52 protein-coding genes, 1 tRNA gene and 2 pseudogenes (1 of these 55 only partly in view) are annotated in these 57,671 nt (G+C 38.1%); 20 read left to right on the plus strand and 35 right to left on the minus strand.

What is annotated here, in order from left to right; all coding sequences use genetic code 11:
• Positions 1-111, minus strand: partial view of an argininosuccinate lyase gene (gene argH / locus PVV68_RS00260; RefSeq protein WP_273719712.1) — the start only. Its footprint begins 1,290 nt before the window's first position; 111 of the gene's 1,401 nt are visible here — the first part of the coding sequence; it begins with the start codon at positions 109-111; its stop codon lies off the left edge, out of view.
• Between the two features lie 33 nt (positions 112-144).
• Between argH and PVV68_RS00265 the strand changes: the two genes are divergently transcribed.
• On the plus strand, positions 145-840 hold the full coding sequence (locus PVV68_RS00265; RefSeq protein ID WP_273719711.1) for a TlpA disulfide reductase family protein: 696 nt from the start codon (positions 145-147) through the stop codon (positions 838-840).
• Position 841: 1 nt separating this feature from the next.
• Here the strand turns inward: PVV68_RS00265 and PVV68_RS00270 are convergent, their stop codons facing one another.
• The 7 genes from PVV68_RS00270 to PVV68_RS00300 all read right to left on the minus strand — a co-directional run bounded on the left by PVV68_RS00270 (position 842) and on the right by PVV68_RS00300 (position 9,340).
• Positions 842-1,336, minus strand: coding sequence for a YaiI/YqxD family protein (locus PVV68_RS00270; protein ID WP_273719710.1), 495 nt, complete (start codon positions 1,334-1,336; stop codon positions 842-844).
• Positions 1,337-1,351: 15 nt separating this feature from the next.
• Entirely contained in the window at positions 1,352-2,206 is an 855-nt protein-coding gene (locus tag PVV68_RS00275; protein WP_273719709.1) for a YihY/virulence factor BrkB family protein, read from the minus strand.
• Between the two features lie 973 nt (positions 2,207-3,179).
• Positions 3,180-4,112: a prephenate/arogenate dehydrogenase family protein gene (locus PVV68_RS00280; RefSeq protein WP_273719708.1), complete on the minus strand. Its 933-nt coding sequence runs from the start codon at positions 4,110-4,112 to the stop codon at positions 3,180-3,182.
• A gap of 1,459 nt (positions 4,113-5,571) precedes the next feature.
• The gene (gene holA / locus PVV68_RS00285; protein WP_273719707.1) at positions 5,572-6,612 is read right to left on the minus strand and encodes a DNA polymerase III subunit delta; all 1,041 of its coding nucleotides are present in this window, start codon (positions 6,610-6,612) and stop codon (positions 5,572-5,574) included.
• Between the two features lie 4 nt (positions 6,613-6,616).
• Positions 6,617-7,411: an ABC transporter ATP-binding protein gene (locus PVV68_RS00290; RefSeq protein ID WP_273719706.1), complete on the minus strand. Its 795-nt coding sequence runs from the start codon at positions 7,409-7,411 to the stop codon at positions 6,617-6,619.
• The gene (locus tag PVV68_RS00295; RefSeq protein ID WP_273719705.1) at positions 7,404-8,300 is read right to left on the minus strand and encodes an ABC transporter permease; all 897 of its coding nucleotides are present in this window, start codon (positions 8,298-8,300) and stop codon (positions 7,404-7,406) included. The genes PVV68_RS00290 and PVV68_RS00295 overlap by 8 nt, the downstream gene beginning before the upstream one ends.
• A 62-nt stretch (positions 8,301-8,362) precedes the next feature.
• The gene (locus PVV68_RS00300; protein WP_273719704.1) at positions 8,363-9,340 is read right to left on the minus strand and encodes an ABC transporter substrate-binding protein; all 978 of its coding nucleotides are present in this window, start codon (positions 9,338-9,340) and stop codon (positions 8,363-8,365) included.
• A gap of 194 nt (positions 9,341-9,534) precedes the next feature.
• On the opposite strand from PVV68_RS00300, the gene PVV68_RS00305 reads away from it, so the two are divergent.
• Together PVV68_RS00305 and PVV68_RS00310 are read left to right on the plus strand one after the other, a co-directional pair.
• Positions 9,535-9,609 (plus strand) — tRNA-Gly (locus PVV68_RS00305).
• A gap of 131 nt (positions 9,610-9,740) precedes the next feature.
• Entirely contained in the window at positions 9,741-10,271 is a 531-nt protein-coding gene (locus tag PVV68_RS00310) for a helix-turn-helix domain-containing protein (protein WP_273719703.1), read from the plus strand.
• Positions 10,272-11,116: 845 nt separating this feature from the next.
• Here the strand turns inward: PVV68_RS00310 and thiD are convergent.
• On the minus strand, positions 11,117-11,980 hold the full coding sequence (gene thiD / locus PVV68_RS00315; protein ID WP_273756236.1) for a bifunctional hydroxymethylpyrimidine kinase/phosphomethylpyrimidine kinase: 864 nt from the start codon (positions 11,978-11,980) through the stop codon (positions 11,117-11,119).
• A gap of 142 nt (positions 11,981-12,122) precedes the next feature.
• On the opposite strand from thiD, the gene PVV68_RS00320 reads away from it, so the two are divergent.
• The 3 genes from PVV68_RS00320 to PVV68_RS00330 all read left to right on the plus strand — a co-directional run bounded on the left by PVV68_RS00320 (position 12,123) and on the right by PVV68_RS00330 (position 15,719).
• On the plus strand, positions 12,123-12,923 hold the full coding sequence (locus tag PVV68_RS00320) for a lysophospholipid acyltransferase family protein (RefSeq protein WP_273719701.1): 801 nt from the start codon (positions 12,123-12,125) through the stop codon (positions 12,921-12,923).
• A 622-nt stretch (positions 12,924-13,545) separates the two neighbouring features.
• Positions 13,546-14,652: a D-alanyl-D-alanine carboxypeptidase family protein gene (locus tag PVV68_RS00325; RefSeq protein ID WP_273719700.1), complete on the plus strand. Its 1,107-nt coding sequence runs from the start codon at positions 13,546-13,548 to the stop codon at positions 14,650-14,652.
• Positions 14,653-14,657: 5 nt separating this feature from the next.
• The gene (locus PVV68_RS00330) at positions 14,658-15,719 is read left to right on the plus strand and encodes a GTP-binding protein (protein ID WP_273719699.1); all 1,062 of its coding nucleotides are present in this window, start codon (positions 14,658-14,660) and stop codon (positions 15,717-15,719) included.
• Positions 15,720-16,617: 898 nt separating this feature from the next.
• Here PVV68_RS00330 and PVV68_RS00335 read toward each other — a convergent pair.
• The 5 genes from PVV68_RS00335 to PVV68_RS00355 form a co-directional block, all read right to left on the minus strand.
• Complete coding sequence (locus PVV68_RS00335) at positions 16,618-16,743, minus strand: hypothetical protein (protein ID WP_273782558.1); 126 nt, start codon at positions 16,741-16,743, stop codon at positions 16,618-16,620.
• Positions 16,744-17,263: 520 nt separating this feature from the next.
• Positions 17,264-18,013 (minus strand): murein L,D-transpeptidase family protein, encoded by a 750-nt coding sequence (locus tag PVV68_RS00340; protein WP_273719698.1) that lies wholly within the window; start codon positions 18,011-18,013, stop codon positions 17,264-17,266.
• Between the two features lie 38 nt (positions 18,014-18,051).
• The gene (locus tag PVV68_RS00345) at positions 18,052-19,008 is read right to left on the minus strand and encodes an acetyl-CoA carboxylase carboxyltransferase subunit alpha (protein WP_273719765.1); all 957 of its coding nucleotides are present in this window, start codon (positions 19,006-19,008) and stop codon (positions 18,052-18,054) included.
• 72 nt (positions 19,009-19,080) lie between these two features.
• Entirely contained in the window at positions 19,081-20,025 is a 945-nt protein-coding gene (locus PVV68_RS00350) for a site-specific tyrosine recombinase XerD (protein ID WP_273719697.1), read from the minus strand.
• Positions 20,015-20,224: a hypothetical protein gene (locus PVV68_RS00355; protein ID WP_273782573.1), complete on the minus strand. Its 210-nt coding sequence runs from the start codon at positions 20,222-20,224 to the stop codon at positions 20,015-20,017. The genes PVV68_RS00350 and PVV68_RS00355 overlap by 11 nt, the downstream gene beginning before the upstream one ends.
• A 64-nt stretch (positions 20,225-20,288) precedes the next feature.
• Here PVV68_RS00355 and PVV68_RS00360 point away from each other — a divergent pair.
• From PVV68_RS00360 to PVV68_RS00380, 5 genes and pseudogenes are all read left to right on the plus strand, one after another.
• Positions 20,289-20,922 (plus strand): annotated as a pseudogene (locus PVV68_RS00360) (shikimate kinase).
• Positions 20,897-22,030, plus strand: a complete 1,134-nt coding sequence (aroB, locus tag PVV68_RS00365) for a 3-dehydroquinate synthase (RefSeq protein ID WP_273782559.1) — start codon at positions 20,897-20,899, stop codon at positions 22,028-22,030. Before PVV68_RS00360 ends, aroB begins: the two are co-directional and overlap by 26 nt.
• 259 nt (positions 22,031-22,289) lie before the next feature.
• Positions 22,290-22,430, plus strand: a complete 141-nt coding sequence (locus PVV68_RS00370; protein WP_273719694.1) for a hypothetical protein — start codon at positions 22,290-22,292, stop codon at positions 22,428-22,430.
• A 9-nt stretch (positions 22,431-22,439) separates the two neighbouring features.
• Positions 22,440-22,835: an MliC family protein gene (locus PVV68_RS00375; RefSeq protein WP_273719693.1), complete on the plus strand. Its 396-nt coding sequence runs from the start codon at positions 22,440-22,442 to the stop codon at positions 22,833-22,835.
• Positions 22,836-22,852: 17 nt separating this feature from the next.
• Entirely contained in the window at positions 22,853-23,245 is a 393-nt protein-coding gene (locus tag PVV68_RS00380; RefSeq protein ID WP_273719692.1) for an MliC family protein, read from the plus strand.
• Between the two features lie 20 nt (positions 23,246-23,265).
• Here the strand turns inward: PVV68_RS00380 and mnhG are convergent, their stop codons facing one another.
• The 7 genes from mnhG to PVV68_RS00415 form a co-directional block, all read right to left on the minus strand.
• Complete coding sequence (mnhG, locus tag PVV68_RS00385) at positions 23,266-23,676, minus strand: monovalent cation/H(+) antiporter subunit G (RefSeq protein WP_273719691.1); 411 nt, start codon at positions 23,674-23,676, stop codon at positions 23,266-23,268.
• Positions 23,673-23,954: a K+/H+ antiporter subunit F gene (locus tag PVV68_RS00390; RefSeq protein WP_273719690.1), complete on the minus strand. Its 282-nt coding sequence runs from the start codon at positions 23,952-23,954 to the stop codon at positions 23,673-23,675. The genes mnhG and PVV68_RS00390 overlap by 4 nt, the downstream gene beginning before the upstream one ends.
• Positions 23,951-24,436: a Na+/H+ antiporter subunit E gene (locus PVV68_RS00395; RefSeq protein WP_273719689.1), complete on the minus strand. Its 486-nt coding sequence runs from the start codon at positions 24,434-24,436 to the stop codon at positions 23,951-23,953. The genes PVV68_RS00390 and PVV68_RS00395 overlap by 4 nt, the downstream gene beginning before the upstream one ends.
• Positions 24,433-26,055, minus strand: a complete 1,623-nt coding sequence (locus PVV68_RS00400) for a monovalent cation/H+ antiporter subunit D (protein ID WP_273719764.1) — start codon at positions 26,053-26,055, stop codon at positions 24,433-24,435. Before PVV68_RS00400 ends, PVV68_RS00395 begins: the two co-directional genes overlap by 4 nt.
• A complete protein-coding gene (locus PVV68_RS00405; protein WP_144751771.1) occupies positions 26,055-26,396 on the minus strand; it encodes a Na+/H+ antiporter subunit C in 342 nt (113 codons plus the stop codon). The genes PVV68_RS00400 and PVV68_RS00405 overlap by 1 nt, the downstream gene beginning before the upstream one ends.
• On the minus strand, positions 26,396-29,317 hold the full coding sequence (locus PVV68_RS00410) for a monovalent cation/H+ antiporter subunit A (RefSeq protein ID WP_273719688.1): 2,922 nt from the start codon (positions 29,315-29,317) through the stop codon (positions 26,396-26,398). Before PVV68_RS00410 ends, PVV68_RS00405 begins: the two co-directional genes overlap by 1 nt.
• A gap of 241 nt (positions 29,318-29,558) precedes the next feature.
• Complete coding sequence (locus tag PVV68_RS00415) at positions 29,559-30,044, minus strand: BA14K family protein (protein WP_273719687.1); 486 nt, start codon at positions 30,042-30,044, stop codon at positions 29,559-29,561.
• A gap of 169 nt (positions 30,045-30,213) precedes the next feature.
• Here PVV68_RS00415 and PVV68_RS00420 point away from each other — a divergent pair, with 169 nt between their 5' ends.
• The 3 genes and pseudogenes from PVV68_RS00420 to PVV68_RS00430 form a co-directional block, all read left to right on the plus strand.
• Complete coding sequence (locus tag PVV68_RS00420; protein WP_273719686.1) at positions 30,214-31,311, plus strand: carboxynorspermidine decarboxylase; 1,098 nt, start codon at positions 30,214-30,216, stop codon at positions 31,309-31,311.
• A gap of 58 nt (positions 31,312-31,369) precedes the next feature.
• Positions 31,370-32,608, plus strand: coding sequence for a saccharopine dehydrogenase family protein (locus PVV68_RS00425; protein ID WP_273719685.1), 1,239 nt, complete (start codon positions 31,370-31,372; stop codon positions 32,606-32,608).
• Positions 32,609-32,847: 239 nt separating this feature from the next.
• A pseudogene (locus PVV68_RS00430) lies at positions 32,848-33,009 on the plus strand (Arm DNA-binding domain-containing protein); the annotation flags it as partial.
• Positions 33,010-33,370: 361 nt separating this feature from the next.
• Here the strand turns inward: PVV68_RS00430 and lpdA are convergent.
• The 8 genes from lpdA to PVV68_RS00470 form a co-directional block, all read right to left on the minus strand.
• Positions 33,371-34,777: a dihydrolipoyl dehydrogenase gene (lpdA, locus tag PVV68_RS00435; RefSeq protein WP_273719684.1), complete on the minus strand. Its 1,407-nt coding sequence runs from the start codon at positions 34,775-34,777 to the stop codon at positions 33,371-33,373.
• 32 nt (positions 34,778-34,809) lie between these two features.
• Complete coding sequence (odhB, locus tag PVV68_RS00440) at positions 34,810-36,039, minus strand: 2-oxoglutarate dehydrogenase complex dihydrolipoyllysine-residue succinyltransferase (protein WP_273719683.1); 1,230 nt, start codon at positions 36,037-36,039, stop codon at positions 34,810-34,812.
• 33 nt (positions 36,040-36,072) lie between these two features.
• Positions 36,073-39,072 carry a 2-oxoglutarate dehydrogenase E1 component gene (locus PVV68_RS00445; RefSeq protein ID WP_273719682.1) on the minus strand — a complete coding sequence of 1,000 codons (3,000 nt, stop codon included), beginning with the start codon at positions 39,070-39,072 and terminating at the stop codon, positions 36,073-36,075.
• Positions 39,073-39,233: 161 nt separating this feature from the next.
• Positions 39,234-40,136: a succinate--CoA ligase subunit alpha gene (sucD, locus tag PVV68_RS00450; RefSeq protein WP_273719681.1), complete on the minus strand. Its 903-nt coding sequence runs from the start codon at positions 40,134-40,136 to the stop codon at positions 39,234-39,236.
• 3 nt (positions 40,137-40,139) lie between these two features.
• The gene (sucC, locus tag PVV68_RS00455; protein ID WP_273719680.1) at positions 40,140-41,336 is read right to left on the minus strand and encodes an ADP-forming succinate--CoA ligase subunit beta; all 1,197 of its coding nucleotides are present in this window, start codon (positions 41,334-41,336) and stop codon (positions 40,140-40,142) included.
• 93 nt (positions 41,337-41,429) lie between these two features.
• The gene (gene mdh, locus PVV68_RS00460; RefSeq protein ID WP_273719679.1) at positions 41,430-42,392 is read right to left on the minus strand and encodes a malate dehydrogenase; all 963 of its coding nucleotides are present in this window, start codon (positions 42,390-42,392) and stop codon (positions 41,430-41,432) included.
• Between the two features lie 304 nt (positions 42,393-42,696).
• On the minus strand, positions 42,697-43,866 hold the full coding sequence (zapE, locus tag PVV68_RS00465) for a cell division protein ZapE (RefSeq protein WP_273719678.1): 1,170 nt from the start codon (positions 43,864-43,866) through the stop codon (positions 42,697-42,699).
• Between the two features lie 97 nt (positions 43,867-43,963).
• Entirely contained in the window at positions 43,964-44,506 is a 543-nt protein-coding gene (locus PVV68_RS00470) for an AprI/Inh family metalloprotease inhibitor (RefSeq protein ID WP_273719677.1), read from the minus strand.
• Between the two features lie 234 nt (positions 44,507-44,740).
• On the opposite strand from PVV68_RS00470, the gene dapF reads away from it, so the two are divergent.
• The 6 genes from dapF to PVV68_RS00500 all read left to right on the plus strand — a co-directional run bounded on the left by dapF (position 44,741) and on the right by PVV68_RS00500 (position 50,113).
• Positions 44,741-45,592, plus strand: coding sequence for a diaminopimelate epimerase (gene dapF / locus PVV68_RS00475; protein WP_273719676.1), 852 nt, complete (start codon positions 44,741-44,743; stop codon positions 45,590-45,592).
• Complete coding sequence (gene mtaB / locus PVV68_RS00480) at positions 45,592-46,875, plus strand: tRNA (N(6)-L-threonylcarbamoyladenosine(37)-C(2))-methylthiotransferase MtaB (protein WP_273719675.1); 1,284 nt, start codon at positions 45,592-45,594, stop codon at positions 46,873-46,875. Before dapF ends, mtaB begins: the two co-directional genes overlap by 1 nt.
• Positions 46,876-46,888: 13 nt before the next feature.
• Positions 46,889-48,127, plus strand: coding sequence for a signal recognition particle-docking protein FtsY (gene ftsY, locus PVV68_RS00485; RefSeq protein ID WP_273719674.1), 1,239 nt, complete (start codon positions 46,889-46,891; stop codon positions 48,125-48,127).
• The gene (locus PVV68_RS00490; protein ID WP_273719673.1) at positions 48,124-48,813 is read left to right on the plus strand and encodes a septation protein A; all 690 of its coding nucleotides are present in this window, start codon (positions 48,124-48,126) and stop codon (positions 48,811-48,813) included. The genes ftsY and PVV68_RS00490 overlap by 4 nt, the downstream gene beginning before the upstream one ends.
• 68 nt (positions 48,814-48,881) lie before the next feature.
• Complete coding sequence (gloB, locus tag PVV68_RS00495; protein WP_273719672.1) at positions 48,882-49,643, plus strand: hydroxyacylglutathione hydrolase; 762 nt, start codon at positions 48,882-48,884, stop codon at positions 49,641-49,643.
• 2 nt (positions 49,644-49,645) lie between these two features.
• Entirely contained in the window at positions 49,646-50,113 is a 468-nt protein-coding gene (locus tag PVV68_RS00500; protein WP_273719671.1) for a hypothetical protein, read from the plus strand.
• Positions 50,114-50,141: 28 nt separating this feature from the next.
• On the opposite strand, the gene PVV68_RS00505 is transcribed toward PVV68_RS00500, so the two are convergent.
• The 6 genes from PVV68_RS00505 to rho all read right to left on the minus strand — a co-directional run bounded on the left by PVV68_RS00505 (position 50,142) and on the right by rho (position 57,130).
• On the minus strand, positions 50,142-51,047 hold the full coding sequence (locus PVV68_RS00505) for a ParB/RepB/Spo0J family partition protein (protein WP_273719670.1): 906 nt from the start codon (positions 51,045-51,047) through the stop codon (positions 50,142-50,144).
• A 47-nt stretch (positions 51,048-51,094) separates the two neighbouring features.
• Positions 51,095-51,892, minus strand: a complete 798-nt coding sequence (locus PVV68_RS00510; RefSeq protein ID WP_273719669.1) for a ParA family protein — start codon at positions 51,890-51,892, stop codon at positions 51,095-51,097.
• Positions 51,893-51,898: 6 nt separating this feature from the next.
• A complete protein-coding gene (gene rsmG, locus PVV68_RS00515; RefSeq protein ID WP_273719668.1) occupies positions 51,899-52,546 on the minus strand; it encodes a 16S rRNA (guanine(527)-N(7))-methyltransferase RsmG in 648 nt (215 codons plus the stop codon).
• The gene (gene mnmG / locus PVV68_RS00520; protein WP_273719667.1) at positions 52,546-54,414 is read right to left on the minus strand and encodes a tRNA uridine-5-carboxymethylaminomethyl(34) synthesis enzyme MnmG; all 1,869 of its coding nucleotides are present in this window, start codon (positions 54,412-54,414) and stop codon (positions 52,546-52,548) included. Before mnmG ends, rsmG begins: the two co-directional genes overlap by 1 nt.
• Before the next feature lie 112 nt (positions 54,415-54,526).
• Positions 54,527-55,834 (minus strand): tRNA uridine-5-carboxymethylaminomethyl(34) synthesis GTPase MnmE, encoded by a 1,308-nt coding sequence (mnmE, locus tag PVV68_RS00525; RefSeq protein WP_273782562.1) that lies wholly within the window; start codon positions 55,832-55,834, stop codon positions 54,527-54,529.
• Positions 55,835-55,864: 30 nt separating this feature from the next.
• Positions 55,865-57,130: a transcription termination factor Rho gene (gene rho / locus PVV68_RS00530; protein WP_273719665.1), complete on the minus strand. Its 1,266-nt coding sequence runs from the start codon at positions 57,128-57,130 to the stop codon at positions 55,865-55,867.
• Positions 57,131-57,671: the final 541 nt, after the last annotated feature.

Here is a 57,671-nt window from a genome sequence, read left to right on the forward strand (position 1 = left end):
ATAAAGTTTTTGATCAAAATCTATCGAGGCGTTAATTTCTTCCATAATGGCAGCAGGTCCTGCTATAAACCGGCCACCCCACATTTGGTTCTTTAGCTTTTCATCTGTCATACTCTAAAAACACCCCTAAAAAGGATAAAAATCATGATTCCTCAAACTGTTAGTAACCGAAAAAAGAACAATAAAAAGAGGCTCTTCATTGCATCCTTTTTTATTGCCATAATCTTAGCTGGTCTCAGTTTATACGTCACAAAAGGCTCTTATAACAAGAGAGCGTCTTTTGTTGCCAACTTTATTTCAGAAGAGGAGAGCAAAAAGGCACAAAAAGAAAAAATAATGGCGCTCCAAAAAACCGCAAAAGGTTTTTTTACGAATATGCGATTTGCTGCTACACCCTTAGATATGAAGGAACTCTCTTTCAAGGATCTTCAGGGAAAAGATCACACACTCGCAGAATTTACCGGAAAATCAATATTGCTTAATCTATGGGCTATTTGGTGCGCTCCTTGTCGCACAGAAATGCCTGAACTCGCAGCATTAAAACGTGAATTTGGTGGAGAAAATTTCGATGTAATCGCTATTAATACCGATAAAACAGCTTCTCCCCCAAAAATTCAACAATTTTTACAAAATGTGAATGCTGACAATTTAATCTATTATCGTGATGAAACAATGAATATTTTCAACAACCTGCGAAAACAAGGGCTTGCTCTAGGATTACCTATCACACTTCTGATTGATAAAAATGGTCATCTCATCGCCTCATATAATGGTGCTGCTCCATGGGCCAATGACGACGCCAAAGCGCTTATAAAAGCTGTCATAAGAGAAGCACAATAACCTAATGACCACGCCTTTTTAAACGTTGTATCGCTAAATCCAGTGCTGACAAAAAAGTAGAACGATCTTTGCGACCAAAAGGACGAGGACCACCTGTCATATTGCCCTGTCCGCGCAAATCTTCCATCAAATTGCGCATTGCCAAAGCTTGACCAATAGAATTGACATCAAAAATACGCCCCGTTGGCGAAAGACAAACACCCCCAGCTTTCACAACCCGTGCTGCTAAAGGGATATCACTGGTAATAACGATACTTGCCTCATGCACATGTTCAACAATCCAATCATCTGCGCCATTGAATTCACCAGGTACAATCACTCTTTCAACAAGCTCTTCATCTGGAAGAGCCAAAAAGCGATTTGCCACCACAAATGTTTTGAGCTGATAACGATTCATCACACGGTAAACTTCATCTTTTACAGGACAAGCATCCGCATCAATCAACAAAGTGATAGTAGGTTTGATTCGTTTATGGATCTCTTGACTTTCTTTCACACAAAAAAGGTTCTTTCATTCATTTGAAGGTTGTAAATGCTTGCGATAAAATATAATTGCTGCATTTATTTCACCTCCTAAAATAAAAATTGCACTTAATATATAAAGGAAAATGATAGCAACCATAATAGAGGCTAATCCTGCATAGATAGAAATGTAATCAAACATTGTTAAATACTGTGCAAAAGCAATAGAAGCCATAAACCACACCGACATTGTCACAACGATTCCTGGTAAAATATCTACAAACTTCCGCTGCTCTGCTGGAAGCCATTTATGAACAATCAAAAGACTTACAAATAAAACAACTGCCGCGATTATATAACGCCATACACGAATGATACCGATATGTTCGGTAATGAAAAAAGAATGATTTTGCATAACTTTGATCAGTAGAGGTGCCAAAATCAACAGGAAACTGATCACCACAAGACCCAAAGCTCCAAGGATGACAAAAAACAAACTTTGAAAGCGACAAAACAATAAACTGCGTCGATCGACAACCCGATAAGCTTTATTCAAAGCTGCACGCAATGCCTCTATTCCATTCGAAGCAAAATAAGCCGCCCCAATAACAGAAAGTGTTAACACATCCCCGCGCTGAATGGTTGAAACACTGATAATTTCTTGCGATAAAGGCTCTGCAATGACATCTGGCAACAATTGCACAAGCGCTTTAATTTTTTGCGGCGTATATGTAAAAGCGCCAAAAAAACTAGCAAGAGATGTTCCAAAAATAAAAAAAGGGAAAAATGCTAAAAGCCCTGACAGCGCGACATGACTAGCAAAAGCACTTCCATTATCACGCCAATAATGACTTACTGCATCAACAAGAATACGATAGCTATACCAAAAGATATTCCTTAACAAATCTCAATACTTTCTGGTAATACTCTTTCCTAGTCTTTACAAACTTCATAAAAATCATCAAAATCTAAAAATAAACACCCCTTAATATAAAGGGCAATAATTAATACGGTCAAGCCTAGCTTATATGACAAAAAGGAAAACAACAACTCAAAACATTTTACGCATCAAAAGCAAAAAATGCTGAAAATTAATAGAAATAACACATTGATATTACAAATCAAACATGTGATAGTGATATAAACCCACACCAAAAAAAACTATGATATCGCAAACTTAGATACACCACTCTCAATCATCTTTTTGCGATGTCACAACACACTCATAACAGCGACAAAACAACCTGCGCATAAAATATATCTCAAGAATATAATCTAGAAATAACCACAAAGCATTGCATTATATTAAGCTCTCCAAACACTTAAAAGAAGAACTTTAAATTCTATAATTACTTTGGGTATCTCTATGCTCTAGATAACCATCTTGCAACTATAAAATCTTTTGAGCCTCAGTCTCTATACCCAAACAATCGCTTATCTTTTCTCTAATCAATATACTAATTTATAAAAATAATGTATTGTTTCTCATGCTCAATGAACAAACCGAAAATTACAAGATTCTCTCATTTCAACCTTGTTCATAACAAATCAATTAACAACTCTTCCCTTACGCATCACAAAAAGGGCCAGCATATGGATAAAAAACTTTAAGTAAAGAAATACAAATACTTCTCATTACCCATTTTCATGCAAAAGCTATCTCCACATTGGGAGTTGGCAAATAAAATGACGATGCTAATTTATACCTTGCATATGTCAAGAGATTCATGCCAATAGACCTCATCTGATATCATTCATAAGCAGTGTCGTAAGATAAAACAAGCTGCCAAAAGAGACATTTCCGTATAACAATTTATCACTTAAAGGAATATAAATTCCTCGAAAAAATTAAGGAAAATTCAACAAAAACCTCTTTTTTATCCACCTTCTTTAGAAACACTGTGGCGCCCAAAATCGGGGGCATCAATTTCCTGCCCCGCATCAATAATACTACGACGCACAGCACGTGTGCGTGTAAAAAAGTTAAACAGTGTCTCACCATCTCCCAAACGAATTGCCTGTTCTAAAGAAGTAAGCCCTTCACTAAAACGACTCAACATTTCTAAAATAGCATCCTTATTATGCAAACAAATATCACGCCACATAACAGGATCAGAAGATGCCAAACGGGTAAAATCACGAAAACCTGAAGCAGAATAAGCAATCACTTCTGAATTGGTCACCTTTTCTAGATCACTTGCTGTTCCAACAGTATTATAAGCAATCAAATGTGGCAAATGCGAAACAATAGCCAACACAAGATCATGATGTTTAGGCTCCATTTTTTCGACACGCGCACCACAAGCTTCCCAAAACGCTGTCAACCGCGCTACAGCCGTAGCATCACTTTCAGCAAAAGGTGTTAAAATACACCAGCGATTCATAAACAAATCAGCAAAACCAGCATCTGGTCCTGAATATTCTGTTCCAGCAATCGGATGACCAGGAATAAAATGGACCGTTTTGGGCAATAAAGGTGCCATTTCTGCAATAACCAAAGCTTTTGTAGAGCCAACATCACTCACAATTGCCCCAGGTTTTAAATGATCACCAATAATTTTTGCCACCGCAGCACTTGCTCCAACAGGAACAGAAACAAGAACAAGGTCTGCACCTTCAACCGCTTCTGCATTATCGGTTGTATAAAAATCCCCAAGTTCCAATTCACGCGCTCTTTTTAATGTTTCTTGACGACGCGTTGCAATAGAAATCTGAGTAGCAAGCTTCTTCTGTTTAATCACCCTTGCTAAAGAAGAACCAATAAGACCAATACCAATGAGAGCTATTTTTTCAAACCGAATATGGAGCATCTTTCACCTTTAAAGACTCTGTGAAAACGGTCACAAAGCCACAATTTATCTGCCTGTTTGTTCAAGAGTTATCTACCAAATATTAAAAAACCACAATCCGACAAAAGAACAAATAATAAGATCACGCGATCTACCTGATAATCCCCTGCTCAATCAACTAACAATTTACTTTTTTATCTGGAAAATGCTCCCCAAAATAGTAAGAAAAAATGTAACATCAAGCTCTAAAATTTGTCACTTCTTACTGATAAACAGACACCATGACACAAATAGTTTCTTTTAAACTCTTGAGCAAAAATAACAACCTCTCTCCATAAAACAGCATCTTTTTATGACAAAGCGAATAGGAAACATCTTTCTACCTTTAAAGACTCTATGAAAACGGTCACAAAGCTACAATTTGTCCACAAATTTCCCAAAACTGCGAGTAGATATAACTTCTTCGCATAAAGCTCATGTTTCAGCCTACATCTGACCACAACAATCAATAAAATTTTTCAAATATTGAAAATTCTACTCAATAAATCATGTAAAAAATCACTATTTTAAGAGTATCTTTCTTCTCCTCATGCTATAAATCAAGCCAATATGGAGAAAAATTCACTCTATCAACAAAGAAAGTTTTGCAAAAAATAACATAACATTCTTATTACCAGACAAACGCATAAATAAAACCAACATTCACCTGTCAGCAAACCTACAAAAACTCCTTTTCCATAGATCTCTTGTTTTCATCAAAAGATTATATGAATAATAAACACAAATATTTGATTTATAATAATATTTTTCATCTTACAACCGCAATAAGCTCTCCTGAAGATGATAAGATTTTTTCACCTCAAACCTGTTACTTGATAATCATTAACTTATACATCAAAAGCAAAATGAGCATGTGAATAAAATCAAAAAAGGTATAACAACGCCTCTTATGAATGCTCTCAAGTGTCAAGAGCTATCGCAACATTGGAAGAGGACAAAGAATAAGGTGCTGTGGATTTGCATCTTCATAAGCGTAAAGATGGTGCTAGCTTTATACCATTCACAAACAGCGCTATGAAATGAACTTAGGAGTATTAAAAGAGGTTTCATAAAAACAACTGCTATGAATGTGCACCACAATGGCGTTTTGTTTTCCGGCGTTCTGTGCTTTGTAAAAAAACATGCCTCCATGAGAGTGTATGAGAAACAAAAGCCTGACGCAATATGTAAGCTCCATTATTAAAAAGACATGCCCGTAGATGCTTGAAAAAATCGCAAAGCTGAAAAAAAGAATGAGAGATAGGAAGAGGTTTTCAGCTTTACATTTTGATATTTTCCTTCAGTGCGACTGCCTTCCCGTTTTAAATATCCCTCTGACACATGCAAATCACATCAAATCTCCCTATGAAAGGCCCCTATCATTCAAAAACAAATAAACCTTATGAGAAAAAATTGTAATCTTTCATAACAACTGAGTATTTTAAGCAGCCATTTGGCGCCGTGCAACAATTGTAAGCCCTAGCAAAGCTTGACGAATGATAGCTTCACTCAAAAGTGGGTTTTTACGACTCTCTAAAACAGCAGTTTGAATTCTTTCCATAGCATAAGCAATATGTTCTAACTTCCAATATCTTAAAGCTTGCTCCACGATTTTTTTCCGCTGAAAAAAAATCGGAGGCCGAGCCTGAGCAACCACAACAGAAGGAGATTTTCTTTCCATCTCCACTTGATAACGCAACAGCTGTAATTGCTGAAAATGCCTTTGTGCTGTACTTAAAATAAAAAAAACTGTCCCATGTTGTGTTGCATGTTGGCTAAAATGCGCCTCAAAATTTCTGATATCCCCCAATAAAAGCGCATCAACCACTTCATCTAGAGAAACAGCACTCACATTACTTACAACAGCTTTCACATCCTCAAGCGTGATATATCTTTCTGAAGCATAAAGACACAGCTTTTCTAATTCACTCCGAGAAACAAGACGATCCCCTCCCAAACTTTCGTGTAACCATTTTCGCGCATCTAAAGAAAGGGATTTTTGAAAATAACCTAAAACCTCATCCATCAGAGCATCAAGAGAACGAGCATCATCGGCAAAACAAGGCAAAGCCATTGCTCTTGATGCCGTTTCAATAACATTGCGTAAGCCCGTTCCTTTTTTTAAATCCCCTGCTTCAATAAGAATAAAACTTTTTTCTGGTGGCTCTTCAATGAGAAGCTTCAAAGCTGTAAGAAAACCTTTTTGATTAGCACCATTAGAGATCCATATTAAACGGTCACCGCCAAACAGCGATAAAGTACGCGCTTCATTTCCCAAACGAGCAGGATCTTTATCAATCTCAGCAGCATCCAAACGAATCGTTGAAAATGGATCATCTATTGCAACCTGTGTAAGCTTGGCAAAACGCTTTGCAGATTCACAAACAAGCCCGCGATCTGGTCCATAAATGAGAACAATAGGAAAAGCACGTGAAATACGCGTTAGAAACTGACCAACTTCATGCGCTTTTTTCTGAGCCAAAATATCAATCCATTAACAGTGCATCATCATCAAGAGCTTCCCCACGTACTTTTTGAAACATGCCAATTAAATCATTCACATTCAAGCCCTTACGCTCTTCTTGACAAACATCCAAAATCACTTTTCCGCCATGCAGCATTAATGTACGATCTCCATGATCAAGAGCCTGACGCATAGAATGCGTCACCATAATAGTTGTTAATTTTTTCTCTTCAACGATTTTTTCGGTCAGTTGCATCACAAAATCAGCCATTCCAGGATCTAATGCTGAGGTATGTTCATCAAGCAATAAAACATCTGCATGAGCTAAAGTCGCCATCACAAGACAAACTGCTTGGCGTTGTCCTCCTGACAAACTATCCATAGGATTATGAATATATGCCTCAAGACCAATGCCTAATTGAGCAATTTCATTTCGAAAAAATTGCCGTTTTTCATGATTTAAGGCTGAGCGCAAACCACGGCGATTTCCTCGAAGAGCAGCAAGAGCCAAATTTTCTTCAATTGTTAAAGAACCACAGCTTCCCATTAATGAATCTTGAAAAACACAAGCGATCTTTCCAGCTCTCTCACTGACTGATTGCCTAGAAACATTTTGCCCATTGATAACCACTTTTCCTGTGGTGGGCAAAATTGCGCCAGCTAAAACACTAAGCAAAGTTGATTTACCAGCGCCATTTGACCCAATAACTGTAACAAAACTACCCTGATCAATCCTAAGATTAATATCAATTAAAGCCTGTTTTTCTAATGGGGTTTGCGGTTTAAAAGTAACACTGACGTGAGAAAACTCAATCATATTTACGTCTCCCCCAATAGCGTGGTATAATAAGGGCTGAAACAACGAGCAGCGCAGTAATTAACTGCAGATCCGTCGATGTATCAATACCAATGCCGTTTGCCTCAAAAGCAAATTGCACAGCCACACGATAAAGAACAGATCCAACAATACAACTGACAATGATCCAAAAAATATTGCGCGTACGAAAAAGGGTTTCCCCAATAATAACCGCCGCTAAACCAAAAACAATTGTACCAGCTCCACCAGTAATATCGGTAGCAATGGCAGTTTGAATATAAAGGGATCCGCCAAGCGCAACACAAGCATTGGAAAGCCCCATACCAAAATAAATCAATGCTGAGGTATGAACACCTTGCGCGGTAGCCATCCGTGGATTAGCTCCCATTGCACGCATAGCAAGACCTATTTCACTTTCCAAAAAGCGCCAGATTAAAAATGCCACCACCAGCAAGACAGTACCAACGAAAAGAGGCCGCACGAAAATATCAGACAGACCAAACAGATTATAAAAAGGTGTTAAAGCCGTATCAGAAAGCGCCAAATTAATATTAGAGCCTCCCATAATCCCCATAATACGAAGATTAACTGTATAGAGTGCTGACATTGTCAAAATAGAAGCCAAAAGGTTCAAAATGCCAAAACGCAAATTGAGCAAAGCTGTTAAAAAACCTGCCACCATACCCGCAAAAAAAGCGCATACCATAGCAACCCACGCATTGAAACCTAAAAGAATCAATACACCACAAACACACGATCCAAGAAGAAACGAACCATCAACCGTTAAATCCGGAAAATCCAAGACGCGAAAGGAAAGATAAACCCCTATAGCAACGAACGCATAAATAAGTCCTAATTCCACCGCGCCAGAAAACGCAAACATACTCATCCAAAGACTAACCCTATTAAATTAATGTACTTTTACCGCGTTAACATTACATCAATGCAAGATTATTGAATAACCTTTGTTGCACGTTCCATCACTGTTTGTGGAATAATAATACCAACCTTTTGTGCTGCTTTCATATCAATTCTAATATCATTATTAACTGCTTGCACGACATCAATATCGCCAGGCTTTTCCCCCTTTAGAATACGCACAACCAATTTTCCAGCTTCAACCCCTACATCATAGAAATTCACGCCCTGTGTCATAAAAGGACCACGTCCAATAGAATTAGCATCAACCGTAAATACAGGCATATTTGCTTCCTGTGTGACTTGTACTGCCCCTTCTAAAACAGAAAGCACCGTATTATCCGCAGGAATAAAAATAATATCCACCTTACCAATTAAAGCGCGTGTTGCCGCCTGAACATCAGAAGGTTTAGGTGCCGATGAAGGAATGATTTCAATTCCAGCTTTATCTGCTATATCCTTTAACGTCTTCAGTGTTGCAACAGAATTGGCTTCTGAAGCATTATAAAGAAAACCAATTTTTCTTAAATCTGGCTTTACTTCTTGCAAAAGTCTAATGCTTCCTACCACATCTATACGATCAGAAGATCCCGTGACATTACCACCAGGCTTGGTAAGTGAAGAGACTATTTTGGTTCCAATAGGATCAGAAATTGCAGCAAAAACAATAGGGATTGTTTTTGTTGCCGCAAGCATTGTTTGTGCTGAAGGCGTAGTAATTGCTACGATAACATCGGGTTTATCACCAGCAAATTTACGTGCAATTTGTGTTGCTGTAGAAATATTGCCCTGTGCTGACAAAAAAGTCAGTTCCAAATTTTCACCCTGCTTATAACCATTTTCTTCCAGCACATCCAGAATTCCTTTGCGAACAGTATCCGCAGCAGGATGTGCCATAATTTGTGTAACTGCAACTTTAATGTGTTTAACGTGATCATCTGCTTTTGCAAAACTATTCATGACAAAAATAGTTGCAATCACAGTCCATAAGATATTGACTCTTTTCAACATTCTACTCCGCCCCTTTTTTGCTCCAATGAAAGAGGAGTTAACTTATTGAAAAGTCCTGCCAAAATCAATCTTTATTTTTATTTGTGAAACATTTACAAAATAAATCAAACTGACATGTTATTTTTTTGTTGCAATTCGCTAAAGCCTACGCCATACAAGCAGCATCTGAAGCAAAAAATGTTTCGAATCGGTGAGCGGGTGTAGCTCAGGGGTAGAGCACAACCTTGCCAAGGTTGGGGTCGTGGGTTCGAATCCCATCGCCCGCTCCATTTGATTTCTGTATTGGTAGACTTACTCTTACGAATGTAAAATATCTGCCCTCTATATCGGGCGGTGATTAGATATGTATACCAAATATTTTGTGTTGCAAACAATTTATTTTGTATAGAGGTGATTTTTTTTGGCACGTCCAGAAGTAGAACCAAAAACAGAACTGGCAAAACGCTTGCGTGAAGTACGACGAATACTCGGAAACGAAGAGCGGGGCATTTTTGCGCAACGCCTTAATTTACAACGCAATACCCTTGCCAATTATGAAATCGGAGCACATGAGCCTCCATCCTCAGTAATTAACGCCTATTATACAGCCTATAACATTAATCCTCATTGGCTTGTCACTGGTGAAGGTGAAATGTTTAGTGATATGGCAAAAGCGAAAGCAGCAGGTTTTAAACCACAAACGATCCCTGCTGGTCTCATGAAAAAACTTGGGCGCATAGCTTATACAACCTATCGCGATGCAAAAATTAAACTCCCCCCCGAAGATATAGCGGAACTCGCGGCGGAACTTTATAAAAAACTGCAAGAGCTTGTTCAAAACATCAACGACACGGAAGAAATAGAGCTTACTTTGCCTCTTCTAAAATTGCATTTAAAGCGTCAAATAGAACCTGAAAGAGCACATCTAGAAACTACACAAAATACGGCTTAATGCCTCTCTAAAATGAAAAATCGATATGAAAATCTTTTTACATGAAGTATTTAATATAATTAATTGATTTATAACAATATAATCTAATTTAAAATAGATAATCACCAATAGGTGAAAATCTTTTTTGCTTTTTTGGTCATTTTTGGCTGATTTTGCAATCCGCTTCACAATTTACCGAATTTTTTTCAAAGGGTCTTCAAAGGCGGTTTTCTGGGCTTTCACAGACTTTTCAAAATTTTTCACAGGGTTTTCAAAGACCTTTCAAAGCCTTCTCTCATTTTTACCATGAAAACGCACTTTTTTCTGATTTTCGGTAATTTTTGCAATTTTAGGTGTCAAAATACAATTTTACAAAACGCGCCTTTAATGGTAAAAAATAACTATAAAAACAACAAATTATCACCTATTCCTAACTAATCCTACCTTTTCCCACTTAGTACAAAACCTACTGTCAAACTACAATGTAGTTTGACTGTAACTTGTCAGCAGGTTTTGCATAACTTGACACAAGTTTTTGCAGCAATTCATTTTTTTCACAGGATTGTAAAAAACTCTCAAAGGAAGTTCAAAGACTTTTAAAAACTTTCAAAGCTTTCTCTCATTTTTGCTCCCAAATTCTGTCCTTTACGATTTTTGCACTCTTCTTTTGATTTTTAAGGTTCAAAGTCCATTTTAATGTAATTCTCCTTTAATGGTAAAAATATCTATAAAACCAATAAGTTGTCAATATTTTACCTTTTCCAACCTAGCACAAAACCGCGTATCAAACGGCACTTGTTTTGATAAGTTTTTATAAAGCCACGGAAAGTATAACGACAAAACACAAAACAGAGCAGAAGATTGTTTCATACATTCTTCCATAATTCATAGAAATGATGAAGGGGACCTCGTCCTTTCCCTACTTGCAAAGCAGTCGCAGCAGATAACGCCCCATGCAAATAGTCCTTTGCTTGTTTAACCGCACAAAGCAAAGGCTGTGTTGGCAATAAAGCTGCAATTGCAGCGGAAATAGTACAACCCGTACCGTGATCATGAGTAGTCATGAGTCGCACAGCTTCAAGCATGACAAGATCCTCACCATCACAATAAAGATCTGGGCTAGAACAATTGTGATTTTCCATATTTTCTTTAGCAAGAGCGTTCAAATGTCCACCCTTCAACAGGACGGCATTACAACCAAGAGCCAACAGCTGTGGAGCATACTGGTACATAGCGTTTAACGACCATTGCACCTCACATCCCAACAACAAAGCTGCCTCCGGTAAATTTGGTGTGATCAAAGTTGCCATAGGAACAAGAACATCACGCATTATTTCAATCGTATCAGGCTGTAAAAGAACATCACCACTTTTTGCTACCATAACGGGATCAAAAACAATAAAGCGCGCTTTATGATAAGCAAGACGCTCTGCAATAACCTGTGCAATCTGAGCATTTGCCACCATACCAATTTTAACAGCATCAACATGAATATCCTCAAAAACTGAATCAATTTGATCAGCAACAAAAGAAGCATCCAATGCTTGAAAAGTACGAACACCTTGCGTATTTTGTGCAACGACAGCTGTAACCACACTCATACCATAGGTTTTCATGGCTGAAAAAACCTTTAAATCCGCATGCATTCCAGCGCCACCAGAAGGATCAGTCCCAGCAATAGATAAAATCCGTGGAATAAAAAGTTTGTTTTGGTTTTCTTGTCGTTTCATCAACCTTTTTTCCTTATTTTGTTAAATATCGGAAAATAGGTTTCCGAAAATAGACTTTTGAAAAAATAGAAAGAAAGATGTTTTCTCGTATAAATTACGTTATATATCCAATCTTCTTATAAATATAAAATGGGAAAGTATAGTGCTCATCCTTCGTTCTCTTTTGTTTACCTTCGCTTTTTACACAGCCACTTTTGTACAAATGATTCTTTACGCGCCTATCTATTTTTTAATGCCACGCAAAACAGCTTGGATTGTTCCCAAAACATGGGCGCGTGTCACTCTTTTTTTGCAAAAATACATTGCTGGCACAACCTATGAAATTGAAGGTTTAGAAAATCTTCCCAAAGGAGCCTATATCATTGCTCCAAAACATCAATCTGCATGGGAAACTTTTGGTCTTGTCCCTCACTTGGATGACCCCGCTCTTATTTTAAAACGTGAACTGACATGGATTCCACTTTTTGGCTGGTACATGGCAAAAACACAAATTATCCCAATTAACCGAACAACACCTATTAAAGCCTTAAAAACCATCATACAAAAAGCCAAAGAAAAAGCAAAACAAGGGCGCCAAATTTTGATCTTTCCCGAAGGAACACGCCGACAGCCAGGACAGGAACCAGATTACAAATCAGGAATTGTTGCTCTCTACAATGAACTCGAACTTCAAGTTGTTCCCATTGCCCACAATGCTGGTTTATATTGGCCACGAGGCAATTTTCGCCGCTATCCTGGAACAATTCGCGTTCGCATCCTTCCCCCTATAGAAGCTGGTTTAAGCAAACGCGATTTTCTAAACCAACTCGTTCAAAAAACAGAAAAAGCCTGTGATGAACTGCTTTTATTAGCAGCCCAAGATCCTAGTCCTCCACCGCTCCCCGCTTGTGCTATTAAAAAGCTTGAAAAGCTAAAAGATCATAATCAAAATATTGATTTATAAAATAATGATCTCTTTTATTAATATATGCAGTTTAAAATACTAAATACAGGCACATTTTCTCTCTTATCCACCTATAAAGATACATCAAAAAAATTGCTTGCAACTTATTTAAAAGAAAGCAATGCCTGAACAACATATTGTAAGTAAGAAGTAAATATACTGACCATAAACTATCTCAACACAAGAACAGTTGCAATATTGGAAATTAGTAAATAGAATATAATGATAATCTGTACATCTATAAGCATAAAAATGATGACTTATTATATTATACATTTACAAGCCGTGCTAAGAGATGGGATGGGAGATAAAATAAAAAACTCTTTAAAAAAAATGCGTCGATAAACAGCACAATAACATGATCTTCTTCCATGAAGAACATGACCAACATAAGGTAAAGCGTTACGCGATATCTCTTAGTGAAAAGATATTGCATGAAGGCTTTTACAAGCCATAAAGTTGAAGACAAAGGGGAAAAATGAAGCATGATAGTGATTCTATCTCAGCAGAAAAACGCATACAGTATGAACCATTTACCCTCTAGATCATAGACTTAAAAGCTTTTTGTACTAAATTAAAACAATTCTTAGTCCCTGATAAGAAGGTATTGGATTTAAACTTAATGCGACGACTCTTCACGAATCTCTTTTTATCTTTCATTTTGAGCTTAACAAGTACTCTTGCTCTGTCTCAGCCCTTTATATCTGTTGATGTTACAACGGGGCGTATTTTAGCGCACAATCAAGCTTTTGAGCGTTGGTATCCAGCCTCCTTAACAAAATTAATGACCGCCTATGTCATTTTCCGCGCCATGAGTGCAGGGGAAATTTCGCCCAAAAAACAGATTACTATTAGCCAATATGCAGCAAAAGCTCCAGCACATCGTTCAGGCTATAAAGCTGGTTCTGTCCTTACCTTTGACACAGCTTTAACCATTACTTTGACGACTTCTACCAATGATCTAGCCATTGCCATGAGTGAAGCGGTTGCCGGTTCACAAGAAGCTTTTGTACAAAAAATGAATGCTGAAGCCCAACGTTTAAAAATGTTTGGTACACATTTTGCCAATGCAAGTGGATTACCAGACCCACAAAATTACTCCACCGCACGTGATATTGCTCTTTTAGCGATTCAAATTCGTCGTGAATTTCCTCAATATGCTCATTATTTTTCTATTCCTGCCATTGATTTTGGTAACAAACGAAAAATCCAACCCAATTCAAACAACCTCATTGGACGTTTTAATGGCATAGATGGCATGAAAACAGGCTTCATTTGTGCCTCTGGTTTTAATCTTGTTGCCTCCGCCACCCGCAATAACCGCACAATTATTGCGGTTATTTTAGGAGCAAACAATGTAAGTGAAAGAGAAGAAAATGCCGCACAACTACTCGAAACAGGTTTTTTACATAAAGGAACGCCCCAATTAACACTGACAACGCTAAAACCCTATGGTACAAAGAGAACACAAGTAAGCGATATGAAACAACAAATGTGCACTCCCGAAGCCATAAAAATGCATGCGAATTCTTATGACGCTCAAGGAAAAATTATCTTTTCTTCACCTTTTATTACTGATCCACCCCCCTTCGTACTTCCTCTACAAGTACGACTCATTAGTGCGCCTCAGGAACCTACAATCACAGTAAAATCGCTAAAAAAACTTTACATTCCGCATAAAAAACCAGCAAAAAACTCTATAAAAAAAGCCGCAAACTACGGTCGATGATAAACATGAAAATAAAGCGCATTCCCCTCACGCTTATTACCGGCTTTTTAGGCTCTGGCAAAACAACTTTGCTCAACAAAATGCTACGCAATCCTCTTTTGGCTGATTGTGCTGTAATCATCAATGAATTTGGTGAAGTAAGCATTGACCATCTTCTCGTTGAAAAAACGACAGAAGGAATTATTGAACTTGCCAATGGTTGCTTATGCTGCAATTTGCGCAGTGATCTTATCGATACATTAACCGATTTAGTCAATCGCGTTCAAACGGGCAATCTTAAGCAACTCAATCGCATTATCATTGAAACAACAGGGATGGCTGATCCAGCACCTATTTTACAAGCTCTTTTAAGCCACCCATCGTTAATGCAAACATTATCGATTGAAACTGTTCTTGCAACATTTGATACCTTAAACACACTTTCCATATTCAAACGCTATCCCGAAATACACAAACAATTAGCACTTGCTGACAAAATTATCCTCACCAAAACAGACCTTACCAATCCAAAACTGCTTTCAAATACACTGCTTAAGACACTCAAAATAATGAACCCTACGGCACAAATTATTGATGTCCACTCTGATGAGTGCTGTTTAAATGCATTAATAAGCAAAACATTATGGGATGAAAAAGTAGAAAATGCACAACTTCAACAAGGACACACCCTTACTTCCCATGATCATACGCACCACTCAAACATCCAAGCTTTGTCATTAGACTGTAAAGAGCCTATAGATTATACTGCTCTTCATAGTTTTCTAGATCTCCTAAACGACCTTTATGGCGCAAAAATACTACGTATTAAAGCAATTATCGCCTTGCGTGACGACCCACACCGCCCACTTGTTTTACACGGTATACAGACATTTTTTCACCCACCAATAAGACTTCCAGAATGGCCTAAAGGAACAATACAAACACGTTTTGTCATCATTGCCGATGATGTTGAAAAAGAAGCAATAGAAAAACTCTTCAATGCCTTTTTTAACAAGCCAGCAATAGATAATGCGGACAAAACTGCTATAATGGATAATCCCCTCATTATTCCAGGCATGAAATTTTAATCTTTACTACCATCTTTAAGGAAGAATAGAGGCGCCTTTCAAAAAAGCCCTCTTACATTGTACTACAAGCGCTAACATATATCATTTGATCTCTTTCTCATCAAAGACGAAAATTTTTGCTCCTTATCAATCCATAATCAGATTGGTTTTTCTATTTATGGAAACATGCCTCTCACAAAAAAGGGGAACGCCACAAAACACCACTACGTTGCTTATTCACGCGCTTGTTTTCAAGGAATATTCCTCAACCCACCCAATGCGCATTTCACGGCAGAATCCATAGATGGTATAATGGTAAATACATTATGCACCACCATCTTTACGCGTATAAAGATGCAAGACCGCATCATCATCTTATTTGCCAGCTCCCAATGTGGCAACAGCTCTTGACACTTGAGAGCATTTTTTAAAGTATTTTTAGCCACACATCACCTCCATGTATAACATGCAAGCAGGCAATTTCAATTGATTCAATATAAGAGGATTTAAGGTCAGAGAAACTTACGGTATTTTGAGTTATTAAAGTTAAAAAATATTAATTTATCATGATAAATCAACGTATTAACTTTTTAAGAAAAAATACACCTTGAATTTTTACGTTTTTAACTTGCCTTTATATTTTAAAAGCAACATCTAGAAGTATCTTAAAGCGAAGAGAGCTCGGTGTAGAAAGTCACCTCTTTGCTTGTGTGAGAAAGGAAAATACAGAGAAAACCGCAATAGCGCTTAGTGATCACACTTTTAGCGGAGGGAAAACGTTTAAATCAGAGAGCGATGCCTAAGCACTTATGAGAGTCCCGTTTCTCTTAAAAGTGGTGGTATCTTAATAATATCAGGTCCATGTAAATAGAACATTATTGTATGGACAATTCACGCGCTTTTTTAAAAAGCACGTGTTTCAATGTCTCAAGCCGATTCCGCAGGCACTTCCTGTAATGCTGTGAATGGCATAAAGGTAAATCAATTGTGCACCACCATCTTTATCTGCATGAAAATGCAAACTGGCATCGGCATACTTTTTCAATCCATACTGCTATAACCATCCTTGCATTTAAGAGAGTTTATAAGAAGAATTTATTCTCCATCTTCAAATGTTTTTATCCACATGCCAACCCCACTTATAATAACTTATAATAGATGAGAAAATAATTTTGAGTGATTCAACATGAGAGGAATCTGAAATAAAAGAATCTTATAGTATCAGGATCTCTCATTTAAGTTGCAAGACAATGAATTATGATAAATCTAATCTCTTTATCTTGAATTCCCCCTGCCAATCACTTATGCGATTCATTTCACAAGTTTAGCGAAAAAGCCTTGCCCCACATATTCCGCTTAAAACACATAACGTTTCCCTTGGTTTATGTAAAAAAACAATCTCATACATGATAGGATATTTTTAATATGCGTGAACACACCTTATATCACCGTACTGAAAAACAATATTTTACAGTCTTAGTGATACAAGAAATAAAGCATTCCAAAGAAGCAAAGAGATCTTTTTGCCTCTTTGGAAAAATCCCTATTTTACGAGACGATGACACTCAGGGCGCTAGAACACTTGAAGTTTTATTAAGTCCACGATTGAAAACGTAACGCTTTTCATAAACCTCAACCGTTGGGGGAGTACGATTTTCTTCAAAAAAATCATACCCTTCCTTCAGCATAAGCCAAAATTGATAATGAGGATCAGATTTATGGCGCGCCATATTAGCATCGGTCATGCGGAAAGGAAAAGCCTGCAACTGAAATTCTCTTTGTCCACCTCTAAAAGCATCCCGTGCAAAGGCATAAATCTGTGCCATATTCTTATCACTCATAGAATAGCAACCGGCAGAAAAGCAAGAACCATGTACCATCAGATTGCTTCCTGTTCGTCCATGGGCTTGATCATAGAGATTGGGAAATCCTATATTAAAAGAAAGGTAATATTTCGAATAAGGATTCATTTGACTTGCACTAATGGTATAAAAACCTTCCGGTGTTTGAAGGTCCCCTTCCTTATATTTAGGTCCAAGCTGACCAGACCACTTACAAATACCGTAACGCGCCATCAATATAAAAGTCCCTGAACGAGACTGCTTCCAAATTTCAGCAAGATTTTCTTCCTTAAAAAAACGCATCATTATTGGTGCATAAGGATCGATATCATACAAAACCATTCTATTTTGAATTTCTTGGGGAAGAGGCTGTTCAACTTTAGCGCGAATAGAAGCTGGCAATCTTCCTTCGCATGCCATCAATATTCCCATTGCAAACAACACACACACTGCGAGGAATCTGTTGAATATCATCGAATACAACTCCAATCCATCCCCTCATAAAAAATAACTTATGTTAAAGATCGACCAATCTGAAGATATTTTTCCCAACGCTCTTGTTTAAGAGCTTCACCATCTTTTCCAGCCATCTCCTTTAAAGCCTCTGCAATAACCGCGCCTGTTTCATCAATCACGACTTCTTTACCTCGATGTGCTCCTCCTAAAGGCTCAGGAATAATGCCATCAATAATCTTTAACCGATATAAATCTTGAGCAGTAATACGCATATTCATTGCAGCATCTTTTGCACGGGTTGAATCGCGCCATAAAATAGAAGCAGCGCCTTCTGGAGAAATAACAGAATAAATGGCATGTTCTAACATATAAACTTTGTTAGCAGCAGCAATTGCTATCGCTCCCCCTGAACCACCTTCACCAATAACGACCGAAACAACCGGAACTTTTAGGCGTAAAGTTGCTGCTGTTGATTGAGCAATTGCTTCTGCTTGACCGCGTTCTTCAGCGCTCACACCAGGATAAGCACCTGCCGTATCAACAAAAGTCAGGAGTGGCAAACCAAAACGGTCAGCCATTTCCATAATACGTACGGCTTTGCGATAACCTTCTGGACGAGCAGAACCGAAATTATAGCGCAAACGTGTTTGCGTATCATGACCTTTCTCTTGACCTATATAAGCAACTGCCTCTCCCCTAAAGCGTGCAAATCCTGCTTGTATAGCCTCATCTTCAGCAAATTTTCGGTCTCCTGCCAAAGGTGTCACATCGCTTAGCAAACGCGCAGAATAATCCATAAAATGGGGACGATCAGGATGGCGCGCCACTTGTGTTTTTTGCCATGGCGATAACTTTTTATAAATATCGCGCAATGCCGTTTGAGAACGCACTTCAAGGCGTGCGATCTCATCACTCATATCAAGACTGCCTTCTTCTTGAGAAATCTGTTTTAATTCAAGAATTTTTCCATCGAGATCAGCAACTGGTTTTTCAAAATCAAGATAATTATACATTCTACCCAACTTATCTGGTGTCACTTATACACTTATAATCCATTTTATAAAGTATTTTTCAAAAACATCACCTTATTCTTGTTGAGCCTTCTGCTCATCAGCAAGAGGATGATGCTCATTAACGAGACGATAAAGCCCTGCTTCCAATACATGGGTATAAATCTGAGTAGTCGCAATATCAGAATGACCTAACAAATGTTGAACAGCACGCAAATCAGCACCATTTTGCAAGAGATGACTAGCAAAAGCATGACGCAACACATGGGGAGAAAAGTCATCACTTTTTACTCCTGCTCTTTTAGCAAGACTTTTCAACTCCCGTGCCACAACTTGTCGAGCAATATACCCTGTCTGTGAATGGGCAGGAAAAAGATAAGGGCTTTTTGCATCTTTTCCCTGATCACGCAATTCCAACCACTGCGAAAGAACTTGGCAAGCTTTTTTTGATAACAGCACCATTCGTTCTTTTTTACCCTTACCACGAACCAAAAAACTGTATCCTTTCCCTCGGATAGCCTGTACTGGAAGACTCACCAATTCACTAATACGCAATCCTGTTGCATAAAGCATTTCAATCAACAACTGAAGACGCAATGCGCGCCAATAATTTTTTGACCCCTCATTTGCTTGGACAACCTCCTCTTGTGCCAAATCAAGCAATTTCGTTACCATATCTTCACTGATGATTTTTGGCAAAGAGCGCCCCTGACGAGGTGCATCAATATCATGGGAAGGATCATCTTCTCTCAATCCTTCAGCATAAAGAAATTGATAAAATTGACGCAAAGTCGATAAACGACGCGCCTGTGAAGACGCTGCACAACCAAGAGTGTGCATAAGTGATAAAAGGCCAATTAAATCTTCTTTTTGCGCTGAAAAAAGTGATACAGAGTGTGAAGACAATACGCCCTCTGCCCACTGCAAATCATGTTGATAAGCCGCAAGTGTATGGTCACAAGCGCCTCGTTCAGCACTCATCATTTCAAGAAAACGGTCTATTACAATATCACTTTTCATTTCCTTGATCCCCTTTTGAAGAAAGATTTAATGAATCCAAAGGGACATCAACATACATATCCACAGTTACGGGTTTAACAAACACAACAAGAGCAACCATGATACTAAAAAGAATAACAAAGGAAATAAAAAGAATCATTAAAAATCTGGTCAATGTTGGCATAAGACAATAAACTCTCTCCAGAACCATTCCGTCCATTGAATTATGCCTTACAAAGATTAACAGGAATTGACTTTAATATAGATAAATGCCGAAATAAATTATGGACAATAATCGATCAAAACATATTCCGATGACACAGATAAAGAGCCAGCTCTTATCATCCCTTGATAAACGCGCTCTTGTCTTTGTTGGTCTGATGGGTGCAGGTAAATCAGTCATCGGCAAACGCGTTGCCACCATGCTTCGTTTGCCCTTTTATGATTCTGATCAGGAAATCGAAAAAGCTTCAAAAATGACCATTACCGAACTCTTTAAAATTTATGGTGAATCAGAATTCCGTGCTCTTGAACAGCGTGTTATTCTCAATCTCATCAAAAAAAGTCCTCTTGTTTTAGCAACCGGTGGTGGTGCCTACATAAATCAAGACATCCGAAAAGCTATTCACCAAAATGGTATATCTATCTGGCTCAAAGCCGACCTTGATATCCTCATGCAACGTGTCTCAAAGCGCAAAACGCGACCACTTCTCCAAACAACAAACCCTAAAGAAACCATGCAAAAGCTCATGGAACAGCGTTATCCTATTTATGCAAAGGCAAACTTAACAATTAACACGCATACAGAAAGCCGTCTTACCGTCGCAAAAAATGTTATACGATCTGTACAGCACTACCTCGATAGAAGAAAATGACCATAGGAACAAAAAGCATGCACACCAAAACCGTTACTGTTAAGCTGGACAAACATTGTTACGATATTATCATTGGACCAAATCTCATTACACAAGCAGCTTTGCAGATTAAACATTCTCTCCACCAAACAGATTCTCATCCAACACGTTTGGCAATTGTTACAGATACAAATGTTGCATCCCTCCATTTAGAGACATTACAGAAAGAATTAACAAAAAATAAAATTCATACTGTTCCCATCGTTGTAGAAGCAGGAGAACAATCAAAATGCTTTTCCACCCTACAAAGCGTCATTGATAAAATTCTTGCTGCACGTCTAGAGAGAGGTGACTGCGTTATTGCTTTTGGTGGTGGTGTCATTGGCGACTTGGCAGGATTTTCCGCAAGTGTTATCCGCCGCGGTATGAACTTCATTCAAATACCCACAACACTACTTGCACAAATTGACTCCTCTGTGGGAGGAAAAACAGGTATTAATAGCCAATATGGTAAAAATCTTATTGGCACTTTTTATCAACCGCAATGCGTTATTGCTGACACTTGTATCCTTGATACATTGCCACCGCGTCAATTTCGCGCTGGTTATGCGGAAATGGTCAAATATGGTCTTATTAACCAGCCTGATTTCTTTGTATGGCTTGAAAAAAATGGACAAAAAGTTTTCTCCAATGGCTCTATGCGAATAGAAGCCATTGTCCGCTCATGCCAATTTAAAGCGGACATTGTAGCACGTGATGAATATGAAACGGGAGAACGTGCACTCCTAAATCTTGGTCATACATTTGGACACATGCTTGAAACAGCAACCACTTATGACTCAAACCGTTTAATCCATGGTGAAGCTGTATCAATTGGTATGATTCTAGCCCACCAATTTTCCGCACAACTGAATTTAATAGATACCACACTCACACAGCGCATTGAAACCCATTTTAAAGCTGTAGGATTGCCTACACAACTAAAAGATATCGCAGGTACACTCCCAGATGCCGAAACACTGATGACTTTCATTGCTCAAGATAAAAAGGTTTCGCAAAACAACTTAACGTTCATCTTAACACGCGGACTTGGACAATCATTTATTGCAAAAAATGTTCCATCAAATGCAGTTTTAGCCTTTTTGGAACAAAAATTAACGGAAATTCGTTAATTCATATTGAATATAATTGATTCGTTTTTATACTTCTATTAAAGAAAGAGATATGATGATGTCTGCGTAGCTCAGTAGGATAGAGCACAGGATTCCTAAAGAAATTGGGCGCCTTGAGGAGAAATCCTCAAAGTGGATCTGCTCAAATTCGGGGAAAGCTTCATGGGAAACCATATGCCAATCCCGAGCCAAGCCTCTCTGTTATAAGGAGAGGAAGGTGTAGAGACTGAACGGGCAGCACCTAAAAGGCATAAGCTTTATGGTGAAGAGACAGTCCAGACCACAAACAGCTTTTAACGCTGGCGGTGAAAATCGAAGTGGTATGAATCCTGGGGTCGCAGGTTCGAATCCTGCCGTGGACACCATTGTATCAATCAAATTATTCTGTCGTGCAATATAGGGAAGCATTATGAAAAAAACTCTACATATTTTAGGATTTTTGGCCGCTTCAAGTTTATCACTTTTTAGCTCAAGCAATGTCTTTGCTGGCTCTATAATCCTTGAGATACCAGATAATCCAGAGCCAACAACACAAAAAATAACCTATCAATGTGATACAGGAATAAGTAAAGAACGCGTTGAAGCAACCTATCACAACGCTGAAAATATTTCGTTGGTTGATTTCAAATGGAAAGGTGATCGCGTTATTGCTGCTAATGTTATCGCTACTTCTGGAGTAAAATATGCGGGGACCCAGTATATCTGGTGGGAAAAGAACAAAGAAATCACACTTTATGATCTCGTGGATGATCCAGAACAGAAAAAACCTATCCTTTGTAAAGATGAATCAACATTATTATTCTAAAGAATGAAAGGAATATTATGAAAAAAACTTCTTCTAAGCTACGGTCTTGTGCCGCTTTAAGTCTATTATTCTGCAGTTCAATCAATGCCTTGGCAGGTTCTTTAGTCATTGAGGTCCCAGATGATCCAGCACCAACAACAGAAATTGCTACCTATCAATGCGATATGAGAAAGAATAAAGAATCTATTGAAGCAACCTATTACACTGCTGGTGATATTGCGCTTGTTGATTTCAAATGGAAAGGAAAGCGTATTGTTGGTTCCAATGTTATTGCTGCTTCTGGAGCAAAATATGTAAGCGGACAATATGTATGGTGGACAACGAAAAATGAGGCTTTATTTTATGATCTCATCAATGATCCAAAAGAAGAAAATCCTATTCGTTGTATAGAAGAACAAAGCGCGCAATAAAATAAAAAAGACACTTGATATCAAGAATCGCGCTGGTTCTCATCGCATAACATTTCTTCTAATGTAGGCGGTTGTTCTGTCGTCTGATGTGATAAAAGAGCCAGCGGTTTTTCTGATGTATTTTCTGAATGATGTCGGTAAGCTGCCGCCTGTGATACCAGCATAGAAGCCACTGGTATCGTTACAAGTAAAAAAATCATCAATAATATTTCATGAAAGACAAAATGGTGATCCACAAAAATAGAATAAAGAAACGATGCGATAAGAATACTTCCAGCTCCCCAACTTGTACTGAGTGAAAGCATATGCAAACGCTTATAAAAACTGGAAAGACGCACCAATCCTATTGTTCCAATCAATGTGAGACCAGACCCCAATACTAAAAAAACTGTAATAGCAACAGCAACCACAAGTGAGATATCATCTTTCATTCAATAATTTCTCCCCGCATGAGAAATTTTGCCAAAGCAATACTTGATACAGGACCTAACAATCCAATAATGAGAGGTGCTACAAAATAAATAGTTGTTCCTGATCGAAGATCAAATGTAAGAAACAAAAGAATAGTTATTACATAAAGAGCATCCAATCCCACGATGCGGTCCTGCGCCCGTGGACCACGAATTAATCGAAATAGCGCAAAAATCATTGCCAAACTTAAAAAAAACTGCGACAGAAAAATCCCCCAATAAAGAATCATCATACTCATGAGAAAATCTCCAAAAGCAATTGCTCATAGCGTTGTTTAATCGACTGTTGATAATTATATCCATTTTTAAAGTCTAAAACATGGAGTAAAAGCTCACTATTTTTTCTATTATAAGCAATCCAAACGGTTCCTGGAGTAACAGAGAGAATACATGCTAAAACTGCCAAAGCAGTACGACTTTCGAGCAAAAGGGGCACCACAATAAAATCAGAGTGCTGCTTTTGAGATCTTTTTGTCAAAACAAAGCAAGCCACAGAAACATTTGAAATAATAGAATCGATAAACACGCGAAAAATTAAACGAAAAACTGCACGCCAACTTTTAACGGTGATTTTTTCCGGCTCAAGAAACCGCATCATCCAACCACTAAACAAAGCAACGATAATCCCTAAAAGTAATTGACCTAAACTAAAACCATTTAAGGTCAACCACATAAAAACGATTGCCGTACTGAAAAGAGGGAAAGAACAAAAATAATTCATTGATTGATCTCCCCATTCTCAAAAGAAAAATCTTCTAAAACGCTTCCAATATAGTTTTGAGGATTATATAGAGCTTTAGCTGTTTCAGACATATAATGGCTAACAGGAGCAGCTAAAATTGTTATGAGAAAGCACAAAGCCAGCAGAGCAGCAATAGGTGCAAATTCAATCACCTGCACACGCGGAATTCTCCCTTCAAGAGAAACCCAAAAAGTTCGAGTACCCATTCTTGTGAGAGCAATTAAAGTTGCAAAACCAGATAGGGAGACAAAAATCACAAACAGCCAATCTTGGTAAGCCGGTAGGAAAACAGATAAATCTCCCTTAGTATGGTTTAAAATTGCCATAAACATCATAAATTTAGCCACGAAACCAGAAAAAGGCGGCAACCCAATAATTAAGAGGGCACAGATACAAAAACATCCCCCGAGAATCGCTAAAGTTACTGGTAAATAGGTACCAACTTCATCTTCTTCCTCCTCTTCATCGTCTCCATAAACTTCCATTGTAACAGTCAAAACATTCGCCGCTACATCCTGACAGCGTTCAACAAGTTCCACCAAAAGAAAAAAAGCACCAAGAGCTAAAGTTGAAGAAACGATATAAAAGAGTGCGCCTGCTGTCAGTGCTGCATGACCAATCCCAATTGCACTCAACAATGTACCAGAAGAGACAAGAACGCTATAAGCTGCCAAACGTACCAAAATTTGACTAGCCAAAATTCCAATAAAACCAAAAGCTATAGTAATCAACCCACCGTAAAACAAAATCATGTGACCAAAATAGCTAAAATATCCACTTTCAGGACCAAACCATAACAATGTCAGACGTAAAATAATATAAATACCCACCTTGCTCAAAAGAGCAAAAGAAGCCCCAACGGGTGCTGCTGCTGCACTATAAGTTGGTATCAACCAAAAATTAAGTGGCCACATCCCTGCTTTGAGTAAAAAAGCGATCCCCAAAAGTGCAGCACCTATTTCAAAGAGAACAATATCCGCAGAAGCTATATGTTTTATTTTTACAGCCAAATCAGCCATATTCAAGGTACCAACGACTCCATAAATGAGTGCCGTACCAACGAGAAACAACAACGAAGCAACAAGATTAATCACCACATAATGCAATCCAGCACGCACACGTAATTGACCAGAACCGTGCAAGGCAAGCCCATAAGAAGCGGTTAACATCACTTCAAAAAACACAAATAAATTGAACAAATCCCCTGTTAAAAAAGCACCATTTATTCCAACCATGAAAAACTGCATCAATGACTGAAAATGAGGACCAGCTTTATACCAATGCGCCCGTGCAAAAACCAATGCAGCAACCATTAACAAGCTGGAAAGTACAAGCATCATAGCGCTTAAGCGATCAAGGACCAAAATAATTCCAAAAGGAGAAGGCCAATTGCCAAGACGATAAACCTCTGCAGCTGGTGCAACTTCAAGAATACGCATAACCAATAAAATGGCGATAATAACCAACAATCCAGCAGAAAACAGACTTATGAATGACTTAAGTTTTGCACGGCGTTCATCATAAAAAAGCAGGAGAGCTCCAGTGATTAATGGTAAAACAATAGGCAAAATGAGAAGATGGCGCTGGTATTCTTCCATCATTGCACCTCACGTCCATCCACGTGATCTGAACCTGTTAATCCGCGTGAAACAAGAAGGATAACCAAAAAGAGAGCTGTCGTTGCAAAACCAATCACAATTGCTGTTAAAACTAACGCCTGTGGAAGAGGATCAACGTAATTTTCTGGATTAATCACTTTAGTAGGATCAACAATCGGCGCAGCATTGCTACGCGGTCTACTCATTGAAAACATAAAAAGATTGACTCCATAGGAGATCAAAGACAAACCAAGAATGACTTGGAAAGTTCGTGGACGTAAAATGAGCCAAATGCCTGATCCAACAAGAACACCTATAGCCAAAGAAAGAACAATTTCCATTAATTTTCCTTCTCTTTCAAAAGAGGTTTCTTACCGATTCGATAACTACGAATAGACTGGTGTGCCAGTGCAATTAAAATGAGAACTGTTGCCCCCAAAACAAGAGAAAACACACCAAGATCAAATAAAAAAGCAGAAGCCATAGGAATCTTTCCAATCAGTGGCAGATGCGTATATTGGAAAAAAGAGGTTAAAAAAGGAGTTCCAAAAAACCAAGCTCCCACTCCCGTCAAGACTGATAACAACAAACCAAAGCCCATCCAGCGTAATGGCAAAACCTTCAAATGGCTTTCCACCCAACGAATATCACGGGCAAGATATTGCAAAATAAAGCCTATCGCTAAAGTCACACCACCAACAAATCCCCCGCCTGGAAGATCATGCCCGCGCATAAATAAATAGACAGAAAAAGCGATAATAACCGAAAAGAGCCATCCCATAATAACAGCAGGAACAACAAGATAGTTCAAGACGCTATCCCCCACATCCCTATCAGGCTGTTCCATATCAAAAGCTTTCTGAACACGTTGTTGAAAAGGCGCATCAATACTTTCAGGAGCAGGACGAAAGCGTCGTAAAAGAGCAAAAACCGTGAGTGAAACAACACCTAAGACGACAACTTCTCCCATGGTATCAAAACCACGGAAATCAACCAACAACACATTCACAACATTGCGACCACCAGCACCACTATAAGCATTCGTTAGAAAAAAATCAGCAACAGTTGCCCCCTGAGGACGTGTCATCATTGCAAAAGAAAGCCATGCAACACCAACACCTCCCATAACAGCTATAATGAAATCACGAACACGACGAAAACGCACATAAAAACAAACATGGTTTGGATCAGGATTATATAAACGCTTAGGCAACCACCGCAAGCCAAGCAATAATAAAACGGTTGTCACCACCTCAACAACCAATTGTGTTATTGCTAAATCGGGTGCGGAGAGCCACAAAAAGGTTGCACAAGTCATCAAACCAGCTCCACTCAACAGCATAAGTGATGCAAGGCGATGAAATTTTGCTTGCCAAGCAACCAAAAGAGCACAGGATCCACCTACCAGCCAAACAGCAAGAAAAGGAATATCAAGCGGAAAAAGCGGTAACGATCCCGCTGAAATAAAACCGTCGTACCAAAGCAAAAGACCAACAAATGCAAAACACAGCAAAAAAATCCAATGTAATTGCATTTGCAAACGACGTGTCGACAAAACTGCTTCCAGCGCCCGTGCCCATTTCCAAGAAATAATCACCAGAACGCGTTCAAAAATGCGTGTTCCTTTCAAATGACGAAAAAAAGGAGGACCATCATCACAAGATAAAAAATAACGATGCCCGAAGACATAAAGCAATCCGCCTCCTGATAAAGCCACAAAACTCATCATTAATGGCGTATTAAGCCCGTGCCAAACAGCCAAACTATAAGGAATTGTCATGGATCCTAAAACAGAGACAACAGCATTATCCAAAATAGGTCCTATTGTTAAATTAGGAAAAATACCAACTGCCAAACAAATAAACACCAAAAGTTCCATAGGTAAACGCATAAAATGCGGTGGTTCATGCGGGGTTTTAGGTAAATTAATAGGTTTTGCCCCTAAAAAAACACCATGAATAAAACGTATAGAATAAGTCACACTAAACAGACTAGCGAGCGTTGCCACATATGGTGCAATCCAATCGAGCCATGAGTCCATATGCATTTCAACCGCTTCAGCAAAAAACATTTCCTTCGACAAAAAGCCATTTAACAAAGGAACTCCAGCCATCGCCGCACTCGCGACCAAAGCAAGAGTTGCTGTAATAGGCATAGTACGATAAAGACCTGTCAACTTACGCATATCACGTGTTCCGGTCTCATGATCAATAATGCCAGCAGCCATAAATAAAGAAGCTTTAAAAGTAGCATGATTAGCCATATGAAAGATTGCCGCAACACATGCAAGCGAACTACCAAGGCTTAAAAGTGTGGTAATCAATCCAAGATGACTAATCGTTGAGTAAGCAAGTAACCCTTTTAAATCTTGCTGGAACATGGAAAAATAAGCACCAAGCAGCAAGGTTGACAGTCCTGAAAAGCCTACCAACCAAAACCAAGTTTCCGTTCCAGAGAGCACAGGCCATAAACGAACAAGCAAAAACAACCCTGCTTTTACCATTGTTGCCGAATGTAAATAAGCCGATACCGGTGTTGGAGCAGCCATCGCACCAGGTAACCAAAAATGAAAAGGAAACTGTGCACTTTTTGTTAATCCTCCCAATAAAATACAAATAAGGACAGGATTATAAAGCACACTTGATCGGATCATCTCCCCAGAATGCAACACCTTATCCAAATCAAAACTACCAACAATATGACCAATCAATAAAACACCAATAAAAAGAGCAAAACCACCAAAACCTGTGATTGTTAAAGCCATGCGTGCTCCCTCACGCGCACTTGCATTATGGTACCAATAACCGATCAACAAAAAAGAAAAAATACTGGTGAGTTCCCAAAAAATAACCAAAAAAACGAGATTGCCAGATAAGACTATCCCTGTCATTGATCCCATAAAGGCCAGAAAAAAAGAAAAAAAACGCGGTACAGAGTCCGCCTGATCCAGGTAATAACGCGCATAGACAACAACAAGAAGTCCAATTCCTGTAATGAGCAAACAAAAAAGCCACGCCAGACCATCCATACGGAAGATCAAATTAACATCCCATTCTGGAAGCCATGAAATATCTAAACGTACCACGCGATTTCCATGCACCGATGGATAAAGTATAACTGTAAAAAAAAGACTGAAAAGTGCAACAACCCCAGCAAACCATGCTTCATTATTTTTTGCTGTCGAACGAAACAAACTGATGACAGCACTTCCACCAAAGGGAAGCAAAACGAGCAACATCAACATTGCTTCCCGTGTTGTCATTCTTAAAACTCCATATCATCCTTCAATATTTTGTCATCGACAAAATAAAAATTTACCTTATCACCCCCCTTATCACACACTTAACGATAATAAGATTTAATAAAACTTAAAAGTGGTTAAAATTTTTAAAAAACAACTGTTACATAAAAAAAGCAGACACTGCATACACACCCCTCTTTATTTTAAGAACGAGAATGAGCACGACAAGGCTTGAGAGAAATTTTTCTCTATTTAATAATTTTCACTTAAAAAAACGCGAAAGACACTGCTTACGAGGACCATGGAAAGGCTGATAACTATTATCGTTTTTATTATAAGAACGATAACGCGCCCGACAAGATTCCACGTGTTTTTTAGGCATCCATGGTTGTTTTTTCTCCAAAGAAGAAATTAAAAATACCCTTTTGTCCTCTAAGACAGTTTTTAATGGCACATGTTTCGTTTCTGAATGTGGTAACGCAGCGAAAGCTGCTTCAGGATACCACCAATTATCTCTATACTTAACATAACCACGCCGATAATTATGATATCCCTTAAAACCATTCAGTTCTCTACGCCCTGTCAAAATCAAAGGCACCGAACTCTCGTTAACAAAGTCTGAAGACACCAGTTTGGCTTCAACATCGCTCTTATCTTGCACCAAATTAACAATATTGGTTGTTATAAGGAAAAAACTGCCCATAAGTACAAGAGCGAAAGCATAATACAATTTTTTTTTCATACACATAATGCGAATCTCAAACTACAAAAACAAAACGCAGTTACAGAAAGCCTTTCTACCGCTAGACAGAAACAGATTCTTTTTTTAAAACTGTTTTTTCTAGAGACATTCTGTTGTTCTTTGTACTAAACGTTGATCTCAAGAATAAGATCCTTCAAAAGAGAATGGATAAGCAATGATAAAAACCCCCTATTATCTTATAGATAAATCTAAGCTCATCAAAAATATGGAAGTTATCGATCGCTTACGCAGCATATCTGGAGCAAAAATTTTGCTTGCTTTGAAATGTTTTGCCACATGGAGTGTTTTTGATGTCATGTCTGAATTTATGGATGGAACTACGTCATCATCCCTATATGAACTGCGTTTGGGAAGAGAAAAATTTGGTAAAGAAACTCATGCTTATTCGGTTGCTTGGGCAGATCATGAAATTAATGAAGTCTGTAGCTATGCAGACAAAATTATTTTTAATTCCATCCAACAACTTCAACGTTTTTCTGATGCAACAAAAACTCTTCAACGAGGTTTAAGGTTAAATCCAGGAATCAGTGCATCCAATTTTGATCTTGCCAACCCCTCCCGCCCTTTTAGTCGTTTAGGAGAAATCAATCAAAATGCTATAAAAGAAGTTCTACCACTCATAAATGGCCTCATGATTCACAACAATTGCGAAAATGCTGATTTCAATCTTTTCAATCAAATGCTCAGTCACATGGAAGAAAAATTTGCAGAACTTTTTGTTGCAGTTGATTGGATTAGCCTTGGCGGTGGAATTCACTTTACGGCTGAAAATTATCCTTTAGAAACTTTCGCAAAACGTTTAAAAGATTTTTCAAAAAACTATGGTGTTACCATTTTTCTAGAACCAGGAGAAGCTGCTATAACAAAAAGCACCACACTAGAAGTAAGTGTTCTTGATACATTGTATAATGAAAAAAAACTTGCTATCGTTGATAGCTCCATTGAAGCGCATATGCTTGATCTTCTCATTTATCGTGAGAACGCCAAATTAGAACCAAATCAAGGACCGTACGAAATTATGATATGCGGAAAATCTTGTCTTGCTGGTGATATTTTTGGAACATTTCAGTTTCCAGAACCTCTTAAAATAGGTGACAGACTGTCTTTTCAGGATGCAGCCGGTTATACAATGGTCAAGAAAAACTGGTTTAATGGCGTTGCAATGCCTGCCATTGTTATCAAAGAATTTGATGGTACACTAACACTTCAACGTCAATTTAATTATCATGATTATCAAACAAGTCTTTCATAAAAAAGAGCCATTAAAAACATTCTACAACAAGCAGTATTAAAAAGGAGATAAACCTACAATGAAGAAAAATATTCTCATTATTGGTGCTGGAGGTGTTGCACAGGTTGTTGCGCACAAATGTGCTCAAAACAACGATATTCTTGGTGAAATTCATATTGCTTCACGAACCCTCAAAAAGTGTGAAGCCATCATTGCCTCTATTAAAGAAAAAAACACTATGAAAGAGCAAGGCGTTCTTCAAAGTCACCAACTCGATGCAATGAATATAGAAGAAACTGTAAAACTGATCCAAAAGACCAAATGTAAAATTGTCATCAATGTGGGTTCAGCCTTTCTTAACATGTCTGTTCTTTCTGCTTGTATCCAAACCAAATGCGCTTACATTGATACTGCCATTCACGAAGCCCCCCTGAAAATTTGCGAAACACCACCTTGGTATGGCAATTATGAATGGCCTCGGCGTCAAGAATGTGAAAAAGCTGGGATTACTGCTATTCTAGGTGCTGGTTTTGATCCAGGCGTTGTGAATGCTTATGCAGCATTAGCGCGTGAGAATTATTTTGATAAGATCACCGATATTGATATTATTGATATTAATGCCGGCACCCATGGACGTTGGTTTGCCACCAATTTTGATCCAGAAATTAACTTTCGAGAATTTACAGGACAAGTATGGTCTTGGCAAAATAAAAAATGGGTTTCCCATAAAATGTTTGAAGTCAGTAATGAATGGGATCTCCCAATTGTTGGCAAACAAAAAGCCTATATGACGGGACATGATGAAATTCATTCATTATCCAAAAATCTCGATGTAGAAAATGTCCGTTTCTGGATGGGATTTAGTGAACATTACATTACTGTTTTTACTGTTTTGAAAAATCTTGGACTTTTATCTGAACAGCCTATTAAAACGGCAGAAGGTCAAGAAGTTGTCCCCTTAAAAGTTGTAAAAGCTGTTTTACCCGATCCAGCTTCTTTAGCATCAGACTACACAGGAAAAACCTGTATTGGAGATCTTATTAAAGGTGAAAAAGATGGCAAACCAAGAGAAATGTTTATCTATAATATAGCCGATCACAAACAAGCTTTTAACGAAACCGGTGCACAAGGCATTTCCTATACCGCTGGTGTACCAGCAGCAGTAGCAGCCCTTCTTATTGCTACTGGTGAATGGGATGTTAAAACAATGGTCAACGTAGAAGAACTACCACCACAACCTTTTCTCAAATATCTCGATCGCATGGGGCTTTCCACCTGGATAAGAGAGCAACAAGAAGAGAAAAAAATACAGTTTTAAGTTTATCTGTAGCACTATAAAAGATTGTCTTTTAACGGTGATACAAGATATTGATTTATAATGATAATTTAGCGTTGTTCATATTGAATGAGACCCTCGAATAACGTAAGATTCTCTCATTTCAAATCTGTTTATGTTGCATCAATCAAAATCATTTGCTTGCACGTCAAAAGCGGGGCTGGCGTGTGGGTAAAAACTGTATAAGAAAGGACTAAAAATGGCTCTTATAATCGTCTTAAGTGCCAAGGGCTGTCGCAACAGTGGGAGCTGGCAAATATAATGATGGTGCTGGCTTGCTTCTTCACAAGCGTAAAGATGGCGGTGCTCAATGGCTTTATCGCTATACCATTCACGGGCGCCGCCGTGAAATGGGCTTGGGTGCCTTAAGAGATGTCTCTTTATATAAGACACTGTTATAAATATAAAAGGCATCTATTTTTTTGCATCAACCAAATGGAGAAATGTATCTTTGAATGAAATATTGGAGAGAAAATTTATCCCTCAAACCTCTAGCAATGCATTACATCAATGCTCAACAGAAGGAAATTTGCTTAAGACAAATCAATCTTATTACAAATTGATGCGGTTTGAGAGATTGTCTTTTAGGGCAAAGAAAAAATAAATCTTTATACACCAACAAAAAATACAGAGAAACCGCCCTTATAAGGGGCGGTTTTTTCCAAAACACACAACAATAAAACCACCGATAAAGTATCTTTTAGGCTTTTTCAAGAGACATATCATAGAACGCTCAAAGCGCATCTAGATATGAAGTGGTTTAGCAAATGTCGCTAAAGCAGCCTCTCGTACAGCTTCTGATAAAGTAGGATGCGCATGGCAACAACGCCCCAAATCTTCTGAAGCTCCCCCAAATTCCATTAAAACCGCAATTTCATGGATCATTTCACCAGCACCAAATCCAAGAATATGCCCCCCTAACACCCGATCTGTTTTTTTATCAGCAAGGATTTTAACAAACCCATCACTCCTTTGCATGGCACGTGCACGACCATTAGCCATGAAAGGAAATTTACCAACATTATATTCAATACCAGCAGCTTTAAGTTCTTCTTCTGTCTTCCCTACACTAGCAATTTCCGGTTGTGTATAGACAACACTAGGAATGACATCAAAATTAACATGCCCCTTTTGACCCGCTAAAATTTCCGCTACAGCAATACCCTCTTCCTCTGCCTTATGCGCCAACATTGGTCCTTTAACAACATCACCAATCGCATAAATTCCTGGAATATTTGTCTGCCACTGTGCATCGATAACAACAAAGCCACGCTCATCTATCTGAACACCCGCCTCTCTCAAACCAAGACCTTCCGTGTATGGAGAACGTCCCGTCGCAATGAGCACAACATCAGCCTCTAAAGTTTCAGAAGCACCACCTTTAGCGGCTTCAAAACTCACCTGAGCCGTTGAAGCAGATCGCGTAATAGCTGTTACTTTTGCATTAGTCTTATACTCAATTCCCTGTTTTTCCATTATTTTTTGGAACTGCCTTGAAATTTCACCATCCATTGATCCTAAAACTTTATTAAGATATTCAATAATGGTTACCTTAGCACCTAAACGACTCCAAACTGAACCAAGCTCTGAACCAATAACCCCAGCCCCCACAACAATCATACGTGTTGGTACTTTTTCAAGAGTAAGAGCTCCCGTAGAAGAAACGACAACCTTTTCATCAACGTCAACATTCACACCCGGAATGCCTGAACTCTCTGAACCCGTAGCAATCACAATATTCTTTGTTTCAATCTTTTGTGTACTACCATCCCGAGCAACGACTTCCACATGACCTACACTTAAAATTTTGGCTGTACCAAAAAAAGTGTCAACTTTATTTTTTTTCATCAAAAAAGAGACACCACTCGTATTAGCTGTCACAACAGCTTTTTTATGCGCCATCATCTGCTCAAGATTAAGCTTTGATTTTGCAATAGAAATACCAAGTGTTTCAAAACCATGTTGTGTTTCAGCAAACACTTCTGAGGCATGTAACAATGCTTTAGAAGGAATACAGCCAACATTAAGACATGTCCCCCCTAATGTTACCCGTTTTTCAATAATTGCTGTTTTAAGCCCTAATTGCGCCGCTTTTATCGCTGCGACATAACCACCCGGCCCCGCTCCAATCACAACCACATCATAAGACATCCGTTCTTCCTTTCGTCCCGAAAATTGTACTTTTACAAATCAAGAACAAGGCGTTCCGGATCTTCTAAACTTTCCTTAACACGCACAAGGAAAGTTACAGCTTCTTGGCCATCTACAATACGATGATCATAAGAAAGTGCTAGATACATCATGGGGCGAATCACGATTTGTCCCTCCACAACCATTGCTCGCTCTTTAATCGCATGCATTCCCAAAATACCAGATTGTGGTGCATTTAAAATCGGCGTAGACATTAATGATCCATAAACCCCCCCGTTAGTAATGGTAAAAGTTCCACCTTGCATATCAGAAACCGCTAATTTTCCATCACGAGCAAGACGCCCCAAACGACCAACTTCCTTTTCAATCTCTGCCAACGACATCTGATCTGCATTACGTATCACCGGAACTACAAGCCCTTTATCCGTTCCAACCGCAATTCCAGCATTGACATAGTTTTTGTAAATAATATCTGTTCCATCAATTTCTGCATTAACAGCAGGAAGTTCTTTTAATGCATGACAAACAGCTTTAGTAAAAAAGCCCATAAAACCAAGCTTAACACCATGCTTTTTTTCAAAAATATCCTTATAACGCTTACGCAAATCCATCACCGCAGACATATCCACCTCATTAAATGTGGTTAACATTGCTGCAGTATTCTGTGCATCTTTAAGACGACGAGCAATTGTTTGACGTAATTTTGTCATACGAACCCGCTCTTCATGGATTTCCTGTACAGAAGCAGCTGAAGAGCTGGAGACAGAAGAAGAGCTAACTGTAGAAGTCATAGGAGTAGGTGCTTTTGTTCCTTGTGTCATCACACCAAGCACATCTTCTTTGAGAACTTGTCCACGTTTTCCAGAACCTGAAATATCACTTTTTGCAATATTATTTTCTGCCATCAATTTTGCTGCTGAAGGTGCTGGAGGCATTGTATCACGTGAAAGAGACTGCTCCGATTGAGCGGGAGTGGTAGATCCAGATGTCTCAGAAGACGGCGATGTTTTGGTAACACCAGCTGCTCCAGCTTCAACTCTCCCTAAGAGCGCATTAACTCCAACTGTATCGCCTTCCTTTGCAATGATTTCAGATAATTTTCCTGCAACAGGTGAGGGAACCTCAACTGTTACCTTATCAGTTTCTAATTCAACCAAAGGCTCATCTATAGCAACAGCGTCACCAAGCTTTTTAAACCATTTACCAACAGTTGCCTCGGTAACCGATTCGCCCAAAGTAGGAACACGGATTTCAGTAGTCATAATATTTTTCCATATATCAGAGTAGTCATAAATTTAAGAGCCCAACGCGTCTTCAAGAAACGCAGCAAGCTGTTCAAGATGTTTCACCATTAACCCAGAGGCCGGTGATGCACTTGCAGGACGCCCTGCATAACGCGCACGTGAATATTGCGCATTGATATGCGTCAAAACCCATTCTAAATAAGGCTCAATAAATGACCAAGCCCCCATATTTTTTGGTTCCTCTTGGCACCAAACAATTTCTGCCTGCAAAAAGCGCGATAACACATCCACCAAGGCTTTCGCAGGAAAAGGATAAAGCTGTTCAACACGAAGCAAATAAACATCATCAATCCCCCTTTTTTCACGTTCTTCATAAAGATCATAATAAACCTTTCCAGTACAAAGAACGACACGGCGAATTTTATTATTCTTCTGCAATTTAATCACAGAATCTTTGAGAACTTCAGCATCATCAAGCAACAAACGGTGAAAACCCATTTCTGGTCCCATTTCACTGAGAAAGGAAACAGCTCTTTTATGGCGTAAAAGCGATTTTGGTGTCATTAAAATCAATGGTTTACGGAAATCACGTTTAATCTGTCGACGTAAAATATGAAAATAATTTGCAGGTGTCGTGCAATTTGCAACCTGCATATTATCTTCCGCACAAAGTTGCAGAAAACGCTCTAAACGTGCTGAAGAATGCTCTGGCCCTTGCCCTTCAAAACCATGAGGCAACAAACATACAAGACCAGACATACGAAGCCACTTACGTTCCGCAGACGAAATAAATTGATCAAAAATAACCTGTGCACCATTAGAAAAATCACCAAATTGTGCTTCCCAAAGCGTTAATCCTCGTGGCTCAGCAAGAGAATATCCATATTCGAAACCAAGCACAGCTTCTTCAGAAAGCATTGAATTAACAACCTCATAAAATGCCTGTCCCTTTTGCAAATTATTTAAAGGAATATAACGTGCTTCGTTTTCTTGATCGTAAAGAACTGAATGCCGTTGTGAAAAAGTTCCACGTTCAACATCCTCACCGGAAAGGCGAACGGGTGCTCCTTCTAAGCACAATGAGCCAAAAGCGAGAGCTTCAGCCGTTGCCCAATCAACACCCTCACCGGTTTCAAAAATTTTAGCACGATTACTCAAAAAGCGTTGAATGGTTTTATGAACATGAAAATCTGCTGGAATCTCGACAAGTTTTTTACCAATTTCCTGTAAAGTTTTTAATTCAACACCAGTTGTTCCACACTGTTGTTCATCGGCACTCGTAGAAGCTTTGAGACCCGTCCAACTCCCATCAAGCCAATCTGCTTTATTCGGCTTATAAGAAGTGCTTACTTCAAACTCAATTTCAAGTTTATCACGCCATAGTTTTTTTTGCTGTTCAATCTCTTCTAGAACAACCACCCCTTCTGCTACTAACTGATCTCCATAAAGTTGCAGAGTCGTTTTGTGATTACGGATAGCCTTATACATAAGCGGCTGCGTAAAGGAAGGTTCATCACCTTCATTATGCCCATAACGACGATAACAGAACATATCAATCACTACCGGTTTATGGAAAATTTGACGAAATTCTATCGCCACTTTTGCAACAAAAACAACCGCCTCAGGATCATCACCATTCACATGGAAAATTGGCGCATCAATCATCTTCGCTACATCTGATGGATACGGTGAAGAACGCGAAAAACGTGGATCAGTTGTAAAACCAATCTGATTATTAATAATCACATGGACAGAGCCGGCAACGCTGTAACCTTTAAGACCTGAAAGTCCAAAAGTTTCCTGAATAACCCCCTGCCCTGCAAAAGCAGCATCACCATGAATAAGCAATGGTAAAACCTTTGAACGTTCATTCAATGGGAGTGAATCAGTCTGCATACGTCCCACAAGTTGATCTTGTTTAGCACGCGCTTTTCCAATAACAACCGGATCAACAATCTCAAGATGAGAGGGATTTGCCAAAAGCGATAAATGAACTTTTTTACCATCAAATTCAAGATCAGCAGAAGTCCCCAAATGATATTTAACATCACCCGACCCCTCTACATCATCCGGCTTATAAGACCCCCCTTTGAATTCATGAAAAATAGCCCGATGTGGTTTTGCGAGCACTTGTGAAAGAACGTTTAAACGACCACGATGAGCCATTCCTAAAATAATTTCCTGCACTCCCAAAGCACCACCACATTTAATAATTTGTTCAAGAGCAGGAATGAGTGCTTCACCTCCATCAAGTCCAAAACGCTTTGTTCCTTTATATTTTGTATCTAAAAACTGTTCGAACCCTTCTGCCTCAATCAGTTTGTTAAGAATAGCTTTTTTACCTTCTGCTGTGAAGGAAATGCGTTTATCTGGTCCTTCAATACGCTCTTGAAGCCATGCTTTTTGAGCAGGATCAGAAATATGCATATATTCTACACCAATTGTTGAACAATAGGTACGATTGAGAATCTCTAGCATTTGTGGGATAGTTGCGTATTCCAAGCCTAAAACATTATCAATAAAAATTGGACGCTCATAATCAGCAGGAGTAAAACCATACGCTTCTGGAGAAAGTTCCTTGTAATCATCAAGTTTTTCCGCCAATTGAAGAGGATCTAGCTGTGCACGAAGATGCCCCCGTGTGCGAAAAGCACGAATCATTCTAAGCGCCTGAACAGAATCACGCGTTGCTTGAATAATATCTTGTTCGCTAAAACTTGTTCCTTTTGGGGTAGCACCCGTTGCTGCTTTTTCTTTTAATTTATTACCAACATGTTTTTCAAGAACAGACCAATCGCCATCGAGAGCAGAGACGAGCTCACCATTTGCCTTTAATGGCCAATGATCACGTTGCCATGTTGCACCTTCAGCATTTTTGAGAACATCTTCTTTTTTATCATGCAGATTTTCAAAAAAAGTACGCCACTGTGAATCTACACTGTTGGGATCCTTTTCATATTCGGCATAAAGTTGATCTATGTAATCCGCATTTCCACCATACAGAAACGACGTTTGTGCAAAAAGACTATTTATCTCGTCCTGCCTTGCCATATACCTATCCGGAACATTTATTCCGTCTCCTTATATCTTTTTTCGACCTTTAAACGCTTGCAAAACAAACGAAAATCAGAAAGTTCAAAAAAGCTTTCACCTTTTTACATCTAATATTTTATCAGAATAAGGATATATTCTTATTCTGATAAAGTTTTATTTTAGCCCTTCAAAACAGACATCAAGGTTTTCCCTATCTGTGATGGTGAAGGAGAAACCCGAATTCCAGCTGATTCCATAGCAGCAATTTTATCTTCTGCTCCACCTTTTCCACCCGAAATAACAGCACCAGCATGCCCCATTGTACGCCCTGGAGGAGCTGTACGACCAGCAATAAAACCAACCACCGGTTTTTTGCGACCCTTTCTTGCCTCATCTTGGAGAAACTGTGCTGCTTCTTCTTCAGCAGAACCGCCAATTTCACCAATCATAACAATAGACTGCGTTTCATCATCTGCTAAAAACATTTCCAACACATCAATAAATTCGGTACCCTTAACAGGATCCCCCCCAATACCAATCGCTGTTGTCTGCCCAAGACCTTCATGACTTGTTTGAAAAACTGCTTCATAGGTTAGAGTTCCTGACCGTGAAACAACTCCAACAGAGCCTTTTCTAAAAATAGAACCAGGCATAATACCTATTTTACATTCATTTGGTGTAAGAATACCAGGGCAATTAGGACCAATGAGACGTGATTTTGATTTTTCCAACCTTGCCTTTACTTTCACCATATCCATAACAGGAATGCCTTCTGTAATACAGATAATCAAACGGATCTCAGCATCAATAGCCTCTATAATAGCTGCCGCTGCCCCTGCAGGAGGAACATAAATAACGGAAGCATCAGCACCTGTTTTTTCTTTTCCTTCTGCAACACTCGCAAAAATAGGAAGGGTTTCACCTTTTGAGCCTTCCCATGTCTCACCACCCTTTTTAGGATTGACACCACCAACCATTTGCGTGCCGTAATAAGCAAGTGCTTGTTCTGTATGAAATGTTCCTGTTTTTCCTGTAAGCCCTTGAACCAGAACTTTTGTATCTTTATTCACAAGAATCGACATCGCTTAAGCTCCCTTCACGGCTGCAACAATTTTTTGAGCAGCATCATCTAAATCGTCAGCGGGAATAACATTCAAACCACTATCACTGATAATTGCTTTACCTTGCTCAACATTCGTACCTTCAAGACGAACAACCAAAGGAACCTTTAAACCAACTTCGCGAACAGCAGCAACCACACCCTCAGCAATGACATCGCAACGCATAATACCACCAAAAATATTGACCAAAATACCTTTAACATTGGGATCAGCAGTAATAATTTTAAAAGCAGCAGTTACTTTCTCTTTTGAAGCCCCACCACCAACATCGAGGAAATTTGCTGGTTCAGCTCCATAAAGCTTAATGATGTCCATTGTTGCCATAGCAAGACCGGCACCATTGACCATACAACCAATTGTGCCCTCGAGAGCGACATAAGCAAGATCATGCTTTGATGCTTCGATCTCTTTGGAATCTTCTTCTGAAGTATCACGCAATTCCAGAATATCTGGATGACGAAACAGAGCATTATTATCAAAAGAAACTTTTGCATCCAGAACCCGCAAATGACCATCTTTCATCACAATAAGCGGATTGATTTCAAGAAGGCTCATATCTTTTTCACAAAACACCTTATAGAGAATTGGAAAAAGCTTTTCTCCATCTTCTCTTGCACACCCTTGCAATTCTAATGCATCACAAAGCCTTGCACAATCATCAGAGGTAACGCCCTGTGTAGCATCAATGGGTAGAGTTAATATTTTTTCTGGTGTTTCTTCAGCGACCGTTTCAATATCCATTCCACCTTCTGTTGAAACCACGAACGCTACTCGACCAACACTACGATCAACCAAAAGAGAAAGATAAAGCTCCCGTTCGATATCGGCACCATCTTCAATATAAAGACGATTGACTTGTTTACCCTCTGGACCAGTTTGTTTGGTTACCAAAGTTTTACCAAGCATTTCTTGGACATTTGCAACAACTTCTTCAACGGATTTTGCAAGCCGAACACCACCCTTTGCATCAGAACCAAGTTCTTTAAACTTACCTTTACCACGACCACCAGCATGTATCTGACTTTTAACCACATAGAGAGGTCCAGGCAATTTCTTTGCCCATTTTTCAGCTTGCTCTACAGAATAAACAGCAACACCATTTGCAATTGGTGCTCCATATTCATGAAGCAGACGTTTGGCCTGATACTCATGGATATTCATGCATTTGTCCTTTTCTTTTATGAATTACTTGAATTAATTTTTAAGTCCTAATATTTCAAATACTCTATTTTAATGAACAGAATCTTGCTCAATTTATGCAAGACTAGGTACAAGAGCGATACAAGCTTCACAAAGCTTCTTAACCGCATTCACTGAATATTCAAAAGCACTTTTTTCTTCTTTATCAAGATCAATTTCAATGACCCGCTCAACACCGCCCGCCCCAAGCACCACGGGAACACCCACATAGGTATCGTTTACTCCATATTGTCCTGAAAGATAAGCTGCAACAGGAACAACACGCTTAGTGTCCTTCAAATAGGCCTCAGCCATAGAAACAGCAGAAGCTGCTGGTGCATAAAAAGCAGAACCTGTTTTTAACAAACCAATAATTTCTGCACCACCATCACGGGTGCGTTGGATAATTTGGTCAATTCTTTCTTGTGTGGTCCAACCCATCTTCACAAGATCAGGCAAAGAAATACCACCAACCGTTGAATAACGCACCAAAGGCACCATTGAATCACCATGCCCTCCTAAAACAAACGCTGTCACATCTTTAACAGAGACCTTAAATTCCTCAGATAAGAAATAACGAAAACGTGCCGAATCAAGAACACCAGCCATACCAACCACTTTATGCACAGGAAGACCTGAAAATTTTTGCAATGCCCATACCATTGCATCAAGGGGGTTAGTAATACAAATAACAAACGCTGAAGACGCATATCTTTTAATTCCAACACCAACCTGTTCCATGACTTTTAAATTAATGCCTAGAAGATCATCACGGCTCATACCTGGTTTGCGTGCAACACCTGCTGTTACAATAACAACATCAGCCCCCTCAATTGCTTCATAAGCATTTGCACCTTTTAAACTGACATCAAAACCGTCAACGGGTGAAGATTCGACAATATCAAGAGCCTTCCCCTGAGGCATACCTTCTGCAATATCAAACAAGACAACATCACCAAGCTCTTTAAGCCCAATCATATGTGCTAAAGTGCCACCGATCATACCCGAACCAATCAGAGCTATTTTTTTCCGTACCATTTTATTTTTCCTAACTTTAGAAAACTCAATCTATACTTACCAGCGCCGGTATTAAATATTTTCTTTGCTTTTAGCCATATTTTAACAATATCTTCAAAAGAAAAAAAAGATGAAATTCACTAAACTTCTTTACTTCATAGAAGCCATAATCCTCCACGCAAACATGCTATTAGAAAACTACTATAGATTTATCGATAAAGTGAATTTTTAAAAAATACAACAGAATTATTACACTTCTTTTAAATTCAAATAGTTATTATTCTTAAAGTTTACGCAAAGATAAAACGACAATCAACTTTTCCCTTTAAATAAAAAAACGTTCTGCCCAAACTTTTAAATACTCTTCGCTTTGCATCTCAAAAAGACGCGATTGTGTTCTCTGAAATTCAAATGTTTCGGACGTCTGCGCATGCCCCTGATATAAATCCTCAAGTTTCGTCGCCGCTGACATAAATAATCTTATGTGGCGCTCATAAAGAACATCAATAAGTAAAATAAATCGTTTTGTTTCATTGCGATATGTATCATCCATCACCGGTACATTATCGACAAAAACCGTATGATAACGTTCCCCTAATGCTAAATATTCAGCTGCGGCCAAAGGCTTTGCACATAAATCTTGATAATCAAAGCGTGCACAACCTGCACCGACACGTGGAATAGGAATAAGACGCCCTTTTATAGAAAGTTCATCAGATGTTTCTTTGTGTCCCTGCAGTGCCAGTACCCAAGCCTGATTCATGTATTCATCTGTCTGCTCCCCTAATGGCGTTATATACACATGTTGTAGATTTGATTTTTCAAGCCGATAGTCTGTCTTTGCATCAAGATTAAAAACGCGAACATGTGTTTTCAAAGCTTGAATAAAAGGCAAAAAAAGCTCTCGATTTAAACCGTTATAATAAAGATTATCAGGAGCAACATTTGAAGTCGCAACAAAGAAAACCCCTTTCTCAAACAAAGCAGCAACAAGGCGACCAAGCACCATTGCATCAGCAATATCCGTGACACTAAATTCATCAAAACAAAGCACTTTGGCTTCCCGTGCAAGATCTTGGGCAACAGCTAAAATAGGATTATCTTGTCCAACTTTTTTGTGTGTTGATGCTTTACGGTAAAAATTAATACGCTCATGTATATCAGCCATGAAATCATTAAAATGGGCGCGCTTTTTATGCTCCAGCGGCAAACAAGAAAAGAACAAATCCATCAGCATGGTTTTGCCTCGTCCTACTTCACCATAAATATACAGCCCCTGAAAGGAAGTATCCCCTTCATCTTGTCTTGAAACATAAGACAATGGTTGTTTTTTTCTCCTGAAAAAACGCCAAAATGCTAGAGGGTGGGAAATATTTTGTTCTGTAATTTTTTGTAATAAATGATCAAAAGATTTTGTCAAAGCCAATTGAGCAGGATCAAAACTGATTTCTCCTTTTAAGACAAGCTCTTTATAACGCATTGAAATCGAAGTCATAAAACAACCTTTTTCAAACCACTTTCAATAAAAAATAGATGTTTTCTTCACAAACCCGTACATCTATTTCTTATTTTTATAAATGGTCAAAAGCGCTCTAACGGCTTAAAATAACGGGACGATCATCAAGTGTACGTCCTTCAAAACGATCAACATTGGAAGAATAAAGGGCAACAATAACGCGCCCTGAATTATTATAGAAATATAATTTTTTCCCTTTAACAGCCCACGACTTTACTTGAGAAAGGATTCCTGGACAGTGTAAGGGCCCAGCACGGTATCCTTGTCCAAATTTTGTTTGTGGCGTTGCAATTCGACAAACTTTTCCCCCCATAGAAAGATTCCACACCCCAGCAATACTTGCAGGAAATAAATCAACAGCACTACTTGGCAATTCAAGGCTAGCCATTCGTCCATCACTCTGAGAATCTCCTTTCTCATACATCGAAGCATCTGCTGCTTCAACAGCCAATGAAGAAGAGGATACATCAGGTATCACTTCTGTTTCTATTTGTTGAAGTGGATAAAAAACTTCTAATGTGTTGTTACTATCATTACTGTCAAAGCGCGATGTTAAACATCCCCCTAAAAATATAACTGTTGATAGTGCAACGAAAAATGAAACCCTTGAAAATGACATATTTATACTCTTTCCCACGACAATAAAGAAGCTCCCTCAAAGAAATGAGTGAACATTTGTTATATGGCATTTTACAAAGATACATTAACAAATTAAAAAAAAACAGGATGAAAATTGCCTATTTTAAATGATAAATAATTCCTCCACCTGTTTTCTATCTATTAAGTACTAGAAATTTATAAGATATTCAGTCATATATCTTTTGTGGGTAATCAATAAAAATAGAGAAATTTCATGAAAACACCCTTCAGCAAAATGAACGGTCTTGGAAATCAAATCATTGTTGCTGATATGCGTGACAGCACACATGCTCTGACATCACAAGCAATTCTTGCCTTATCAGCAGATTCTCAAACGCATTTTGATCAAATTATGGCACTTCACCCCGCCACAAAAAAAGAGGCTGATTTTCGCCTTGAAATATGGAATTCTGATGGCTCAATGGCTAAAGCCTGTGGTAATGGTACGCGTTGTGTCATTGCATGGCTTACAGATCATAATTTTGGTGAGAGCTTTCGATTGGAAACATCTGCTGGAATTATTGAAGGTAAACGCCAAACCGATAATCTCATTTCTGTTGACATGGGGAGCCCAAATTTCAATGCAAAAGAGATGCCTGTTTCACGTGAAATAGTCGATACCAATCACGTCAATATTACTGCTGGTCCCTTAAAAGATGCAAGCCTTGTATCCATCGGTAATCTCCACGCTATTTTTTTTATTGAGAGCGATATTCAACATCTTCCATTAGAAAAATATGGACCAAAACTTGAACATGATCCTCTTTTTCCAGAACGATGTAATATCTCCATTGTTCATGTCACGTCAAAGAAAAGCCTAAATTTACGCACATGGGAGCGAGGAGCTGGATTAACGCAAGCATGTGGAAGCGCTGCTTGTGCGAGTGCGGTGGCTGCTTATCGACGTGGACTTACAAACCGCCATATCGATGTGAATTTACCAGGAGGAATACTTAATATTCTTTACAGAGAAGATGATCATATTATCATGACTGGCCCAATTGAATATGAATTTAGTGGTTTTTTTAACCCTTTAACAGGGAGCTATAAAAAGGATCACTTTTGATGGCTATAGAAATTGTAACATTTGGTTGTCGACTAAACAGCTACGAATCAGAAATTATACGCAAAGAAAGCACTTCTTCAGGGCTAGATCAACTCAAAGACGGTGCGATCATCTTTAACACCTGTGCTGTTACTGCAGAAGCTGTGCGACAAGCAAAACAAGCTATCCGCAAAGCGAGACGAGAAAATCCTCATGCACGTATTATTGTCACGGGATGTGCAGCACAAACAGAAGCGCAAAATTTTGCCTCCATGACAGAAGTGGATCTTGTTTTAGGGAATGAGGACAAACTCCATGCCCATTCTTATCGTCAACTTCCTGATTTTGGCATCAACCATTCCGAAAAGTTGCGCATCAATGACATCATGGAAGTGCAAAAAATTGCTCCACATATGGTGAGCGGGATGGAAGAACGCACACGTGCCTTTGTACAAGTGCAAAATGGATGCGATCATCGCTGTACCTTTTGCATTATCCCTTATGGGCGCGGACCATCACGTTCAGTTCCCATGGGTGCTGTCATTGAACAAATTAAACGGCTCATAGATAATGGTATTCAAGAAGTCGTTTTAACAGGTGTCGATCTGACAAGCTATGGTCATGATCTGCCTGGAAAAGCCTCTTTAGGGAAATTAACTTCTGCTATTTTACATCATGTTCCTGACTTGCCTCGATTACGTCTTTCGTCAATTGACTCCATTGAAGCAGATGAAGAACTTATCAATCTTTTAGCCTATGAAACAAAAATCATGCCACATTTACATTTATCTTTGCAAGCAGGCGATAATATGATTTTAAAAAGAATGAAACGGCGACATTTGCGTGAACATGCAATTCAATTTTGCCAAGAATTGCGCTCCAAACGTCCCACTATAGTTTATGGCGCAGATTTAATTGCAGGTTTTCCCACCGAAACAGAAGAGATGTTCCAAAATAGCCTCTCCTTGGTCAATGATTGTCATTTAACACACCTCCATGTTTTTCCTTTTAGTCCAAGAGAAGGAACACCTGCCGCGCGAATGCCACAAATCAATCGTAAAATAATTAAGATGCGTGCACAACGATTACGCGAAGTAGGTGAGGAGGCTTACCAAAGGCATCTTGCTCGCTTACAAAATAGCCAGCAAACAATTCTCGTTGAAAAAGATGAAATTGGACGAACAGAAGATTATACTCTGACACAAATTAAAGGTGCAAAAGCTGGAACAATTGTTCAAGCCCTTATTATTGACCATGATGGCAATAAATTGATTGCTGTCCTTCCAAAATTAAATGCAGCTTGAGCAGGAAACCCTTATGACAAAATCTTTTATCAAAAAAATATTTTCTTTAAAAAAATCTGAAGAACGAGAAAAAGAACAAGTTTCACCTTCTTATGAAGATGATAAAGCAAAAGAAACTGAAAACACCAAAAACGAACAATTCTCTATAGAGAAAGAAAAAACAGAACAAATAGAAAATCAAAAGACACCATCTGCAAAATATGATGAGAAAACTCCATCTGTTGAAGACGATACTAGAAAAATTCCCCTTTCTGGAAAAGTAATTGTCACAGATACTGTCCATGAGAAGAAAATTGAAGAATTTTCCTCTGTATCCTCTATTGAACAGAAAAAAACACCATGGTTTGGACGCCTAAAAAAGGGATTAGCTCTTTCTTCACAAAGATTAAGCGGATCAATTAGTGATCTTTTTGTTAAAGGAAAGCTTGATGAAGATACATTACAAGAGCTGGAAGATATTCTGATTCAATCAGATCTTGGTGTTGAAACTGCTACACGTATTACGGATAATCTTTCTTCCAGTCGTTATGAGAAGAATTTATCTCCAGATGACATCTACACCATTATGGCAGATGAAATCAAAAAAGTCTTGGAACCTGTTGCAATTCCACTAGAACTTGATCTTAATCATAAGCCTCATGTTATTTTACTGGTTGGTGTAAATGGTACTGGAAAAACAACTACTATTGGGAAAATTGCAGCAAAACTTACCGCAGGAGGACTAAAAGTGATGCTCGCTGCTGGTGATACATTTCGCGCTGCTGCTATTGAACAGTTGCATATTTGGGGTGAACGCACAGGTTCTCCTGTTATTTCAACAAAACTAGGAGCAGATGCTGCAAGTTTAGCATTTGATGCTTATGAAAAAGCCAAAAAAGCAAACAGTGATGTCTTGATTATCGATACCGCTGGACGTCTACAAAATAAAACTGAATTGATGGATGAATTAGCAAAAATTATCCGTGTTTTGAAGAAACACACTCCCCAAGCCCCCCATACAGTTCTCCAAACGCTAGATGCCACCACCGGACAAAATGCGCTCAATCAAGTGGATATTTTCCGCGATATTGCCGGTGTTAACGGTTTAGTCATGACAAAGCTTGATGGTAGTGCACGGGGAGGAATTCTTGTTGCCATTGCAGCAAAATATAAATTACCCGTTTATTTTATCGGTATAGGAGAGAATGTCGAGGATCTTCAACCTTTTTCTGCTTCTGATTTTGCCGAAACAATCGCAGGAAGATACGCATGAAAAAAACTTCATTAAAAACCAATTCGCATAATAGTCCCAACGGAGAAAATACCAATGACAATCAAAAAGCATCCTTTTCACCAACACTGAAATTTCTTTTAGAAATGGGACCATTGATTGTTTTTTTCCTTGCCAATTATAAAGGTGAATGGTTGATAAACAATATTGGGCTTTTTAAAAATTTTCATAAACCTATTTTTCCTGCCACAGCTATTTTTATGGTAGCAATCATTATTGCATTAAGCTTATCATGGATTCTTGCACGAAAAATTCCCATAATGCCTCTCATCTCAGGAATATTTGTTCTCGTCTTTGGATTTTTAACTCTTTGGCTTCATAATGATACTTTTATTAAAATGAAGCCAACAATCATTAATAGCTTATTTGCTGTTATTCTTTTTGGTGGTATGTTTTTTAAAAAACCATTGTTGCGTTATGCTCTCGATTCTACTTTAAAACTTGATGATTTAGGATGGCAAAAACTTACCTATCGTTGGGCGTTTTTTTTCATTTTTCTTGCTCTTTTAAATGAAATAATTTGGCGTAATTTCAGTGATAATTTTTGGACGAGTTTTAAAGTCTTTGGTGTTATGCCCCTCACAGTTATTTTCATGCTAACTCAAATGCCTCTTATACTAAAACATTCACAGGGACTTTTTCCAGAAAAGGACAAATCTGATTTTTAAACAAAATATATCCGTCATTATAAATTATTTTTTTTATTTATCACCTACACTGTTCATGGAGAGAAGAGATGTTGATTGAACAGTTCATTTGTCGAAAAGATAATTTTGGAGTACTCATTCATGATGAAAAAAGCGGTTGTACAGCCGCTATTGACGCTCCTGAAAGTAAAGCTATCCATAATGCCTTAAAACGCCGTAATTGGACACTTCAGACTGTTTTTGTAACACATCACCATCACGACCATGTGGAGGCACTAGCAGAGTTAAAACAAGTCTATAAAGCTATTATTATCGGACCAGAAGCAGAAAAAGAAAAAATTTCTTATCTTGATAAAACTCTTTATCCTGATGAAAGTTTTTTCTTTGGCACTCAGACAATTTTAGCGCTTTCAACACCTGGTCATACACTAGGAGCTTTGTCCTACTATCTTCCTGAAGAAAAATTACTCTTTGCTGGAGATACACTTTTTTCACTTGGTTGTGGACGTCTTTTCGAAGGAACACCAGCACAAATGCTAGATTCTTTAAAGAAAATTCGTCAACTTCCCAATGAAACACTTCTTTATTGTGGACACGAATACACCAAAACCAATGCTCTTTTTGCATTGACCCTTGATCCAGATAATCAAAAACTTCATCAAAGAGCAGAAGAAGTTTTTTTGTTGCGCAAAAAAAATGCCATGACTCTCCCTGTCACTTTAGAACAAGAAAAAGCGACAAACCCCTTTCTTCGTTGGGATGACCCTGTAATCAGAAAAAATCTTGCCATGGAAAAAGAAACTGATGAAGAAGTCTTCGCTGAAGTCAGAAAAAGAAAGGACAATTTTTAATCATGTTTAAATTTGTATTATGCCTTCTTTTCCTTTTTCCCTTTGCATCATACGCTCAAGAAATCAAAGAAATAACAAATAAAGCTTCCCTTACATCACCTCTCGTTGCAAATTATCCTTTAACAGAAGATTTTCTTTTAAAACTGGAAAAAATTGGAAAAGAATGTAAAAATTTATCTTCAGAGTCAGAAATATCCGATGCAAAAAATGATATTATTACGCATGACGATAATATTGAAGGATATATCGCTTATATCTCTCATAAAACAAAACTTATGAGTCTTTTAAAAGAAAATAATCTCACAGCCAAAGAATTTGTTGTTGGTCTCTTAGCACTTCAAGCAACATTAAATGTGCTTACAGATGAAGAAATTTCTCTTCATAAACAAAATATTTTACCTTCAAGCAACATTGAATTTGCAAAAAAACATATGTACAGAATCATCAAAATTCTAAAAAGCAGTTGTTAAAAGAGCTCTTTTTATTTCAAGTAATTTTTTAACTTTGCAAACGGCGACAAATATCATCTAATTGTTCTAATGAAGAGTAGTGTATTTTTAAATCACCACCTTTTTTACCATGTCGAATAATGACCTTCATTCCGATGACATCTGCAAGTAACTTTTCTAAAGATTTTGTTTCTGCATCTTTTTCTACAGAGGTTCGTTTTTTGACCTTAGGATTAGCTTGCTCATAGGCAAGTATTTCTGTTTGGCGCACTGAAAGACCTTCACGAATAATTTTTTCGGCTAAATCTTGTGGATTATCAACGGTTATAAGACAACGCGCATGACCAGCAGAAAGTTGCCCATCGGTTAAAAATTGTTGCACTTTTTCTGGTAACTTTAACAAACGAAGTGTATTTGCCACATGACTTCTGCTTTTTCCAATGACTTGTGCTAAATCTGCTTGTGTATAACCATGTTCATTCAACAAAAGTTCATATCCCATTGCTTCTTCAATGGGATTAAGATCAGCACGCTGAACATTTTCAATAATTGCCAATTCTAAAGCTGTTTTATCATCCACATCACGAACAATCACCGGCAATTGACTTAAATGAGCACGCTGTGCAGCACGCCACCGCCGTTCACCAGCAATTAATTCAAATCGCTGAGGGTGATCACGTAAAGGTCTTACAATGACAGGTTGAACAACACCATGCTGACGAATTGATTGCGCTAAATTATCCAATTCTGATTCAGTAAAATGGCGCCGCGGATTGTGTGGATTACACGAAATGGATTCAAGAGGAACAAATCTCTCCGAAAGTGCAGAAACTTTACTGAACTCTGTTAATTTTTCAGCATTAGGTGAACGTATAAGACTGTTGTTTAAACTCATATCACCAATCAATGCTGCTAATCCACGTCCCAGTCTTTTTTTTGATTGATCATCATTCATAATTTCACTCTTTGAGTTTTCTTTACAAAAATTATTTTTTTACATTTTTAAGCGGCAGCATGCGCTTGTTTTTCACGTTGAATCACCTCCGATGCTAAACGTAAATAAGCTTGGCTACCTGCACATTTGAGATCATAAAGCAATACTGGTTTACCAAAAGAAGGTGCTTCTGATACGCGCACATTTCTTGGAATAACGGTACGATAAACTTTATCTCCCATAAAAGAACGTACATCTTCAACAACTTGATTTGAAAGATTATTTCGTCCATCATACATCGTGAGGACAATACCTTGAATTTCTAGGGATGGATTAAGTACAGACCGTACTTGTTTGACTGTTTCAAGCAATTGACTTAAGCCCTCAAGTGCTAAAAATTCACATTGCATAGGAACCAAAACAGAATCCGCAGCTCCCATAGCATTGAGAGTTAAAAGATTAAGAGATGGGGGACAATCAATTAAGATATAACTGTATTTTTTCTCCATTTGCGGATCATCATAGAGAGCCTTACGTAATCGTTGTATACGATCTTTTGATGAAGAAATTTCCATTTCTACACCTAAAAGGTCAAGTGTAGAAGGCACTATATGAAGATTGGGAACCGCTGTTTTTAAAGCGGCTTTTGTCACGGAAATTCCTGAAACCAAAACATCATAAGAAGACAAAGGACGGTTATTACGATCTATTCCCAACCCTGTACTAGCATTGCCTTGTGGATCAACATCCATAATAAGAACATTTTCCCCAATAGCTGCTAAAGCTGTTGCAAGATTAATTGCTGTGGTTGTTTTTCCGACCCCACCCTTTTGGTTTGCAATAGCGATAATCCGTGTTTCGCTCATTTTGCTTTACCCTCTACATGATCGAAGATGAGAAATTTCTAAAATAACAGAACTTTCATCAATTTTACTTTTATGTTTTAGCAGATCAAACTGCCAATTGGCAGAGGCTTTTTTTATTTCTGTAGAGTAATCCCGTCCTTTTTGCAAAACAGCTCTTGTTTTTTGTGTTAATAAAGGAAAAATAAGACATAAAAGCTTATCAAGTGAAGCCAATCCCCGTGCTGTTATAATTTCTGGTCTTGCTATTTTTTTGTACACATCCTCAATTCTACAGTGATAAACTGTTGCTGGAAGATTAAGCTCAGCAATAACTGTTCGTAAAAAAGCAACTTTTTTTCCATTACTTTCAACAAGATCAATATGTCCTCTGTTTTTCTCTTTCAAAAAAATAGCAATTATGATTGCGGGAAATCCACCACCTGATCCAAGGTCACACCAATGCAGAAAATCGCTGTATAAAGGATAGATTTGTGCTGAATCTAAAATATGACGTGTCCACAAAAGAGGTATTGTTGCAGTGGATATTAAATTAATATGCTTATTCCACTGCATTATTAAAGCCTCAAATTGTATTAAATTTTCCATCGTTTCACGTGAAACAGAAGGAACGATATCTAAGAGTGCTTTATATTTTCGTTCTGTAGAAAGATTCATTAAGCTGTTTTAGCCTTTTCACGTCGTTGACGTTGAATATATGTAATAATAAGCGACAATGCTGCGGGTGTCATACCATCAATTTTTTGTGCATCAGCAATTGAACGCGGAGAAATTTCCTGAATTTTTGTTTTGAGCTCGTTTGAAAGACCAGAAATTGACTGAATATCAAGAGAGGAGGGAATTTCTAAACGTTCATCCCGCTGAAGAGCTGCAATATCTTGTGCTTGTTTTTCTAAATAAACAGCATATTGTGCTTCAATTTCTAAAACTTCAACGGTTTTAGAGTCAATTGACTGTAATTGTGGCCAAAAATGTGAAAGACGCTCTAAACTCATATGAGGGTAAGCAAGAAGATCATAAGCCGAACGCCGAACACCATCCCGATTTATTTGTAATCCATGAGCAGATGCTTCATTAGGTGTTAAAAAAAGCTTTTGACATAAGGACCGTGCTTGATCAAGACGTTGTTGTTTTTTCTGATAACAGTCCCAACGTACTTTACTGACAATACCCCATTGTTGTGCTAAAGGCGTTAAACGAATATCAGCATTATCAGATCGCAAAGACAAACGAAATTCAGCCCGTGATGTAAACATTCTATAAGGTTCACAAACTCCACGTGAAACCAAATCATCGACCATCACACCAATATAAGCTGTAGAACGACTTATCATTATTTCATCTAACCCACCAACCTTATGTGCAGCATTTAATCCAGCCAAAAGCCCCTGTGCCGCTGCTTCCTCATATCCTGTTGTACCATTAATTTGCCCCGCTAAAAATAAACCCGGTAAACAGCGTAACTCTAAAGTTTTAGTCAACTGTTGTGGATTAACAAAATCATATTCAATAGCATAACCAGATTGTAAAATTGTTACATTTTCTAATCCCTCAATACTTCGCAGTAAAGAGATTTGTACATCCTCAGGAAGAGAAGTAGAGAGCCCATTTGGATAAATAGTATCATCATTTAATCCTTCTGGTTCCAGAAAAATCTGATGTCCATCACGTTCTCCAAATTTAACAATTTTATCTTCAATAGAAGGACAATAGCGTGGACCTAGTCCTTCAATATTTCCAGAATATAAAGCAGAACGATGAATATTTTCACGAATAATTTGATGTGTTTGTGCATTTGTTCGTGTTATTGCACATTCAATTTGTGGCTGCTTAATTTTTTCTGTCAAAAGAGAGAAGGGAACTGGATATTCATCAGCTTGCTGTTTTGCTAGAGATTCCCAACGAATTGTTTTTTTACTAAGGCGTGCAGGCGTTCCTGTTTTTAATCTTCCAAGTTTTATATTATAACTTTTCAAGCGTTCAGCAAGTTGAACACTTGACTGATCTCCCATACGTCCCGCCCTCCATGTTTTATCACCAATATGAATAAGACCATTTAAAAATGTTCCTGTTGTTAAAACAACAGCACCAGAAAAAAAAGTCCCTTGTTTTTTTAAAACAATACCTGAAATACTCTTATCTTTAACAATCAAATCAACAGCCTCATCTTCAATGAGAATAAGATTTTCCTGTTCTTGCAAGAGATTTTGAATAGCTTCTTTATAGAGCTGTCGATCAGCTTGAGTACGTGGTCCTCTTACTGCTGGTCCTTTCCGTCGATTAAGAAGTCTAAATTGAATTCCAGATGCATCTGCTGCGCGTCCCATAAGACCATCCAAAGCATCTATTTCACGAACCAGATGCCCTTTTCCAAGCCCACCAATAGCAGGATTACAAGACATTGTTCCCAATGCCGATATTTTATGTGTAACAAGAGCTGTCCGTGCTCCAGCACGTGCTGAAGCACACGCTGCCTCACAGCCAGCATGACCACCACCAACAACAATAACATCATACGAGTGCATTAGGACTCATTCCATAAAGAATCTTACTGTCAAGTTTCACGTGAAACAGAATATATAAAATACATAATCTTTAAAATCTGTCTATCAAATAATCAATGTTTCACGTGAATCATTATTTGCCAATACAAAATTCTGAAAAAATAATATCAAGTAAATCCTCAACATCTATATCTCCCGTAATTTTTCCAAGAAAATCACTGGCACGACGAAGATGTTCTGCACGTAAACTGAGATCAAGAGATTGATAATTTATAGAAGCCTCTATTTCTTTAACAGCCTCTTTTAACAACTGAATTTGTCTTTTACGTGCTGGCACAAGATTACCAATTTCAGAAGCACGACGTGAACAAAATGATTCAAGCTCTTTTATAAAACAATCAAAGTTTAAACCTGTTGATGCAGAAAACTGTATGAAAAAATTTTCTCTATTTTCTTCATAAAGATCAAGTTTATTACCAACACGCCATATTTCAGCTGAAGTTTCTGGTAATTCAATTTCCTTTGGCTTTGCCATATCGTAAACCAAAATAACCAAATCAGCATCCTTAACATGCTGCTTTGCAACTTCTATTCCCAATTGCTCAATTTTGTTTTCTGTTTCTCTAAAACCAGCAGTATCTGTCAAAAAAACTGGTAAACCACCAAGAACAAGCCTCATTTCTAAAGCATCACGTGTTGTCCCTGCTTCATCTGTCACAATAGCAACAGGTTTTCCAGCTAAACGATTTATGATGCTTGATTTTCCAGAATTAGGAGCACCAGCAATAACAATTTTCAATCCATCACGTAAAATGCTAGCACGTTCTCCATCATCAATATGTTTTTTAAGAGAACTACAAAAATCTTCCAAATCTTTCCAAACTTTATCAGATAACGAATTTGGAACATCAGCTTCATCAGAAAAATCAAGCTCTGCCTCAATAAAAGCACGTGCCTTCATAAGTTTATGGCGCCAATTGCGATAAAGTGCTGTTAAATGCCCATTAGCACCCATAACCGCCAAACGTCTCTGACTTTCCGTTTCTGCTTCTATTAAATCAGCAAGACCTTCTGCTTGAACAATATCTAATTTCCCCTCCACAAAAGCACGACGAGAAAATTCACCTGCCTCCGCAAGACGACATCCAGAAAATGTGGATAATTCATCGAGAAAACGATTTACAACCGCTTTTCCTCCATGCAAATGGAATTCCGCACAATCTTCTCCTGTAAAACTATGAGGAGCAGGGAAGAAAACAGTCAAAGCAGCATCTAAAAAGCTACCATCACGCGCTGTGAGATTTCCATAATGCATAAATCGTGCTTTGGGTAAACAACCACAAAGCGTTTTTACAACATTCACAACATCAGGACCAGAAAGTCGAATGACCGCAACCCCTGAAGGCAACAATCCACTCGAAACAGCAAAGATTGTATCCACAGGATATATCCTAATCAAAAAATAATACTTCTACGTATTCATTGAATCAAAAAATTCACTATTGTTTTTTGTTTGCTTTAATTTATCAATTAAAAATTCAATTGCATCCGTTACATTCATGGGTGCTAAAATACGACGAAGTACAAATATTTTGTGCAAATCTTGTCGTGCAACTAAAAGCTCTTCCTTACGCGTTCCTGATTTTAGAATATCCATAGCAGGGAAAATACGTTTATCTGCAACTTTACGATCAAGAACAATTTCCGAATTACCTGTTCCTTTAAATTCTTCGAAAATAACCTCATCCATACGACTACCAGTATCAATCAAAGCCGTTGCAATAATCGTTAAAGATCCACCTTCTTCAATATTGCGTGCTGCACCAAAAAAACGTTTAGGACGCTGTAGAGCATTTGCATCCACACCACCTGTCAAAACCTTACCTGATGAAGGAACAACCGTATTATAGGCACGCCCAAGACGTGTAATAGAATCAAGAAGTATAACGACATCACGCCCATATTCAACAAGACGTTTTGCTTTTTCAATAACCATCTCAGCTACTTGCACATGACGTATTGCTGGTTCATCAAAGGTAGAAGAAACAACTTCTCCTTTTACAGAACGTTGCATATCAGTCACTTCTTCTGGTCGTTCATCAATTAAAAGAACTATAAGATAACATTCAGGATGATTAGTGGTAATAGAATGTGCAATATTCTGAAGTAAAACCGTTTTTCCTGTCCGAGGAGGTGCTACAATGAGTCCTCTCTGACCTTTTCCCAATGGAGATATCAAATCAATCACCCGTGATGACATATCCTTCTCTGTAGGATCTTGTATTTCCATTTGAAAACGTTCATTCGAATAAAGGGGAGTGAGATTATCAAAATGGATTTTATAGCGAATTTTTTCAGGATATTCAAAATTAATTGTATTAATTTTAAGAAGAGCAAAATAACGCTCTCCTTCTTTTGGACTCCGTATAGGTCCCTCAACAGTATCACCTGTTTTTAAAGAAAAAGATTGAATTTGTGCAGGTGAAAGATAAATATCATCTGGTCCTGGAAGATAATTAGCATCGGCAGATCGTAAAAATCCAAATCCATCTTGTAAAACTTCAACAACCCCTTCACCGATAATTTCTACATCTTGCGATGCAAGTTTTTTCAAAATAGCAAACATTAATTCTTGTTTGCGCATCAAGGAAGCATTTTCAACTTCTAATGTTTCAGCAAAAGAAACAAGTTCAACGGGATTTTTACTTTTTAGTTCTTGTAGTTTCATTTCTTGCATGAAATATGCTCTTTAAGTGATGGAGAATTGTTCTTGAATTAATTTACGGAAAATCTCGAGAATGGAATATTCTTATCTAAGAGAAAAGTATTGTACACAAATTTAAAAAATCTGCAAGCACCATTTATATCAATTACTTTTATAGATGATAAAATAAATGTATAAAAAATCAATTACGTAAATTGAAAATTTCTAATATGAGAAATTCAAAAAAATATTTTAAAATAAAATTATATAATTAAGATCTATTTAAGAATTATTAAACTAAATGAATATAATTTCTATATCATTAATAATCAAATATTAAAAATCATTTTTATTTTTTTCCAGTTATTTCTCTATTAAATAGATTTTAAAAGATGAGATTGTTCTTATTAGAGTCTGTGTTTAATGTGAATTATTAATTATACTTTATTTATCCTCAATTTTATCCACAAATAAAAAAAATAAAAAAACAGATATAACATTACGTTAAAGGTATTATCCCCATACTTTCCTCATAAGAGGAGATAAAATATCACAACTGTTCAATTTGTGCATA

The sequence above is a fragment of the Bartonella sp. ML69XJBT genome, from assembly GCF_028618515.1.
Classification (GTDB): domain Bacteria; phylum Pseudomonadota; class Alphaproteobacteria; order Rhizobiales; family Rhizobiaceae; genus Bartonella.

What these genes read in the sequence shown, in the direction of transcription:
- PVV68_RS00330 (WP_273719699.1), top strand. Translation starts at nt 14,658, where the DNA reads ATGAAAATAAAGCGCATTCCCCTCACGCTTATTACCGGCTTTTTAGGC.
- zapE (WP_273719678.1), bottom strand. Translation starts at nt 43,866, where the DNA reads ATGACTTCGATTTCAATGCGTTATAAAGAGCTTGTCTTAAAAGGAGAA.
- mnhG (WP_273719691.1), bottom strand. Translation starts at nt 23,676, where the DNA reads ATGAAAGATGATATCTCACTTGTGGTTGCTGTTGCTATTACAGTTTTT.
- PVV68_RS00350 (WP_273719697.1), bottom strand. Translation starts at nt 20,025, where the DNA reads ATGAAAAGTGATATTGTAATAGACCGTTTTCTTGAAATGATGAGTGCT.
- PVV68_RS00380 (WP_273719692.1), top strand. Translation starts at nt 22,853, where the DNA reads ATGAAAAAAACTTCTTCTAAGCTACGGTCTTGTGCCGCTTTAAGTCTA.
- sucC (WP_273719680.1), bottom strand. Translation starts at nt 41,336, where the DNA reads ATGAATATCCATGAGTATCAGGCCAAACGTCTGCTTCATGAATATGGA.
- odhB (WP_273719683.1), bottom strand. Translation starts at nt 36,039, where the DNA reads ATGACTACTGAAATCCGTGTTCCTACTTTGGGCGAATCGGTTACCGAG.
- PVV68_RS00370 (WP_273719694.1), top strand. Translation starts at nt 22,290, where the DNA reads ATGGTGAAGAGACAGTCCAGACCACAAACAGCTTTTAACGCTGGCGGT.
- PVV68_RS00395 (WP_273719689.1), bottom strand. Translation starts at nt 24,436, where the DNA reads ATGAATTATTTTTGTTCTTTCCCTCTTTTCAGTACGGCAATCGTTTTT.
- PVV68_RS00290 (WP_273719706.1), bottom strand. Translation starts at nt 7,411, where the DNA reads ATGATTGAGTTTTCTCACGTCAGTGTTACTTTTAAACCGCAAACCCCA.
- rho (WP_273719665.1), bottom strand. Translation starts at nt 57,130, where the DNA reads ATGCAAGAAATGAAACTACAAGAACTAAAAAGTAAAAATCCCGTTGAA.
- PVV68_RS00490 (WP_273719673.1), top strand. Translation starts at nt 48,124, where the DNA reads ATGAAAAAAACTTCATTAAAAACCAATTCGCATAATAGTCCCAACGGA.
- thiD (WP_273756236.1), bottom strand. Translation starts at nt 11,980, where the DNA reads ATGAAACGACAAGAAAACCAAAACAAACTTTTTATTCCACGGATTTTA.
- PVV68_RS00445 (WP_273719682.1), bottom strand. Translation starts at nt 39,072, where the DNA reads ATGGCAAGGCAGGACGAGATAAATAGTCTTTTTGCACAAACGTCGTTT.
- PVV68_RS00390 (WP_273719690.1), bottom strand. Translation starts at nt 23,954, where the DNA reads ATGAGTATGATGATTCTTTATTGGGGGATTTTTCTGTCGCAGTTTTTT.
- PVV68_RS00375 (WP_273719693.1), top strand. Translation starts at nt 22,440, where the DNA reads ATGAAAAAAACTCTACATATTTTAGGATTTTTGGCCGCTTCAAGTTTA.
- PVV68_RS00295 (WP_273719705.1), bottom strand. Translation starts at nt 8,300, where the DNA reads ATGAGTATGTTTGCGTTTTCTGGCGCGGTGGAATTAGGACTTATTTAT.
- PVV68_RS00500 (WP_273719671.1), top strand. Translation starts at nt 49,646, where the DNA reads ATGTTTAAATTTGTATTATGCCTTCTTTTCCTTTTTCCCTTTGCATCA.
- PVV68_RS00470 (WP_273719677.1), bottom strand. Translation starts at nt 44,506, where the DNA reads ATGTCATTTTCAAGGGTTTCATTTTTCGTTGCACTATCAACAGTTATA.
- PVV68_RS00420 (WP_273719686.1), top strand. Translation starts at nt 30,214, where the DNA reads ATGATAAAAACCCCCTATTATCTTATAGATAAATCTAAGCTCATCAAA.
- mtaB (WP_273719675.1), top strand. Translation starts at nt 45,592, where the DNA reads ATGGCTATAGAAATTGTAACATTTGGTTGTCGACTAAACAGCTACGAA.
- mnmG (WP_273719667.1), bottom strand. Translation starts at nt 54,414, where the DNA reads ATGCACTCGTATGATGTTATTGTTGTTGGTGGTGGTCATGCTGGCTGT.
- PVV68_RS00325 (WP_273719700.1), top strand. Translation starts at nt 13,546, where the DNA reads ATGCGACGACTCTTCACGAATCTCTTTTTATCTTTCATTTTGAGCTTA.
- PVV68_RS00265 (WP_273719711.1), top strand. Translation starts at nt 145, where the DNA reads ATGATTCCTCAAACTGTTAGTAACCGAAAAAAGAACAATAAAAAGAGG.
- lpdA (WP_273719684.1), bottom strand. Translation starts at nt 34,777, where the DNA reads ATGTCTTATGATGTGGTTGTGATTGGAGCGGGGCCGGGTGGTTATGTC.
- PVV68_RS00355 (WP_273782573.1), bottom strand. Translation starts at nt 20,224, where the DNA reads ATGGACGGAATGGTTCTGGAGAGAGTTTATTGTCTTATGCCAACATTG.
- PVV68_RS00340 (WP_273719698.1), bottom strand. Translation starts at nt 18,013, where the DNA reads ATGATATTCAACAGATTCCTCGCAGTGTGTGTGTTGTTTGCAATGGGA.
- dapF (WP_273719676.1), top strand. Translation starts at nt 44,741, where the DNA reads ATGAAAACACCCTTCAGCAAAATGAACGGTCTTGGAAATCAAATCATT.
- rsmG (WP_273719668.1), bottom strand. Translation starts at nt 52,546, where the DNA reads ATGAATCTTTCTACAGAACGAAAATATAAAGCACTCTTAGATATCGTT.
- PVV68_RS00410 (WP_273719688.1), bottom strand. Translation starts at nt 29,317, where the DNA reads ATGACAACACGGGAAGCAATGTTGATGTTGCTCGTTTTGCTTCCCTTT.
- PVV68_RS00425 (WP_273719685.1), top strand. Translation starts at nt 31,370, where the DNA reads ATGAAGAAAAATATTCTCATTATTGGTGCTGGAGGTGTTGCACAGGTT.
- gloB (WP_273719672.1), top strand. Translation starts at nt 48,882, where the DNA reads ATGTTGATTGAACAGTTCATTTGTCGAAAAGATAATTTTGGAGTACTC.
- aroB (WP_273782559.1), top strand. Translation starts at nt 20,897, where the DNA reads ATGCACACCAAAACCGTTACTGTTAAGCTGGACAAACATTGTTACGAT.
- PVV68_RS00405 (WP_144751771.1), bottom strand. Translation starts at nt 26,396, where the DNA reads ATGGAAATTGTTCTTTCTTTGGCTATAGGTGTTCTTGTTGGATCAGGC.
- ftsY (WP_273719674.1), top strand. Translation starts at nt 46,889, where the DNA reads ATGACAAAATCTTTTATCAAAAAAATATTTTCTTTAAAAAAATCTGAA.
- PVV68_RS00400 (WP_273719764.1), bottom strand. Translation starts at nt 26,055, where the DNA reads ATGGAAGAATACCAGCGCCATCTTCTCATTTTGCCTATTGTTTTACCA.
- PVV68_RS00280 (WP_273719708.1), bottom strand. Translation starts at nt 4,112, where the DNA reads ATGCTCCATATTCGGTTTGAAAAAATAGCTCTCATTGGTATTGGTCTT.
- PVV68_RS00345 (WP_273719765.1), bottom strand. Translation starts at nt 19,008, where the DNA reads ATGTATAATTATCTTGATTTTGAAAAACCAGTTGCTGATCTCGATGGA.
- PVV68_RS00300 (WP_273719704.1), bottom strand. Translation starts at nt 9,340, where the DNA reads ATGTTGAAAAGAGTCAATATCTTATGGACTGTGATTGCAACTATTTTT.
- mdh (WP_273719679.1), bottom strand. Translation starts at nt 42,392, where the DNA reads ATGGTACGGAAAAAAATAGCTCTGATTGGTTCGGGTATGATCGGTGGC.
- PVV68_RS00505 (WP_273719670.1), bottom strand. Translation starts at nt 51,047, where the DNA reads ATGAATGATGATCAATCAAAAAAAAGACTGGGACGTGGATTAGCAGCA.
- sucD (WP_273719681.1), bottom strand. Translation starts at nt 40,136, where the DNA reads ATGTCGATTCTTGTGAATAAAGATACAAAAGTTCTGGTTCAAGGGCTT.
- PVV68_RS00415 (WP_273719687.1), bottom strand. Translation starts at nt 30,044, where the DNA reads ATGTGTATGAAAAAAAAATTGTATTATGCTTTCGCTCTTGTACTTATG.
- PVV68_RS00510 (WP_273719669.1), bottom strand. Translation starts at nt 51,892, where the DNA reads ATGAGCGAAACACGGATTATCGCTATTGCAAACCAAAAGGGTGGGGTC.